Raw genomic sequence first — 55,534 nt, 5'->3', positions numbered from 1 at the left:
CGGTCGCGGATGCGCTGCTGGGCAAGGCGAGCGATTGAAACGGAAGCACACCGGATGTGCTTCGTGTTTCAGGCTTGGCTCTTATTCGATGTCGCCGTGTCGCAGCGGCGGGAAACGCGCAACGCGTGCCGCCGAAGCGCCTGGCCAAAGCGAGAGATGCATGCTTCCACGCCCTGGCTTTCCATGTCGCCGTGTCGCAGCGCACGAAGGAACGTTTCCTCTCCTCCGTGCTTCCTGTGCTCCGTGGTCCAGGCTTTCTTCTGTCTTCCGCTCAGGCCTGGATCAGGCGATTCAGTTCGGCCTTCAGCGCCTGGCCGTTGAGGCGGAGCCAATCGCGCTGTTCGCGCCAGTCCGGCATGAGCTTCTCGACCAGCGCCCAGAAGCGCGGCGAGTGGCTGCGGATGCGCAGGTGACAGAGCTCGTGCACGACGACGTAGCGCAGCGCCGCGGGCGGCGCGAGTGCGAGCGCGAGGTCGAGCGTGACGCGGTCACGCGTATCGAGGCTGCCCCACAGGCTCTTCAGCGGGCGCAGCTTGACCGCGGTCGGCGCGCGGCCCAGTTCGGGACAGTACCGCGCGAGCCAGCGGCTCACGTCGCGGCGGATCTGCGCCTCGAGGAACGAGCGCAGCAGCGCGCGTGCGGCGGGCAGGGTCGACTTGCCGTGCGGGCGCGGCAGCGTCAGCACGAGACGATCGTCGATCTGCTCGATCTGCGGATAGGCACCGTCGCGCCATGACAGGCGCGTGGTTTCGCCGCGCAGCGGCATCACGGTCGCCGCGCCCGGCTTGAGCGGCGGCGGCGCGGAACCGAGGCTGAGCTCGTCGAGCTTGCGCTCGAGCCATTCACCGTGCTTGCGCAGGAATGCGAACACCTGGGCCGGATGAGTGCCTTCGGGATAGGTGACGCGCGCACCGCCCGGCGTCACGGTCAGGCGCAGGCGGCGCGCCTGCGGATGGCTCTTGCGCAGCACCTTGATCGTTTCGCCGGCCGGCGTCGCCAGTTCAAGGTAGTCGTGCGCAAGTTCCACTTCATTTCTCCGACAGACCCGCGCGCGCGGCGCTCAGTCGCGCTCGCCCGGACGGGGGATTCCGAACCACTTTTCCAGGCGCTCGACCAGGTTCCTGAGTTCGAGCGTCATCAACGCAAACGTCGCATCGAGCTCGGCGCGCGCCGATTCCGCCGTGCCGTCGCCGAGCTCGTCGAGCACGACGTCGAGGAAGCGGAGCCTGCGCACGACGAGGTCTTCGTCGAGCACGAACCCCATCCGGTCATCGAACACGAGGCCAAGCTGGAAGACCTGCTTGCCCGACTTCAGATGCTCCCGGATTTCGTCCGATTCAAGGTCCTGCCGGCGGCAGCGTACGATCGCGCCGGCCTCGGCCGGATCCCGCAATTCGACCTCCTCGCCGAGTGCCAGTCCTGGCGGCAGTTTCCCATCTATGAGCCAGCCCGTCATCAGGTTCCGCGGGGATTCCGAAGGCGCCATCGGCGTCGCCGGGAAACGGCCGAGCGCCTCGCGCACCTGGCTCACCGCGTCCTCGGCCGCCTTGCGGCTGGCGCTGTCGACGACGAACCAGCCCTGCTCGGCATCCAGATACGCAGACAGCCGTGACGGGCGTATGAACGCACGCGGGAGGAGTTCTGAAATCACCTCTTCTTTCAATCGCTTGCGCTCCTTCGCGCCGGGCCGGCGACCCTCCTTGTCAGCGATCTTCGCGATGCGGTCGGCGAGCTCCTCGGCGACCACGACGCCGGGCAGCAGGCGCTCCTCGGCGCCGATCGTGAGGAGCGAAAATGCACCCGTCTGGTGCAACAGCTCCTCGCTGTCGCGTCCGTACGGCGAAACGAAGCCGCGGGTCGAGAGCTCGAGGGGCCCGCATTCGCGCAATCGATGCGAGTCGAGGTCTTTTGCAAGATGTTTGAGGCTTTTAGTGACACTTTCAGGAAAACGGAACAGGCTGAGATTGCGAAAGAACATGGCGGGGACCGGTTTTTCGGGAAATCGGGGGATCGGAATGGATGTGACGCGGCCCGCAGCCGAGCGGGAGAGTCTCGTGGAGGCGTCGCTCCGGCGGAAGCCGGAATCCATTTTCGCGTTCGTAGGAAGATCGCGATCGGCATCCGTCGAGAACGGAGGCATCGCTGGCGGCGAGGTCAGCTCGGCCCGTCCACCTGCGCCGGCTCGGCGCCGGCGAGCCAGGCATGTGCGTCGGCCCGCTCCGCCTGCGGATTCGCGCCCAGCCCGGCGAAGTCGAACAGCGTGCGATCGGCGAGCTGCGACGGCGCGACGTTGCCGAGCGCACGGAAGATCGTCTCGGTGCGGCCCGGGTGCTTCTTCTCCCATTCGGCGAGCATCGCCTTGATCGCCTTGCGCTGCAGGTTCTCCTGCGAGCCGCACAGGTTGCACGGCATGATCGGGAAGCCCTGCTGCGCGGCGTACGCCGCGATGTCGTCCTCGGCGCAGTAGGCGAGGGGGCGGATCAGCACGTTGCGGCCGTCGTCCGAACGCAGCTTCGGCGGCATCGCCTTCAGGGTCGCCTGGTGGAACAGGTTGAGAAACATGGTCTCGACGATGTCGTCGCGATGATGGCCGAGCGCGATCTTGGTGTAGCCACGCTCGGCCGCGTGCGTGTACAGCGAGCCGCGACGCAGGCGCGAACACAGGCTGCACATCGTCTTGCCTTCGGGGATCACGCGCTTGACGACGCTGTAGGTGTCCTGCTCGAGGATCTCGAACGGCACGCCGAGCGCGCGCAGGTAGGCGGGCAGGATCCCGGGGTCGTAACCGGGCTGCTTCTGGTCGAGGTGCACCGCGACGAGTTCGAAGCGCACCGGCGCCTTCGCCTGCAGCTTCAACAGGATGTCGAGCAGCGTGTACGAGTCCTTGCCGCCGGACAGGCAGACCATGACGCGGTCGCCTTCCTCGATCATGTTGAAGTCGGCAATCGCCTGGCCGACCTGGTGGCGCAGGCGCTTGGCCAACTTGGCGGCTTCGTAATCGTGCTTGCGGGACGGGATCGCGTTCATGACCGCCTATTGTAGTCGGCGCCGTCCCGGCGCCGATACGCGGCGGGGACGGAAGGCCGCATTCACTTCCGCGGCCGGCGCCGTTGCGGCAAAATTCGCGCTTCTGCGCACCGGAACGGACTCCGGGCGAATCCCTCGTCTTCCGCACGTCCGCCCCCGGCGCCGCCGGCCTCGCGCGTGCCCTTCCGGAGTTGCTCCATGAACACCCCGCGCGTCGACACCGCCCGCCTCGCCAACGCGATCCGCTTCCTCTCCGCGGACGCGGTCGAACAGGCGAAGTCGGGCCATCCGGGCATGCCGATGGGCATGGCCGAGATCGCGGTCGCGCTGTGGACGCGCCATCTCAAGCACAACCCGGCCAATCCGCACTGGGCCGACCGCGATCGTTTCGTCGTGTCGAACGGCCACGGCTCGATGCTGCTGTATTCATTGCTGCACCTGACCGGCTACGACCTGCCGCTCGCGGAGCTGAAGAATTTCCGCCAGCTGCATTCGAAGACGCCGGGCCATCCCGAAGTGCACGTCACGCCCGGCGTCGAGACGACCACCGGGCCACTCGGCCAGGGCCTCGCCAACGCGGTCGGCATGGCACTCGCGGAGAAGCTGCTCGCGGCCGAGTTCAACACCGACGACGCGCGCATCGTCGACCACCACACCTACGTGTTCCTCGGCGACGGCTGCCTCATGGAAGGCATCTCGCACGAAGCCTGCGCGCTCGCCGGCACCTGGCAGCTCGGCAAGCTCATCGCGCTCTACGACGACAACGGCATCTCGATCGACGGCCAGGTGCAGGGCTGGTTCACCGACGACACCGCGGCGCGCTTCCGCGCCTACGGCTGGCAGGTCATCGGGCCGATCGACGGCCACGACGTCGACGCGGTCGACCGCGCGATCCGCGAGGCGAAGGAACACACGGCGCAGCCGAGCCTGGTGATCTGCCGCACGACGATCGGCAGGGGTGCGCCGACGCGCGCGGGCACGGCGAAGGCGCATGGCGAGGCGCTCGGTGCCGACGAGCTCGCGGCGACGCGCAAGGCGCTCGGCTGGGAGTACGGTCCGTTCGAAATTCCTGCCGACATCGCCGCGGCGTGGGACGCGCGCGCGGCGGGCGCGCGCCACGAATCAGAATGGAACGCGCGGCGCGACGGCTATCGCTCGAAGCATGGCGAGCGCGCGGCGGAATTCGAGCGCCGCCTCGCCGGCGAGCTGCCGGCCGACTTCGCCGAACGCGCGGCAACGCTCATCGCCGAGGCGAACGCGAAGGCGGAGACGGTCGCCTCGCGCAAGGCGAGCCAGTACGCGATCGAGGCGTTCGCGCCCGCGCTGCCCGAGATGGTCGGCGGCTCGGCCGACCTCACGCATTCCAACCTCACGCTGTGGAAGGGCGCGCCGCTGCTCGCCGGCGGCGGCACCGGCCGGCACATCAGTTACGGCGTGCGCGAGTTCGGCATGGCGGCGATCATGAACGGCATCGCGCTGCACGGCGGCTACATCCCGTTCGGCGGCACCTTCCTCACCTTCAGCGACTACAGCCGCAATGCGATCCGCATGGCGGCGCTGATGAACCAGCGCGTGATCCACGTCTTCACGCACGACTCGATCGGCCTCGGCGAGGACGGCCCGACGCACCAGTCGATCGAGCACGTGTCGAGCCTGCGCCTGATTCCGAACCTCGACGTCTGGCGTCCCTGCGACACGGTCGAGACGGCGGTCGCGTGGAAGCTCGCGCTGGAGCGCCGCAACGCGCCGACCGCGCTCGCGCTGTCGCGCCAGAACCTGCCGTTCGTGCCGCGCAGCGAGGCGCAGGTCGCCGCGATCGGGCGCGGCGGCTACGTGCTCGCCGACAGCGACGGCACGCCCGCGCGCATCCTCGTCGCGACCGGCTCGGAGGTCGGGCTCGCGCTCGCCGCGAAGAAGCTGCTCGACGCCGACGGATTGCCGACGCGCGTCGTGTCGATGCCGTCGACCGAGGCGTTCGACCGCCAGGACGACGCGTACCGCGCATCGGTGCTGCCGGCAGACGTGCCGAAGATCGCGATCGAGGCCGGCGCCACCGCGCTGTGGTGGAAGTACGTGCGCGGCAACGGTGCCGTCGTCGGCATCGATCGCTACGGCGAGTCCGCGCCGGCCGGCAAGCTGTTCGAGTTCTTCGGCTTCACGCCGGAACACGTCGCCGAAGTCGCGCGCAGCGTGTAGGGCGGGTCGAGCGCGCAGCGCGAGTCCCGCCGTTGCCTCGTCGCAGCGCCGACGGCGGCCCGCGCGGCGCGCGTACCGCCCTACGGTAGACTGCGTGGTGCCATGTACCCGGAAGATCCCGCCGCCATCGTGCGCCGCCTGACCGAACTGCGGATCGAGCATCGCGACCTCGACGCGGCGATCGCGCGCCTGCCGACCGGCCCCGGCTGCGACGAGCTGCAGCTCACGCGCCTGAAGAAGCGCAAGCTCAAGCTCAAGGACATGATCGCCTACCTCGAGAACAAGCTCATCCCCGACCTCGACGCCTGACGCGCGCGCTCAGGCTTCGGTCGACGCGGCGACTTCGTTGCGCGTGAGTTCGGCCTGCTTTTCCGGCGTCAGCTTGAGGATGCCGTGGCGGATCTCGCGCGAAAGGATCACGCGCGCATCCTTGGCGACTTCCTCGAGCGTGAGGTCGAAATCGAGCTTGCCGTTCTCGTCGGCCCAGACCACGCGCCGCTCGCGCAGCTTCTGGATGAAGCCGCGGAAGAGGCTGCGGTCGAAGAACTCCGGCGCATTGAGCTCGTGCAGGAGCGACAGGCGCTGCGCGCTGAGGTGGCACAGGTTCTCGAGCTCGCCCGCAGTCAGCGTGTGCGGCCCGTTCTTCACGAGCAGTGCGAGGCCGATGTAATAGCGCTCGATCGCCGGCAGCAGCGTGTGCGCGAGCGCGCGCAGGCGGAACGCGCGATCGCTCTGCCCCGGGCCACGCGCGATGATGCGGCCGTCGGCGTCGGCTTCGAGCAGGCCTTGGGCGATGAAGAAGTCGAGCGTCTTCTGGATGCGTTCGCCGAATTCCTCCTCGCTCCACGGCAGGAACAGCTCGGCCTGCACGAACGGATAGATGAGGCGCCCGAGGCGCAGGATCGACGTGCGCGCGAGACGGCGGTTGTTGAGGAAGCAGCAGGCGACCCACGACGCGGTCGCGAACAGGTGCGTGACGTTGTTGCGGAAGTAGCTCAGCAGCACACCCTGCTTCGCATCGACCGTGAGCACGTCGCCGAGCGGGTGCGCGATGCGGCGGATCCACTGCATCTTTTCGCCGTAGGCGATGATCTCCGCCGGCTCGAGCGAGGTCAGCGTGACGCGCTCCGAATACGGCAGCGAGGACAGCAAGGCCTTGTACAGCTCGAGCTGGGCGAGCAGGTCGGCCTCGGCCATCGCATGCTTGGGGGTCGCGAGCAACGCGACCGCGAGCAGGTTGATCGGATTGGCGTGCGCGGCGCGGTTGATGTTGACGAGGATGCGCTCGCCGAGCGTGTCGACCGCGGCCTTGAGCCACGCCGGCTTCGCGTCCGGATTCGTGGTCGCCACGCGCCAGTCCGGCTCGATCCGGTCGAGCAGCGGCGTGAGGAACACCGGCTCGCCGAAGTTGACCGTGACCGCGCCGTAGTTGTCGCGCAGCGCGCCGAGGCCGCGCAGCAGCGCGCCCCAGGATTCCTTCTCCTTCGGCTTGCCGGACAGCTCGCCGATGTAGGACTCGCCCTCCATGATCTTCTCGTAGCCGATGTAGACCGGCTGGAACACCACCGGTCGGTCGGGCTGGCGCAGGAAGCTGCGCAAGGTCATCGACAGCAGGCCGCCGCGTGGTTCGAGCGTGCGACCGGTGCGCGATCGGCCACCCTCGATGAAGTACATGAGCGAGATGCCGCGCGCGATGAGCTGGCTCATGTACTCGCGGAACACGGTCGAATAGAACGGGTCGCTGAAGCTGCGCCGCAGGAAGAACGCACCGCCGCGACGCAACAGCGGGCCGATCAGCGGCAGGTTGAGGTTCACGCCGGCCGCGATGTGCGGCACGGGCAGGCCGTTGCGGTAGAGCAGGTACGGCAGCAGCGCATCGTCGGTCGTGCTGCGATGGCAGGGCACGAACACGACTTCATGGCCGGGCACGATCTTGCGCAGCTCGGCGAAGTGGTTCATGTGCACGCCGCGGTAGATCTTCTCCCACAGCCCGGTCAGCATGAACGACGCGGAGCGCACGACCAGGTGCGACTGGTCGGCGGCGATTTCCCAGGCGAACGCGCGCGCCTTGCGCGCGGCCTTGTCGCGGTCGATGCCTTCCTTGCTCGCGTTGGCGTCGATCGCCTGCTGCACGGGCGCCGCGTTGACGACGCCGTCGATGAGCGTGCGCCGGTGCGACAGGTCGGGCCCGATCACCGCGGCGCGGATGCGGCGGAAGTGCGCGCGCAGGATGCGCTGCAGCTTGCGCACGCCGCGTTCGGGTTCGGGCTGGTCGGCGATGACGTCGCGCAACGACACCGGCGCGGCGAACTGCACGTGCGTGTCGCGGCCGTTGAGCGCGAGCGCGAGCAGGCGCCGGAAGCGGCCGACCACGACCCAGTTCTCGGAGAACAGCACGCTGAACCAGCCCGATTCGCGGTCCGGCGCGCGGCCGACGAAGATCGACACCGGCACGAGGCGCACGTCGTGCCCGGGCTGCGCGCGGACGAAGTCGGCGAGCAGGCTCAGTGTTTCCGATCGGGTCGGATGCGGCTGGCGGCCGAACACGCGCGGCCGCCGCGACAAAGCGACGACGGCGCGGCGGCGCTTGATCGGCAGCTCGTCGGCGGCCGCATACGGCGAGGGCAGGCCCGCTTCGGCACAGGCCTGCTCGAGGATGAGCGTGTCGGACAGGCCGTAGCGCTCGATCACGTACACGGTGGGGCGCGCATCGTCGGGCAGCAGCGCGTGGACGTCTTCAGGCGTGCGGTGGATGCGGATCCACGGGCGCAGAAGCGCGCCGAACGCCTTGAGCCAGGCGGGTACCTGCGCGGCCTCGGGCGGGCGTGGCGCCGGTTGCGAGTCGTTCATGCGTCGAGTCTATCAGGATGGCGGACGGCGCCCGCGTGGGCGCATCGACGCGTCGCGTCGATGCGCTTGCGGACCCTGTCCGCCGCGCCGGGCGCGGCGCGCGTCAGCCCTGCTTCGGCTCGGCCGCCGGCGCGGATTCCGCGGCCGGTGCCTCCGGTGCCGTGACGGCGGACGGCGCCGATTGCTCGGCCTGTTCCGCGGCCTTTTCCTTCAGCTTGTCGATCGTCTGCTTGCCGTACCAGCGGCCGTCGACGTTGACCATCTCGGTGGTGGCGGTGAGCGGCGCGCCGAGCAGCGTGTAGGAGAGCTGCACCGTCGCCGTCTTGCCGTCGTTCGAGAGCACCTGCGGCTTGATCGAATCGAGCGTCTCGTCGATCGACAGGCCGTACACCGCGAGCGCGTCCTTGAGGGCGAGCACGGCGACGCGCGCCTTCTGCATCGCCTCGTCGTAGCCGAGCGCTCGCGCTTCGTCGAGCGACTTGAGGTTCATCTCGCGCGCGGCCTTGGCGACGATCGCGATGACCTTCTTGATCGAGTCGGCGTCGGTGAAGTGCGTCTTCACGACCCACGCCTGCAGCGCGTCGACCGCGGCGGCCGCCTGGGTGCGCTCGGCTTCGGTCATGGTCTGGTTCTGCTGGATCATGTTCTTGACCCAGCCCGCGCCGGCCATCGCGTACATCGGCAGCTGCTGCTGGTACTGCGCGTCGAATTCCTTGAGCTTGGGCTCGATCTCGGCGAACAGCTTCTGCTCCGCGTCGGGCGCGGTCAGCTTCGCCATCGTCTCGTTGAACTGCGCGCGCTGCTCGTCGGTGATCGGCTCCTGGTCCTTGTCCTTGCCCCAGTCGGCCTTCGCCTTGGCGAAGTCGGGCGGCGGCAGGGCGTTCTGCATGAGGCCGGCGATGTCGCCCTGCTTGATCGATTGCACCGAGGCGAGGATCGCCGCGTCCGGCGTCGCGGCGGCGGCGGGCGCGCTCGCGGCGGTATCGGCGGGCTTCTGTTCGCAGCCGGCGAAGAAGACGAGCAGCGACGCCGCGAGCGCCGCGCGGACCAGAGGCTTGACCATGAGCGTTCCCCAAGGATTGAAGGCGGCGAACTGTAGCAGCGCCGCGGTACAGCGGCCACTGTGCGTCGCACCGGCCGCGCCCAAAAAAATACACCCGGAGGGCGAACCTTCCGGGCGGAATCCGGCAGTGCCGGAGGAGGAAATCGTACGTCGTTCTCTGGGGGCTGTGCTTCGGCGGGCGCCGCGCGGCGGACCCGCAACTCCTGTGATTGATTGTACTTAGCGCCCTAAGTTCATGCAATACCTGACGTAATGAACAGCAAGTATTTGATCAATAACGTAGATTTTTCAGCTTGGCCGCACGCTGGCCAGCCTCGGGCAGGCTGCGGTCATTGTCGAACAGGGCGGCCTCCCAGGACCCGTAGGTCGGATTCGGCAATGCGAACCAGCGCTCGCCGAACCAGTCGGCGTAGGCGGCCACGGCGGCGGCGCGGCCCTGCGCGGTGTTCGCGGCCACGTCGACGAAGTCGCCGACCTGATCGCCGACCTGCAGCAGCACGCGGTGCGTGCGCCCGATCAGCTTGCGCCGGCATCCCTTGTTGCTTCCCGCCGCCCGGCAACCCTCGACGACGGTGCCGAGCCCGAGGAATACCGGCTCAGCGGTGGCGATCGGAAAGCCGGTCTTGCGCAGGTTCGCGAGCGTCGCATCGTTGAGGTCCTGCGCGCGGTTGGACAGGTAGAACACGGTGACGCCGTGCGCCGCCGCCAGTCGGGTGAACTCGAGTGCGCCGGGCAGCGGCCGAGCCGCTTCCTCGCGGCACCACTGCGCCCAGCTGGCGTCCTCGTACCGGCGGCCGTCGCGCACCAGGCGCGCCTGGTACGGCGAGTTGTCGAGTACGGTCTCGTCGATGTCGAGGATCACTGCAGGCGCGAGCCCGCGCACCGCACCCTCGCGCTCCTCGCGCGGCAGCGCGTCCCAGTCCTGGTCGGCGAGCGCGCGCAGCAGCTGTTCGCCGGCATGACGGTAGACCTCGCGATAGACGAGGTCATGCTCGATCGCGCCCTGCGTCCAGGCGACCGCGTTGAGGTTGTCGTTCGCCGCCGGCCCGGAGCCGGCCTGCGCGGCCGCGACATCGGCCCGTGGCGGATGCGACGCCGTGCAACCGGCGAGCATGGCCAGCGACAGTGCGATCAGGAATGGACGAAGGTTCGACATCGTGGCTCCGGGATTGGAAAGCGCGAGGGCAGCCCCTAGGATCGGACAGTGTATGACACGCGCTCGCACGGACGCCCGTCGGCCGCCTGCCCCGCCATCGCCCCGGGACGCCCCATGGATCCTTCGACCAGTTCGCGCATCCAGATCGCTTCGTACGTCCTCGCCGGCTCCGCGCTCATCCTCATCCTCGAACTGCACCTGCTGTCCGCGCTGCTCGCCGGGCTGCTCGTCTACGCGCTGGTCGAGGCGCTCGCGCCGCCGTTGCAGCGGCATCTTCCCGGCGCCCGCGCGCACGGCCTCGTCGTCGCGCTGCTCAGCGTGGTCGTGGTCGGCCTGCTCACGCTCGCGATCATCGGCGCGGTGTCGTTCCTGCGCCGCGAACTCGGCGAGCCGGGCGCGCTGTTCGAGAGCATGATGCCGCTGATCGACCGCGCGCGGGCGCAGCTGCCGCAGGTCGTCGTCGACCACTTGCCCGACAGCATCGACGACTTCCGCGCCGCCGCGATCGAGTGGCTGCGTGCGCACGCGGCGCAGCTGCAGCTCGCGGGCAAGACGGCCGCGCGCGTCGTCGTGCATCTCCTGATCGGCATGGTCCTCGGCGCGATGGTCGCGCTCGCCGACGCGGCGACGCATCCGGACAAGCGCCGCGGCCCGCTGGTCGAGGCACTCGTGCAGCGCTGCCGCAGCCTCGTCGCGGCGTTCCACGACATCGTGTTCGCGCAGGTGAAGATCTCGGCGGTCAACACGCTGTTCACCGCGATCTTCCTGCTCGTCGTGCTGCCGCTGTTCGGCACGAACCTGCCCTTCGCGAAGAGCCTCGTCGTCACCACCTTCGTCGCCGGCCTGTTGCCGGTGGTCGGCAACCTGATTTCCAACACGCTCATCTTCGTGGTCGGCCTGTCGGTGTCGTTCGGCGTGGCGATCTCGGCGCTCGTCTATCTCATCCTCATCCACAAGCTCGAGTACTTCCTCAATGCACGCATCGTCGGCACGCAGATCCGCGCGCGCGCATGGGAACTGCTCATCGCGATGCTCTTCATGGAAGCCGCGTTCGGCGCTGCCGGCCTCGTCGCCGCGCCGATCTACTACGCCTACCTCAAGCGCGAGCTTTCGAACGCCGGACTGATCTGAAACGGCGGCGTCACGCCGGAGGCGCGGCCGCCTCGGCGCGGCGCAGGCTGAGCGCCGTGCCTGCGGCGGCGATGACGATCGCCGCGATCGCGAGCCATTGCAGCAGGTCGAGGCGCTCGCCGAGGAACGCGGCGCCGGCCGCGGCCGCCAGCGCCGGCTCGAGGCTGAGCAGGGTGCCGAACGTGCGCGACGGCAGGCGCGTCAATGCGATCATCTCGAGCGTGTAGGGCAAGGCCGAGCTCAGCACCGCGACGCCGAGCGCGAATGGCAGCAGCGCCGGCGACAACAGCGCCGTGCCGGCATGCGCGAAGCCGATCGGCACTACGAGCAGCGCGCCGATCGCGGTGCCGAGCGTGACGGCGTCGGCGGCCCAGGACATGCCAGCCTTGCGGCCGAGCACGATGTAGAACACCCAGCCGACGCCCGCCGCGAGCGCGAGGGCGACGCCCAGGGGATCGAGTGCCTGCGCCTGTTCGCGCAACGGCAGCAGCATCATCAGGCCGACGACCACGAGCGCGACCCAGACGAAGTCGATCCAGCGGCGCGAACCGGACAGGGCCAGCGCGAGCGGCCCGGTGAACTCGAGCGCGACCGCGATGCCGAGCGGGATCGTGCGCAGTGACAGGTAGAACAACAGGTTCATCGCGCCGATCGCGAGGCCGTAGCCCCACAACGCACGCATGTCCCTCGGCGCGCCCGTGTTGCGCCACGGGCGCCGCCAGGCGAGCAGGATCAGCGCGGCGAGGCCGAGTCGGTACGCGGTCGCGCCTTCGGCGCCGACCGCCGGGAACAGGTGCTTGGCCACCGCCGCGCCGCACTGGTACGACGCCATGCCGAGCAGCAACGCGCCGATGGCGAGCAGGATGCGCGTGAAATGCGAATGCGGGGGCATGCGGTCGGTCGCGGCAGGATGCATGTGGCGATCTTCGCATGCGCGGGCCGCGCGCGGCCCGCGACTGCCGACAGCGCGTGTCGGCAGGGCAGGTCAGTCCGCGAAAAGGCTGGCAAGGCGCGCGATGTGCGAGGACGCGAGTTCCTGCCTGTGTGCCGCATCCTGCTCGGCGTCCCGTCCGGACCAGTGCAAATCGTCGGCCGGCAGCTCGGCGAGGAAGCGGCTCGGCTGGTTGGCGATGATCTCGCCGAAGCGCTTGCGCCGTTTGGCGTACGACAGCGACAGTTGCTCCTTCGCGCGCGTGATGCCGACGTAGAGCAGGCGGCGCTCTTCCTCGATGCGCCCCTCCTCGATGCTGCCCTCGTGCGGCAGTGTCGTGTCGTCGACGCCGACGAGGAAGACGAAGCGGAACTCGAGGCCCTTGGCCGAGTGCAAGGTCATGAGGCGCGCGGCATTGCCCGGATCGTCGCGGTCGCCGTGGCTGAGCAGGGCGAGCTGCGCGGCGAGGTCGCCCGCGGCGCCGTCCTTCCGCATCGCGCGGAACCACTCGCCGAGTTCCTTCAGGTTCTCGAGCCGGCGCTCGCGCAGCGCAGGCTCCTTGACCTGCACCGCGATGTGGTCGGCATAACCGATGCGCGTCACCAGTTCATCGACGAGGTCCGCCGCCGGCGTGCGCTCGGCCTTGGCCGCGAGGTCGCGGATCAGGCCCGTGAACGCGACCAGCGACGACGCCGCGCGGCCGCTCAGCTGGCCGAGCACCGCGTCGTTCTGCGCCGCGCGCAGCAGCGATACGTGGCGCACGCCGGCGAGTTCGCCGAGCTTCTCGAGCGTGGTCGCGCCGATGTCGCGGCGCGGCAGGTTGACCACGCGCAGGAATGCCGCGTCGTCGTCGGGGTTGTTGATGAGGCGCAGGTAGGCGAGCAGGTCCTTGACCTCGGCGCGGTCGAGGAACGCGGTGCCGCCGGTCACGTGGTACGGCACGCGCGCAAGGCGCAGCGCCTTCTCGAGCGCACGCGACTGGTGGTTGCCACGGTAGAGGATCGCGAATTCGTGCCACGGCGCCTTGTGCTTCTCCGCGAGATGGGCGATCGCACCGGCGACGCATTCGGCCTCGTGCTCGTCGTCGCGGCATTCGAGCACGCGCACCGGCGGGCCTTCGCCCTGCTCGCTCCACAGGCGCTTCTCGAACAGGTGCGCGTTGTGCGCGATGACCTTGTTCGCGCAGCGCAGGATGCGCCGCGCGCAGCGGTAGTTCTGCTCGAGCTTGACCACGCGCAGCTTCGGATAGTCGCGCGCAAGCTCGGCGAGGTTCTCCGGGTTCGCGCCGCGCCAGGCGTAGATCGACTGGTCGTCGTCGCCGACCGCGGTGAACAACCCGCGCTCGCCCGCGAGCGCCTTGACCAGGCGGTACTGCGCGGAATTGGTGTCCTGGTACTCGTCGACGAGCAGGTAGCGAAGGCGCTCGCGCCAGCCTGCGCGCGCTTCCTCGTCGCCTTCGAGCACGCCGAGCGGCAGGCGGATGAGGTCGTCGAAGTCGACCGCGTTGAATGCGGCGAGGCGCCGCTGGTAGGCGGCGTAGATCTCCGCGGCCTCGCGCTCGCGCGCGCCGGTCGCGGCCGCCGCGGCCTGCTCGGGCGTGAGGCCCTCGTTCTTCGCGCGCGAGACCAGCGATTGCAACGCGAACAGCGCGTCGGGCTTGATCGCCTTCGGCGCGAGTTCCTTGATCATGCCCTGCGTGTCGTCGGCGTCGAGGATCGAGAAGCCGCGCCGCAGGCCCGCGCGCGCGTGCTCGATCTGCAGGAACTTCAGCCCGAGCGCGTGGAAGGTGCACACCGTGAGGCCTTCCGCGGCCGTGCCCGAGACGAGCTTGCCGACGCGCTCGCGCATCTCGCGCGCAGCCTTGTTGGTGAACGTGATCGCGGCGATCTTCGCCGCCGGCACCTGCCGGCGCTTGATCAGGTGCGCGATCTTCTCGGTGATCACGCGCGTCTTGCCCGAACCCGCGCCGGCGAGCACGAGCAGGGGGCCGTCGCAATATTCGACGGCGGCGCGTTGTTGCGGGTTGAGGCTCATCGGCAGGGATCGTCGGCGCGACGCGGGACGGACGGGCGATTGTGCCGCGGCGCGGGCGCCGCCGACAGCTTGACACCTGTCGTGCGCGCATGACGCGGCCGTCCGCGGGCGCAGCCCTCGATCGCGCGCGCCTGCGTCGGATTGGGGTTTTCGCCGCGCGACCGCGTAACGGGATGGCAGCCCCTGCCGGAAAAACGCCATGGCCACTGCCCGTGCATCGCTCCGCCCGCTCGCCGCGGCCCTGCTGCTCGCCGTCGGCCGCGCCGGCGCCGCCGGGATCATCGACGTGAACATCGGCGGCGATGTCCACGTCTCGGGCCGCTGCACCCTGCGCGAAGCGATCGTCGCTTCGAACACGCATGCGACGCCGGCGGACACGAACTGCTGGTCCGGCAGCGACGGCGGCAACACGATCGTGATTCCGCCCGCGATCGCGCCGATCGAGGTGACCGGTGCGCCGCTCGATATCACCGATGCCGGCGGCGAGACGACGATCCGGTCCGCCGTGAGCGGTACGCGCGTCGAAGTGCGGCGCGTGTCGGGTACGGGCACGGTGTTCACCGCGAGCCGGCCGGTCGCATTCGAGGACCTGTCGATCTCGGGCGGGCAGGCCGACATGGTGGGCGGCGGCATCTCCGTCTCCGCCAGCACCGCCACGCTCACGCGCTGTCGCGTGTCCGGCAACCACTCCGACTACGCGGGCGGCGGCATCCTCGTCTCGGACGGCGGCACGCTCACCGTGAGCGATAGTACGATTGCCGGCAATTCGACTGGCGAGCTCGGCATCGGCGGCGGCATCGCCTCGGACGACGCTTCCACCGTGGTCCTCGCCAACACCACCGTCTCGGGCAACTCATCGAGCGACGGCGGCGGCCTGTTCATGTGGAAGGGCCATCTCAGCCTCGCCAACAGCACCGTGTCCGGCAACACGGCCATCCGCGCTGGCGGTGGCATCGCGACGTATGCACTCGACACGCTCGACCTCGTGCACAGCACCGTGGCAGCCAACTCCGCTTCGGCCGGCGCGGGCATCCGTCTCTACAGCGGACCCGCGCTCGCCACGGCCGTCACCGCCTTCGACAGCCTGCTCGCGGGCAATATCGGTTCACCCGACATCGAGCACACAGGTAGCGTGGACGACATCATGACCGGCGACCACAACCTCATCGGCAGCGTCGGCGAGAACGTCACCGTGCCGCCCGACACGCTCGCGTGCGATCCGGGGCTGCTGCCGCTCGCCGACAACGGCGGCCCGACAGCGACCCATGCGCTCGCCGGTGACTCGTGCGCACGCGATGCCGGTGGAACGATCGCCCGGAGCGAATTCGACCAGCGCGGCGAGGGCCATCCGCGACTCGCGGGCGAAGCGGTCGACATCGGTGCCTGCGAACTGGACGCCGTGGACCTCGATCGCCTGTTCGCCAACGGCTTCGACTGATGCCGTCGCTCGCTCACAGCGCGCCGAGCACCGCGGCGCAGTCGGCCTCGATCTTCAGCGACAGCAGCTCGTCGGCGCGCGTACGGCCGAGGTTGAGCGCCGCGATCGGCTTGCGCGCCTGCGCCGCCGCGCGCGCGAAGCGGTAGCCCGAGTACACCATCAGCGACGAGCCGACGACGAGCATCGCGTCGGCTTCCTCGAGTGCCTGCGTGGCTCGCTCGAAGCGCTCGCGCGGCACGTTCTCGCCGAAGAACACGACGTCGGGCTTGAGCAGGCCGCCGCAATCCGCACAATCCGGCACGACGAAGCGCTCGAACGCGAGGCCCTCGAGGTCCGCGTCACCGTCGGGCGCGTCGAGCGCGTCGACGGCGAGCCAGTCCGGATTGCGCCGCTCGAGTTCACGCTGGAACTGCGCGCGCGGCAGGCGCCGCTCGCAGCCGAGGCAGCGCACGCGATCGAGGCGGCCGTGCAGGTCGACGACCGCCTCGTGGCCCGCCGCCTCGTGCAGGCCGTCGACGTTCTGCGTGACGAGCAAGGCGACGCGTCCGCGTCGTTCGAGCGCGGCGAGCGCATGGTGCGCCGCATTCGGTCGCGCGACGCCGAAGCGCCGCCAGCCGACGAGGCTGCGCGCCCAGTAGCGCGAGCGCGCGAGCGCGTCGCCGACGAAGACCTGCAGGGTGATCGGCGGCGTGCGTTTCCAGCCGCCGTCGCGGTTGCGATAGTCGGGGATGCCCGAAGCAGTGCTGATGCCGGCGCCGGTCAGCACGAACAGGCGCGGATGCGCGTCGATGAAGGCGGCGAGTCGCGTCGCGGCGCCGGCCGGCGCGACCGGGTCTTCGAGAACGGCGTCCATGCGCGCATTCTCGCGCGATTCACCGCGCGGGTGCAGCCGGGCGGGTATGCTGTGCGCCCGCCCCGCATCCCCGCTCCGCATCGATGGCGAAACTGTATTTCTATTATTCGGCGATGAACGCCGGCAAGACGACGACGCTGCTGCAGAGCGCGTACAACTACCACGAGCGCGGCATGCGCACGCTGATCCTCACGCCGCAACTCGACACGCGCGCGGGCGAGGGCGTGGTCGCGTCGCGCATCGGCCTGCGTGCGAACGCGCGGCGCTTCATGCGCGACGACGACCTGCTCGCGCTCGCGCGGGCCGACATCGCCGCACGCGGCAAGCTCGACTGCGTGCTCGTCGACGAGGCGCAGTTCCTGTCCCGGGCGCAGGCATGGCAGCTCGGCGACATCGTCGACGTGCTCGGCATCCCCGTGCTCGCCTACGGCCTGCGCACGGATTTCCGCGGCGAATTGTTCGAAGGCAGCCAGTACCTCCTCGCCTGGGCCGACAACCTCGTCGAGATCAAGACCATCTGCCACAGCGGACGCAAGGCGACGATGGTCGTGCGCGTCGACGAGCACGGCCGCGCCGTCACCGACGGCCCGCAGGTCGAGATCGGTGGCAACGACCGCTACGTCTCGGTCAGCCGCGCCGAGTTCAAGAAGATCATGGCCGGCGAAAGCACGGTCGAGCTGCAGCAGCCGGTACTGCCGCTCGATCATCCGCGGGAGTCCGCATGAGCACCCCGGCGTGGCCGCGCCCCGGCTGGCGTGATGGCGGCGACGAGGCGTTCCTGCTCTGGTTCGTGTTCGGTCGTTTCGCCTCGGACCTCGTGATCGACGCGCACCGCTACCGCACGCGCGGCACGCCGCCGGGCATCGACGTCGTCCGCTACGAGAACCGGGCGCTCGCGCACTGGGACGGCTATCCGCTCGCCGGCACGCTCGGGCGCCTGCTGTGGGAAGAAGACGCGCGCCTGTTCGAGCGTGCCAAGGCCGCGCGCGACTGCACGATGCTGCGCGGGTCGATCCGCGACCCCGCCGACCTCGACGCCTTGCGCGACCTCGTCGGCACGATCACCGCGCTCGTCGACGGCGGCGGCGTCGCCGTGGTCGATCCGCAGATCCTGTCGATGTTCGACGCGGCGCAGTGGCACGAGCGCTTCGACGAGGATGCGTTCCACACGCGCGACCACGTCCTGATCATGTGCAGCGAGGACGAGCACCATGCAGGACGCTCGTGGGTGCACACGCGCGGCCTGCGCAAGTTCGCGCGGCCGGACGTCAGCATCCGCAACGTGCCCGCGCCGGCGGTCGGCGTCGCCGGCGAGCTCGCCGAGCGCTTCGCCGACTTCCAGGCGCGCGGCGGCATCGTCGAGGAGGGCCGGGACATCGAGGTGTCCGGCGTCCCGCGCGGCATGACGGTGCGCGTCGTCGGCGCGCCCGACGATCCGGAGTTCAACAACCGCCACATCGCGCTGGACTGGCCGGCGTGACCGCCCGCGCGCCGCTACCACGCGCGCATCGGGTCAGCGCTGGCAGCGCGGGCAATGGAAGGTCGAGCGCTGGCCGATCACGCTCGCACGGACCGGCGTGCCGCAGGCGCGGCACGGTTCGCCCGCGCGTCCATAGACCATGAGCTCCTGCTCGAAGTAGCCGGGCGTGCCGTCCGGGCTGATGAAGTCGCGCAGGGTCGTGCCGCCACGGCCGATCGCGTAGGCGAGGATGCGCTTCACCTCCGCGGCGAGGCGTGCATAGCGCTCGCGCGAGACGCTGCCGGCCGCACGCCGCGGATGGATGCCCGCGGCGAACAGCGCTTCGCTCGCGTAGATGTTGCCGACGCCGACGACGATCCCCTGGTCCATGAGGAACAGCTTGACCGCCGCACGGCGGCCGCGCGAACGCAGCCACAGGTGATCGCCGTCGAAGGCGTCGGACAACGGCTCGGGCCCGAGGCCGGCGAGGAGTTCGTGCGTTTCGCCGCGGGGCTGCCACAGCTGCGAGCCGAAGCGTCGCGGATCGGTGAAGCGCAACACCCGGCCCGAGTCGAGGCGCCAGTCGACGTGGTCGTGCGGGCCGACCGGCGTCGTCGCCGGCAGCACGCGCAGCGAGCCGGACATGCCCAGATGCAGCAGCGCGCTGCCCGGCTCGGTATGCACCAGCAGGTACTTCGCGCGGCGTTCGATCGCCTCGATGCGCTGGCCCGGCAGCTGCACCCGCAGTTCGCGCGGGATCGGCCAGCGCAGCTTCGGCTGGCGCACGTCGAGCGCGACGACGCGGCGACCCACGAGGTGCGGCGCGAGGCCGCGGCGCGTCGTTTCGACCTCGGGCAGCTCGGGCATGCGCCTAGTCCTGCTTCGGCGTGGCGGCTGCCGTGAACAACGCGGCACTGAAGCGGTCCGGCACGAGCGCGATCGCGTCGTCGATCGCGACGTAGCGGTCGCCGCGGATCGCGTCGGTGCCGCCGAAGCGCAGCTCGGTGTCGTCGATGCGCAAGGTCGCGAACGGCGGCACGAGGCCGACCTTGGCCGCTTCGAGTTCGCCCGCGGCGTGGCGGAAGCGCACCGGCGCATGGGCGATCGCGAGCAGGCGCGCGACCAGCGCCTCGTCGGCCGGCGCATCCGGGTCGCGCTGGCGCCAGTGTCCGTCGACATTGGCGTAGTGGCGCGGCGTGCAGCCGGCGCAGGTCACGTCGATGCGCTTGGCGGCCGCGAGGTCGAGCGTGGTCAGCGGATCGAGCGCGAGTGCCTGCTCGTGTCGCAGCTCGGCGAACACGGCGGCGACGAGCAGCGCGACCGCCGCGACCAGGAACACGAGGGTGCGCGTGCGTCGCTTCATCGAGGCAGCCTAGCAGGTCGCGCAAGCGCCGGTGTCAGCGCCGCCGGCGACGCCACGCGACCAGCATCCCCGTCGCGACGAGCAGCAGCGGCAGTGCGACGAGGAAGAGCACGGCGATGAGCGTCAGCGCCGCCTGCGAGAGCGCGAGTTCGCGGTCGGGTGCGCTGCGGTCGGGCACCGCGACCTGCGCATCGTCGCCGAGCAGCCAGTCGAACACGCGCTGGCCGAACTCGCGGTTGCCGCCATTGCCGAGGTAGCTGTTGGCGAGGAAGTCGCCGTCGCCGACGACGACGACGCGCTGCTCGCGCTTGTCCGGCCGCGGCGACACGCGCGTCAGCGCGAACGCGAGGTCGAGCGGACCGGGGATCTCGCCGGCGTCCGCGTCCTGGCGCACCGTGTCGGCGTTCTCGCCCGCCTTCGGGATGTGGCCGGTCTCGTTCCACGACTTCGCGCTCGAGCGCAGCAGCGGTTGCACCGCCCAGTGCGCATCGCTGAGCCGGGCGAGCGCGGCGGGCTGCGGCAGCAGCGTGGTGAGCGCGAAGCCCTGCGTGACCGGCGATGGCGGATACGTGTTGATCGCGACGAAGCTGGGATCGGACAGGCCGAACGCCTGGCCGTTGCCGTCGACGACCGTGCCTGGCAGCACGCGCACGCCGAGGGCGCCCGCGAGCTCGTCGAGGCCGGCGTCCTCGCCGGGTTCGGTCAGCCAGAGCAGGGCGCCGCCGCCGTCGACCCAGGCGACGAGCGCGGCGGCGACCGACGGATCGAGCTTGACCTGCGGATTGGCGACGACGACGAGGTCGGCGTTGTCCGGCACCCTGCCCATGCCCGCCAGCGGCAGCGGCACCGCGCGCACGCCGCGGCTTCCGAGCGCGGCGACGAACGTGCCGAGGTCGGCGTTCGCCTTGCCGAGCGGCTGGCGTTCGCCGTCGCCTTCGAGGAACGCGACGATGCGCTCGCGCGTGCGCGACAGGCGCAGCAGCGCGCCCGAGAACTCTGCCTCGCTCAGCACCTTGAGGCGCTCGCTGCGATCGCGGTAGCGCAGCTCGAGTTCGCCGTCGACGCTGACGCCGGCCGCGCGCATCGCCGCGGGATCGGCATCCGGATCGACGAAGCGCAGCGTGAGGTCGGGCTTGGCACGGCGGTAGCGGTCGACGAAGTCGGCGACGACCGCGCGCAGGCCGCCCTGCCGGCTCGCGTAGCTCGTCACCTCGACCGGGCCCTCGAGCGTCTCCAGCACGGCGAGCGAACCGGCGCCGAGGCTCGCGCCCTCGCCGTGGCTCCAGTCGCGCGAGAAACCGAAGCGCGTGCTGAGGAACGCGAGCAGCGCCGCCGCGACCAGCACGAGCAGCGTGTACACCGCATCGCCGAGGCGTTCGCGCATCAGTCGGCGCTCCCGCGCAGCGCATCGAGGCGGCGCGTCGCGAGGGCGAGCGCGACCGCGGCGACGAGCACGAAGTAGCCGATGTCGACGCTGGCGACGATGCCGCGGAAGAACGGCTCGAGGTGCGTCGGCAGCGCGAGATAGTTGATGCCGGAGTTGGCCACGCCCTGCAGGCGCGCGCCGGCATCGACGACGGCGAGCAGCGCCGCGATCGCGAAAGCCGCGGCCGCGGCGAGGGCAGGCTGCGCGGCCCAGGCCGAGCACGCCACGCCGATCCCGGTCAGCGCCGCGGCGAACAGCGCGAGGCCGAGCAGCGCGGCGGCGATCTTGCCGAGATCGAGCGCCGTGCCGACCTCCAGCGCGAGCGGCATCGCCGCCACGAGCACGACGAGCGCGAGCACGTAGCCGTACGCGCCGGCGAACTTGCCGAGCACGATGCGCAGGTTGCCGGCGCCGCTCGCGAGCAGCAGCGGCAAGGTCGCGGCGCGCCGCTCGCCGGCGAAGGCGCGCATGGTGACGAGTGGTACGAGCGGCAGCAGCAGGTTGGACAGGCTGCGCAGCAGCGGGATCGCGGCGAGGTCGGTGACGCCGGGCGCGTCCTTGAGCCCGCCGAGTTTCGGCGCGAGGTCGACGAACGCCTGCAGCGCGAGCAGGAACTGCCAGGCCATGAACGCGAGCACGATCGCGGCGAGCGTCCACGCGAACGGCTGCGCGCGCAGGCGCCGCCATTCGTGGCCGGCGATGAGCCAGGTCGCGCTCATGCGGCGGCGGCCGGCGCGTCGCTCGCGGCGATCGCGAGGAAGGTCGATTCGAGTGGCAACGCGTCGGCGCCGAGCGCGGTCAGGCCGAAGCCCTGCGCGACGACCGCGGCGGCGAACGCGTCGATCGAACTACCGGGCGCGAGTTCGACGCGCCAGTGCGCGAGGTCCAGCGGTTCGGCCGCGGCGACCATCGGCAGCGCGCGCCACTCGTCCGCGCGCAGCGCGCGCGTGACGCCGACGCGCAACGACGTCGTCGCCGACGCGTGCACGTCGCCGACGTGGCGCAGCTCGCCGCGATGCAGGATCGCCACGCGATCGCAGCACGCGGACACGTCGGGCAGCACGTGCGTCGACAGCACGACCGCGTGTTCGCGGCCGAGGCCGCGCACGAGTTCGCGCAGGCGCAGCGCTTGCACCGGGTCGAGCCCGGAGGCCGGTTCGTCGAGCACGATGAGCTCGGGTTCGTGCACGATCGCCTGGGCGAGGCCGACGCGCTGGCGGTAACCCTTCGACAGCGCGCCGAGTGGTCGCCGGCGCAACTCGCCGAGTTCGCAGCGCTCGATCGCGCGCTCGACCGCCGCCGCGACCGCGCCGCGGGCGACGCCGTGCAGGCGCGCGCAGAAGCGGAGGTATTCCACCGTGTCGAGTTCGGCGTGCAACGGCGGCGTCTCCGGCAGGTAGCCGATGCGTCGGCGCGCGAGCTCGGGTTGCTCGTACAGGTCCTCGCCGGCCAACCGTACGCTGCCGGATGTCGGCGCGAGCACGCCCGCGATCATGCGCAGCGTGGTCGTCTTGCCGGCGCCGTTGACGCCGAGCAGGCCGAGCACTTCGCCGCGCGCGAGCTCGAGATCGAGCCCGCGCACGACCGCCCGGCCGGCGAGCCGGCGGCCGGCGTGGACGAGTGCGAGGGTGGGCGCGGGGGACGTCACGACATTCGATTGTTAGGGGATCGGCCCGGCGGCGGCAAGCCTGAACGCGCCGATCGCGATCGCAAACGTTGACGCAGTCGCATGGCGACCCCACCTGAGTGCGCGTATAGTGGCCATCTCCTCCCGGGGTTCTGCGCAAGTCCATGTCCGATACACTGATTTCCCTCGCCGCCCGCGGCCTCACCCAGGCGAGCTGGGGCACCTGGATCGTCTACCTGCTGGTCGTGACCCAGTTGACGATCTTCGCGGTCACGCTCTACCTCCATCGCAGCCAGACCCATCGCGGCGTCGACTTCCACCCGGTCGTGGCGCACTTCTTCCGCTTCTGGTCGTGGCTCAGCACGGGCATGGTCACGAAGGAATGGGTCGCGATCCATCGCAAGCACCATGCGAAGGTCGAGACCGAAGACGACCCGCACAGCCCGCAGGTGTACGGCATCCGCAAGGTGTTCTGGGAAGGCGTCGAGCTGTACCGCGAGGCGAGCGAGAACCGCGAGGACATGGAGAAATACGGTCGCGGCACGCCGGACGACCGGATCGAACGCGTGCTCTACAGCGGCCACCCGTACTGGGGCCCGACCCTCATGGCGATCATCGACCTCGCGCTGTTCGGCGCGGTCGGCGGCGTGATCTGGGCGATCCAGATGGTGTGGATCCCGTTCTGGGCCGCCGGTTTCGTCAACGGCATCGGCCACTGGTGGGGTTATCGCAATTTCGAGTCGGCCGACACCTCGACGAACGTCTCGCCGTGGGGTTTCTGGATCGGCGGTGAGGAGCTGCACAACAACCACCATGCGTTCCCGAGCTCGGCGAAGTTCGCGCTGCGCAAGTGGGAATTCGACATCGGCTGGGTCGCGATCCGCGGCCTCGAGAAGCTCGGCCTCGCCAAGGTGCTGCGCGTCGCGCCGGCGCTCGACGTGCGCCCGAACATGAACCTGCCCGACACCGAGACCGTGAAGGCGCTGCTGTCGCACCGCTTCCACGTCATGAGCGACTACTTCCGCGGCGTGATCGCGCCGACGCTGCGCGAGGAAGCCGCGAACGCCGGCGCCGGCATCAAGGCGCTGCCGCGCAAGCTGCGCAAGGCGCTCGGCAACGGCGGGCGCTGGCTCGACGCGGCGTCGCGCGAACGCATGACCGCGTTCACCGAGAAGCATCCGCAGCTGCGCACCGTGTGCGAGTTCCGCGCGCGCCTGGCCGAGCTCACCGAGCGCAATGGCCGCAACGCCGAAGGCATGCTCGAGGGCCTGAAGGAATGGTGCCGCGAGGCGGAGCAGACCGGCATCCGCACGCTCGCCGAGTTCGCCGCGCGTCTCAAGGGCTATCGCCTCGCGGGCGAAACCGCCTGAGGGCGGCATATCGACGTGTTCGAACGAGCCCGCCGCGTGCGGGCTTTTTCTTGCGCGTCAGTCGAGGAAGCGCGCCGCATGCTCCGGCGCGGGCAGCCAGCAGGCATCGCTGCGGCCGAACCAGCGGTAGCGGTTGCGCGCGAGCCAGCGGTAGGCCGGGTCCCGCATCATGCGCGGCACGAGCCGCAGCACGCCGGCCAGGCGCCACGCACCACCGAAGCCGGCGAGCACGCGCAGGATCGCTTCGCTGTCGGTACTCGCATGCCCGCGTTCGAGCAACAGCAGCGAGTTCGGATCATCTGGATCGAGCCCGTGCGCGCGCAGCAGCGCGCGACCGTTCGCCGATTGCATCGAGGCGAAGCGGAAGCGCCGGGCGCGGTCATGCGCGAGCACGAAACGCACCCAGCGGCTGCACAGCAGGCAGACGCCGTCGTAGACGAGGATCGCGTCACCGGCGGCAGGGACTGTCGCCGGCTCCGCCGGCTTGCTGCCGCGCGTGGCGGACATTCACTGCGCGGGGTGCGGGAGGTCGGTCGGTTCCATCGGTCGGGATGCTGCCTGAGGCGCGTGCAAGGAAACACTGCTGCGGCCCCTTCGCCGATCGGGCGTGCAGTTCCGAAGCTTCGTCATCGCGGCGAAAGCCGGGATCCGGCTCCTTGGAATCGGCAGCGCGAACAAACCGCAAGACGAAAAGCCCGCCATGGAGGCGGGCTTTTCGTGATACTGAAGGCGCTGGATCCCGGCTTTCGCCGGATGGCGCAAGGGGCCTTCGCGCGTGCGCGAAGGCGCCATCGCGTCACTTGATCTTGCCTTCCTTGTATTCGACGTGCTTGCGCACGACCGGGTCGTACTTCTTCACCGCCATCTTTTCCGGCGTGTTCTTCTTGTTCTTGTCGGTGGTGTAGAAGTGGCCGGTGCCGGCCGAGGAGATCAGACGGATCTTGTCGCGCTTGGATGCCATGGTGTTGTCCTCCTCAGACCTTTTCGCCGCGCTTGCGCAGTTCGGCGATGACGACTTCGATGCCCTTCTTGTCGATCGTGCGCAGGCCGTGGCTCGACACGCGCAGGCTCACCCAGCGGTTTTCGCTCGGCACCCAGAAGCGGCGCTCGTGCAGGTTCGGCAGCCAGCGGCGCCGCGTCTTGTTGTTGGCGTGGGAAACGTTGTTGCCGGAAAGGGCGCCCTTCCCGGTGACTTGGCAGATTCTGGACATGCGAACCTCGGATTCTCGGTGCCGACCTTGGCCAGGACGGCGGCGGCCCAGCGGCGACGATGCGCCATGCGGTGCTGGAAGCTCCTGGCCGATCGACGCGGGCGGACCGCATGCCGGGATCCGCGTGCCCGAAGGGCGATGAAAGGCGCAGGGAGCCGCGCTTTATAGCGGAATCAGCGGCTTGCGGCAAGCGGGCCGTGGTCCGCCTCGCCGTGCGACCCCGCGCGGGAGCCCGACGGCGGCCCGCTCCGCACTGGTAGAGTCCACGATTCCCCGAAGCGGAGCCGGCAAACCGTGGCAACGACGCGCGAGACGGCATTCGAACCGACCGACCCCGCCCTGCGCGAGGACGTGCGCCGCCTCGGGCGGCTGGTCGGCGAGTTGCTCGTCGAGCAGGCCGGCGAGGCGTTCTACGAGCGCGTCGAAGCCGCGCGCACGGAAGCGATCCGACGCCGCGGCGAAGGCGAAGGCATCGAGCGCCTGGCGGGGCACCTCGCCGGGCTCGAGGCGGCCGACGCCGATGCGCTCGGCCGCGCGTTTTCGACCTACTTCCAGGTCGTCAACATCGCCGAGCGCGTGCAGCGGATCCGCCGCCGTCGCGACTACCAGCTCGCCGGCGCCGCGCCGCAACCCGATGGCGTGCACGACGTGCTGCTTCGCCTGCGCGCGGCTGGCGTCGGCGCGGCGGAACTGCTCGACGCGCTTCCGCGCATCGACGTCGAACCGGTGTTCACCGCGCATCCGACGGAAGCCTCGCGCCGCTCCCTGCTCGAAAAGGAACAGGAGATCGTGCGCGCGCTCGTCGCCGACTTCACCGGTCCACGCACCGCGGCAGAGCGTGCCGTCGACTGGGCGCGCCTGCGCATGGCGCTGACCAGCAGCTGGCAGACCGCCGACCTGTCGCCGGTGCGCCCGTCCGTGCAGGACGAGCTCGACCACGTCGACTTCTACCTGTCCGATCCGCTCTATCGCGTGATCCCCGTGTTCTACGAAGTGCTGGAACGGGCGATCACCGAGGTCTACGGCACCTGCCCCGCCTTGCCGCGCATCGTGCGCTTCGCCTCGTGGGTCGGCGGCGACATGGATGGCAATCCGAATGTCGGTGCGGCGACGATCACGGCCGCGCTGCGCAAGCAGCGGCGGGTCGTGCTCGGTGCCTACCGGCGTGAATGCGCCGAACTCGCGCGCCTGCTGACCCAGACGCTGGACCGCGTCGGCGTCGACGAGGCGGTGCTCGCGCGCTTCGCGGCCTATCGCGAACGCCTGCCCGACGCCGCGGCGAAGATCCGCCCGCGCCACGAGAACATGCCGTATCGCTGCCTGCTGCAGCTCGTCGGCGCGCGGCTCGCGGCGACCGCGCACGATGCGCCCGGCGGCTATGCCGACGTGTCGGAGTTCGCCGCGGACATCGGCCTCGTCGCGGACAGCCTGCGCGCGCACGCGGGCGTGCATGCAGGCTGGTTCGCCGTGCGGCGGCTGCAGCGGCGCATCGCGACGTTCGGCTTCCACCTCGCGCGGCTCGACGCGCGCCAGGATTCGCGCGTGCACGCGGCGGCGCTCGCCGAAGCGCTCGGGACGCTCCCCGGCGACGCGACGGCGCGCGCGAGCGCGATCGCGCCGTATGCCGAGGGCACGGCTTCGCTCGAGCCGCGCGACGGTGCCGACGTGCTCGCCGAGGCGACCGCGGTCTTCGCCGCGTTCGCCGATGCGCGCATGCGCCATGGCGACGCCGCGCTCGGCGCCTACGTGATCAGCATGGCGGGCTGCGCCGCCGACGTGCTCGCGGTGCTCGCGCTCGCGCGTGCAGGTGGCCTGGTCGACGCGCGCGGCACGGTACCGCTCGACGTGGCGCCCTTGTTCGAGACGATCGACGACCTGCGTTCGGCCCCGCCGACATTCGCCGCCTTGCTCGCCGACCGTGTCTATCGCGCGCATCTCGCCGCGCGCGGCGACCGGCAGATGATCATGCTCGGCTACTCCGACAGCGCGAAGGACGGCGGCATCCTCGCCGCGCGCTGGTCGCTGCAGCGTGCCCAGGTCGAGCTGCTGTCGATCGCGCGCATGCACGGCATCACGCTCACGTTCTTCCACGGCCGCGGCGGTTCGATCAGCCGTGGCGGCGGCAAGGTCACGCGTGGCGTGATGGCCGCGCCGCGGGGCGCGGTCGACGGCCGCCTGCGCGTGACCGAGCAGGGCGAGGTGATCCACCAGAAGTACGGCATCCGCGCGCTCGCGCTGCGCAGCCTCGAGCAGGCGGTCGGTGCGGTGCTCGTCGCGACCTTGCGACCGCGCGCGGCCGAACCGCGCGAAGCGCGCTGGCGCGAGGCGATGCACGCGCTCGCCGCCGACGGCGCGGCGGCCTATCGCGAACTCGTCGCGGGCACGCCCGGGTTCGTCGAGTACTTCCGGCGGGCAACGCCGATCGACGTGATCGAGCGCATGACGCTCGGCTCGCGCCCGGCCCGACGCGGCAGCGGCTCGGGCGGCGTCGAGTCGCTGCGCGCGATTCCCTGGGTGTTCGCCTGGACGCAGTGCCGCGCCGGCCTCACCGGCTGGTACGGCGTCGGCAGCGCGCTCGAGCGCGCCGCCGCGCGTGGCGACGAGGCCCTGCTCGCCGAGATGGCTCGCGATTGGGCGTTCTTCCGCACGCTCGTCGAGGATCTCGAGATGCTGCTCGCCAAGTGCGACCTCGACATCGCCGAACGCTTCTCGCGCCTCGCCGGGACGCTGCACGACACGTTCTTTCCGCGCATCGCCGCGGAGTTCGAGCGCACCGCCACCTGGCTGCTGCGCCTGCGCGGCCGCGGCCAGCTGCTCGCGGACGATCCACGCCTGGCCGAGTCGATCCGCCTGCGCAACCCGTACACCGACCCGATCAGCCTGATCCAGGTCGACCTCCTGCAGCGCTGGCGTGACTCGGGTTCGCCCGACGACGCGGTGTTCGCCGCGCTCGTATCGAGCGTGCATGGCGTGGCCCAGGCGCTGCAGAACACCGGGTGACCGCTCCTCTTCCGTGGGCGGCGGAAGCCGCGATGCCCTCGAAGGCCGAGGGCCGGGGGCGAGTGACGCAGGGCGAGGGCCGCAGAGCGAATCGGAGGGCATCGCGACCGAAGTCACTCCCACGCAAGCGCCATCACCTGTATGAGCGCACCCTGCGCGAGCGTCGCGCCCCGGCGCGTTGCGATGCTGCGGTGGCCCTCAAGGTGGCCTCCTGCGGGGAGAGCGGCAAGCGTTCGTGCGAGCGAGGGCATCGCGGCCCGCCCCACGCGAATCAGATCTCTTCTGTCGCCGTCCGCCGCGAGCGCTTGATGAGCCAGGCGACGCCGCGCAGGTCGGCGATGCCGACCAGCGCGCGGTTGAGGTTGTTGTACTTCGAAGCGCCGCTGCCACGCGGCCGGTGGTTGACCGGGACCGATTTCACCTGCCAGCCCGCGCGCTGCATCAGCGCGGGCAGGTAGCGGTGCATGTGGTCGAAGTAGGGCAGATCGAGGAAGCTCGCACGCTCGAACAGCTTGATGCCGCAGCCGGTGTCGGGCGTGTCGTCGCGCAGCAGGCGCGAGCGGATCGCGTTCGCCCACTTCGACGCCCAGCGCTTGCTGCCCGAATCCTGCCGGTTCACGCGCCAGCCGGCGTAGAGCTTGATCGTCGCCGGGGACTCGTCGCGCATCGCGAGCAGTTTCGGGATGTCGGCCGGGTCGTTCTGGCCGTCGCCGTCGAGCGTCGCGATCCAGTCGCCGCGCGCGGCCTTCACGCCGTTGCGGATCGCCGTGCTCTGCCCGCTCTGCGCGAGATGGCGCACGACGCGCAGCTCGGGGTACGTGGCCTTGGCCGCCGCGAGGACGGCGAGGCTGTCGTCCTTGCTCGCGTCGTCGACGTAGACGATCTCGAAATCGACGCGGCCGCGCAGCGCCGCGGCGATCTCGGCGAGCAGTGGCGGAATGTTGTCGCGCTCGTTGAAAACGGGCACGACCACGGACAATGCGGGCATGACGTCGGATCGCTTCGCGGAAGGCGCGCATTATCGCCGGTTTTGCCGGCGGCGGCGGCTCCGGCTGCGCGAACCTGCGCGCAATTGCCGCAGGCAGCGCGCGCGGGCGCCGCTCAGTTGCTGCCGGACGCCACCGCCGGCAGGCCTTCGAGCGCGTTGCGCCACGCGTGCTCGAGTGCGTCGAAGCGCGTGTCGGATGCGGCGAGCATGAACAGGGTACCGTCGCCCATCGGCACTTCGCGCGCGACCAGGCCGGCGCGATGGAACGCGGTCGCCTTCTCCGCGCGGTCGCGCGGTATGTAGACGACGCTGACCGGGCCGTCCGCACCCGCGCTGACCATGTGCACGCTGCGCCAGCGGCCGATCCCGCACTCGGCGACGTAGGCGACTTCGGGCGGTACGTCGGCGAGCTTGACGCCGCGATCGGCGAAGGCCTGCTCGACCTCGGCCTGGGGTACCGGCGCGACCATCGCGAGCGCGGCGTGCTCGTCGGGCGCGGTCACGTGCGCGGCGACCATCGCGCGCAGGCTCGTCGACTGGCGATGGCGCGCGACGCCGACCGCGAGCAGCACGCTCGCCGCCGCGGCGAGGGCGATCCAGGCGAGGCGGCGGCGCGGCTGGAACGGCTCGACCGTCGCCTCGGGGCGCGCGGCGAGGATGCGCTCGGCCAGACCCTCGGGCACGGGTACCGCGAGCGCGGCCGACAGGCGCGCCTCGAACGCCTGCGCGTCGGCGGCGAGGGCGGCACAGTCGCTGCACGTCGCCATGTGTGCACGCGCGTCGGCGGCGCCGACATGGGGATCGCTGCCGAGCAGGCGGCGGAACTCAAGGCAGTCCATGCAGCTCCGCCTCCGGTTCCTTGCCGTCGAGCAGCGCGCGCAGCTTCTGGCGCGCGCGGAAAACCTGGGTCATCACCGCCGATTCGCTGATGCCGAGCTGCGCGGCGACCTCGGCGCAGGAAAACCCGCCGAGCACCTGCAGCACGAGCGGCTCGCGGTATTTCGGTTCGAGCCTGGCGATCGCCGCGCGCAGCACCGCGTCCTCGCCGCGGTGTTCAGGGCCAGGCGAATCATCGCTGAGTTCGAGGTCGGTGATATCGGTGGTCGGCATCGGCTTGCGTTCGTACAGGCGCGCGTGTTCGCGTCGCAGGATCGTCGCCAGCCAGGCTTTCGCCGCGATGTCGTCGCGTAGCGCGTCGAGCGAGCGCCACGCGCGCAGGAAGGTCTCCTGGACCAGGTCCTGCGCGAGCGCGTCCTGGCCACAGAGCCAGTACGCGTAGCGGTAGAGCTCGCCCGAATGCGCGCGCACGAGAGCCTCGAACTGTTGCTGGCGGTTGACCGCCATCCCAACAGACCGGGGATTGCCGTCCTGGCTTGCATCTTCCGTCATGCGCGAGGATCACCCATCGAAGCCGTTTTCGAAGATCAGGTCGGGCGTATTGACGGTGAAACTGACCGGCAGCGTCAACGGGTCGTGGACCGCGTCGTTGCTGTGCACGCATATGTTCGCATTGTAGGCGCCCGGTGTCAGGCTCGACGCGTCGAGGGTCACGTCGATGCTCGCCGCGGTGGCGCCCGGCGTGATCGAGCCCGAGGTCGGCGCGAGCACGATCCACGGCACGTCGACCGGGGCGCTGCAGCCGGTGGAGGAGGTGTCGAGGGTCCAGTCCAGCGTCGCGCCGCCGGTGTTGGCGAGTTCGAAGCCGGTACTGGCGCTGCCGCCGGCCTCGGCCGACCCGCTCACCTCGCCCGGGGCGACCTCGACGATCGGCAGCGCCGCGGCCTCGACGACGATCGTGCCGGCCATGCCGAGGCCGCCGCTGCTGCCGTGGACCTCGCAGTGGTAGCCGATCGTGCCGGCGGTCGGGAAGGTGACTTCGGCGACCCAGAGCGAACTGGTCGGGGACCCGTTTCCGCCCTCTCCGTCGCATCCGGCCGCGCAACGGAACTCGGTGATGGCGTCGTCGTCGGAAACGACGTTGTGGAATCCGCCCGCGTTGGTGAACCTCACGGTATCGCCGGCACTGATGGTCAGGCTCGACGGGCTGTAGGCGAGGCCGGCGGCACCGCCGACGCTGACGTCATGGATTGCGGCGAACGCAGGAGCGGAAACGAGGGTGGCGGCAACGGCGAGAACGGTACGGCGCATGGCGGAACTCCCCAGGGGTGGCGGTCCCCGTGGGTTCCGGAATGGCGCGTGCGGGTTGCGTCTCCCGCGAGATCCGGCGTGGAGGAACCCGCTCGGCCCCAGTCCTCAGCGGATGCGCTCGAGGATGCCGTCGAGCTCGTCGAGGCTGTGGTAGTGGATGACCAGCTTGCCGCGACCGTTGCGCGCATGGGCCAGGCGCACACGCGTGGCGAGCTTCTCGGCGAGGTCGCGCTCGAGCGCCACGATGTTCGGATCCGGTTTCGCCGCGGGCTTGGCCGGTTTCGCGGGGTCGCCGGCGGACTGGCGCACCGCGTCCTCGAGTTCGCGCACGGACCAGCGTTTCTCGACCGCGACGTGCGCGAGCGCGACCGCGCGCGCTTCCGGCAGGGTCGCCAGCGCGCGTGCGTGGCCCATCTCGAGTTCACGGTCGTCGAGCAGGCGCTTGATCTCGGCAGGGAGCTCGAGCAGGCGCAGCAGGTTCGACACGGCCGCGCGCGAGCGGCCGACGGCTTCGGCGGCCTGCTGGTGGGTGAGGCCGAATTCGTCGATGAGGCGCGACAGCGCCTGCGCTTCCTCCAGCGGCGACAGGTCCTCGCGCTGGATGTTCTCGATCAGCGCCATTGCGACGACGGCCTGGTCGGGCACGACCTTAACGAGTGCAGGGATCTCGCCGAGACCGGCCTGCTGCGCCGCGCGCCAGCGGCGTTCGCCGGCGATGAGTTCGTAGCGATCGGCACCGATCGCGCGGACGACCACCGGCTGGATCAGCCCTTGCGCCTTGATCGACGCGGCGAGTTCCTCGAGCGGCTCGGCGTCGAAGTGATGGCGCGGCTGGTACTTGCCCGGCTGGATCGCATGGATCCCGAGCGTGCGCAGCTCGCCCTCGGTATCGACCGTGGCGGCCGGTGCGTCACCGCCGCCGCCGAGCAGGGCGTCGAGGCCACGGCCGAGGCTTGAGGGGCGTTTCTTGGCTGCCATGCGTGCGGTTCCTCGTGCGTCGTCAGTGCGTCGCCGGCACACCGGCCGGGTGTCGCCGCAGCATCTCCCCGGCGAGGCCCAGGTAGGCGACGGCGCCGCGCGATTCGCGGTCGTACAGGTTGATCGGCTTGCCATGGCTCGGCGCTTCGGCGAGGCGGATGTTGCGCGGGATGATCGAGCGCAGCACCTTGTCGCCGAAATGCTTGGTCAGCTGCAGCGACACCTCGTTGCCGAGGTTGTTGCGCACGTCGTACATCGTGCGCAGCAGGCCTTCGACTTCGAGCTGCGGATTGAGGCGCATGCGCACCGCCTTGATCGTGTCGAGCAGGCTCGTGAGTCCTTCGAGCGCGAAGTACTCGCACTGCACCGGGATCAGCACGCCGTGCGCGGCGGTGAGCGCATTGATGGTGAGCAGGTGCAGCGTCGGCGGGCAGTCGATGAGCACCGTCTCGTAGCGGTCGCCGAGCTTGGCGATCTGCTCCTTGAGGCGCGACTCGCGCGCGAGCGCATCCATGAGCTTGAGTTCGGCCGCGGTGAGGTCGCCGTTGCCGGGCAGCAGGTCGAAGCCGCCTTCGGTGGTGACGATCGCGCGCTCGATCGGCGCCTCGTCGAGCAGCACCTCGCAGCCATTCGGCTTGGCGGTGCGCTTGTCGACGCCCGATGCCATCGTCGCGTTGCCCTGCGGATCGAAGTCGATCAGCAGCACGCGGTGTTTTTCCTCGGCGAGCGCCGCGGCCAGGTTGACCGCGGTCGTGGTCTTGCCGACGCCGCCCTTCTGGTTCGCGATCGCGATGATGCGCGTCATGCCCGTACCACCCGTTCCTGTCGGTCCGGGCCGTCGGCGCCGGAACCCCTGATTATGACCACGTGGCGCTCCGCCTCCAAACCGGGGACGGCGAGCGGCACGACCGCCTCGACCGTGAACCCGGCCGGCAGCGCGTCGATTTCGTCCTGCGGATGGCGCCCCTTGAGCGCGAGCCAGCGGCCGCCGGGCGCGAGCAGGTGGCCGCCCCAGGCGAGCATGTCGGCGAGGGTCGCGAACGCGCGCGCGGTGATGCAGTCGAAACGACCCTGCACGGCCTCGACGCGCGCTTCGGCGACCCTCACATTGGCGAGGCGCAGTTCGCGCACGGCCGCGCGCAGGAAACGCGTCTTCTTGCCGTTCGAGTCGACCAGGGTCACGGCGCGCCCGGGCGCGACGATCGCGAGCGGGATGCCGGGCAAACCTGCCCCGCTGCCGAGGTCGGCGAGCGTCGCACCGGTGACGTAGGGCACGATCGCGAGCGAATCGAGCAGGTGGCGCGTGACCATGTCGGCCGGATCGCGCACGGCGCTGAGGTTGTACGTCGTGTTCCAGCGGTGCAGCAGGTCGACGTAATCGAGCAGGCGCTCGACGGTGGCGTCGGGCAGGTCGAGTCGGAGGGCTGCGAGACCCGCGCCGAGGCGCTGCCGCAGCGAATCGCGGTCAGCCATGGCGGTCGCAACGATACGGGGGCGCGCAGTATCCGCGCGCGGGCGCGCAAAATCCACCGCGCCGGCGGTTCTTCAGGCGGCGGCGAGGTCGACGCGGGCGACCAGCAGGCCGCGCTCGCGCAGTTCGCTGTTGAGCGACTGCTTGAGCCAGCGCCGGCGGGCTTCGGCCTCGTCGGGCAGCACCGCGTAGTCGAAAAGGCGCCGCGTGGTCACCTTGAGCAGCCCCTCGAGATCGTCGATGACGACGTCGGCGCGCTGCGGATCGAGCACCTGGAAGTAGACGAGGGCGCGGAAGTCCTGCGCGCCGCGGTGCAGCTGGTCCACGGCGACGGTCGCGCCGCCGAGGTCGATCTTGTGCGCGACGCGCTCGACGATCGGCCACACGACGTGCAGGCCCGCACCGAGCGTGCGGACGCGACCCCCACGGGTGCGCAACGTATAGACCTGGCCCTGGGGGATGCGACGGACGCACGCGGCGGCAAGCAGGGCCATCCCGCACAACGCGGCGATCAGGATCGGGGACATCGTGTTCTCTGCAGCGTTCTTGTTATCGGGGCAGCGGTATGGCAGGGCACTTGAACACGATACGCCCCGAAGGACTAACGATTGCTTAACAGTTTTCCATGTTGCGGCGCGAAAGCAGCGTGACGCCATGCCGCATGGGCACTGCGGACGCCCGCGTACAATGGTGATTTCGCCGTTCCGAAGATCCCGCGACCCATGGCCTACCCTCATACCCGCCTGCGCCGCATGCGCCGCGATGCGTTCTCGCGCGCGCTCATGCGCGAAACCGACCTCACCCCGTCCGACCTCATCCTGCCGGTGTTCGTGCGCGAAGGCCGCGACGTCGCCGAGGCGATCCCGTCGATGCCCGGCGTCGAACGCGTGTCGATCGACCGTCTCGTGCGCCTCGCCGAACAGGCGCACGGCCTCGGCATCCCCGCGCTGGCGCTGTTCCCGGTCACGCCGCCCGAGGCGAAGTCGCTCGACGCCAGCGAAGCCTGGAACCCCGACGGCCTCGCCCAGCGCGCGGTGCGGGCGCTCAAGCAGGCGTTGCCCGAGCTCGGCGTGATCACCGACGTCGCGCTCGATCCATTCACGACCCACGGCCAGGACGGCCTCGTCGACGACCGCGGCTACGTCGTCAACGACGCGACCGTCGAGGCGCTCGTCAAGCAGGCGATCTCGCACGCCGAGGCCGGCGCGGATGTCGTCGCGCCGTCGGACATGATGGACGGCCGCGTCGGCGCGATCCGCGCCGCGCTCGAGGTCGACGGCCACGTCAACACGCGCATCCTCGCCTACGCGGCGAAGTACGCGTCGGCATTCTACGGCCCGTTCCGCGACGCGGTCGGCTCGTCCGGCAACCTCGGCAAGGGCAACAAGTACACCTACCAGATGGACCCGGCCAACGGCGACGAAGCGCTGCGCGAAGTCGCGCTCGACCTCGAGGAAGGCGCCGACATGGTGATGGTGAAGCCGGCGATGCCGTACCTCGACATCGTGCGGCGCGTGAAGGAACGCTTCGGCGTGCCGACGCTCGCCTACCAGGTCAGCGGCGAGTACGCGATGCTCAAGGCCGCGTTCGCGAACGGCTGGCTCGACGAGCGCGCCTGCGTGCTCGAGGCCCTCACCGGCATCCGCCGCGCCGGCGCCGACGCGATCCTCACCTACTTCGCCCTCGACGCCGCGCGCTGGTTGCGGGCTTGACAGGGAAGCGCCGGGCACGGCGCGAGGACCGAAAGCGGAAAGATTGAAGCACGAAGGACACGAGGAAGAGCCGGAATTCAAGGGTTGAAACACGGAGCACGGAGGAAACGCTTTCGAACAAGGAAAGGTCTCCCTTGCACCTGCTTCCTGCTTCAAGCTGTTTTTTCCCATTCCGCTTTTCTTCGCGTCCTTCGAGTTTCAGGCTTCTGCCTGGCATCCTCTCCCTCAGGACACCAGATGAACCGCTACGCCGTATTCGGACAGCCGATCGCGCATTCGTTGTCGCCGCGGATCCATGCGGCATTCGGCGCGCAGTTCGGCATCGCGATCGACTATCGCGCGATCGAGGCCGGGCGCGAGACGTTCGCGGCGACGCTCGAGGCGTTCGCGCGCGACGGCGGGCGTGGTGCGAACGTGACCTTGCCGCTCAAGGAAGACGCGGTCGTGCTGTGTGATGCGTTGTCCGATCGCGCGCGGCGCTGCGGCAGCGTCAATACGCTGCTACGCGAAGGGGAACGCTGGGCGGGCGACAGCACGGACGGAGTCGGGCTGCTGCGCGACCTCGCCCGGCACGGCATCGATGCGCGCGGCCTGCGCGTGCTCCTGCTCGGTGCGGGTGGCGCCGCGCGCGCCGCCGCATTCGCGTTCCTCGACGCGGGTGCGCGCGAACTCGTCGTCACGAACCGCACGGCGGCGCGCGCGCAGGCGCTCGCCCACGTGCTCGGCCCGCCGGCGCGCACGTGTGCGTGGGACGCGCTGCGGCATCAGGCTGCGTTCGACCTCGTCGTCAATGCGACCTCCGCCGGCCACGCGGGCGACGCATTCGACTGGCCGCTCGCGGCCGGGGCCACGCCGGCTGCCTGCTACGACCTCTCGTACGGCAGGGCGGCACGGCCGTTCCTCGCCGCGGCGCGTGCCGCGCATGCGCGTGCCATGCACGACGGCCTGGGCATGCTCGTCGAGCAGGCGGCGGAATCGTTCGAACGCTGGCACGGCGTGCGTCCCGAGACCACGCCCGTGCACGAGCAGGTGCGCGCCATGCTCGATGCGCGCGGCTGAGATGACGGCGGCCGCCTCGACCGAGGCATTCGCCTGCCGCGCGGGTTGCGGCGCCTGCTGCATCGCGCCGTCGATCTCCTCGCCGATCCCCGGCATGCCGCACGGCAAACCCGCCGGCATGCCGTGCGTGCAACTCGACGACGATTTCCGCTGCCGCATCTTCGGCCGGCCCGAACGACCGGCGGTCTGCTCGTCGCTGCGGCCTTCGCCATCGATGTGCGGCGACAGCCGCGACGAGGCGACGCGCCATCTCGCTGCACTGGAAGCGGCGACGCGGCCGCGCTGATCACTCCCGGCGACCGCGACGGGTTCCGCCCGGACGCCACCCGGCGTTGAATCCAGGCGCCGCCCTCGACGCATCCAAGCCTTCGACACCGCCGTTGCGCGGTCGACACCCAGGCTTTCCATCCCAACGACGGTCCGGCCCTCGCAGCGCGGGACCTGTCCGGAGTGCAGTCGATGAAAACCGCAAGACCGCTCGTGCCGTCCGACCACCGCAGGCGCCTCCTGCACGCCGCGCTCGCGCTCGCCGCCTGCTTCTGCGGCGCCCCGGCCCTCGCCGCACGCGCAGCGGTCCTGCCCGACACGCCGGAGGGCAGGGCCGGCGCCGCGTTGATCGAGCACATGAATGCGGGTGACCGCGAGCAGATCCGCGGCTGGGCGCCGACGATCCTGTCGCCGGACATGGATGCAGCCGAGCGGGCAGGTTTCACGGCCGGCCTGGTCGCGGCGACACGCGACAGCGGCGGCGTCGACCTGAGCGACGCGCACGAACAGCAGGGCATGCTCGTCCTGACCGTGAAGGCGCGCCGCAGCGGTCGCCTGGCGGCCATCGTGCTTGGTAGCGATGCGGCGCGGCCCGGCCGCTTCGCGCACGCGGAGATCGTGCCGGTGGACGACCCCGCGCTGTACGCCGGTTGGCCGAAGGCTGCGGTGTCCCGCAAGGACCTCGCGCGACTGGTCCGCGCCACGCTCGACCGGCTCGTGCGTGCCAGCGATTTCTCCGGTTGCGTGACCGTCGTCGACGGCGGCGAAACCGTGGTCGACGAATGCCGCGGCCTCGCCGAACGGCGCTTCGGCGTGCCGGTCGACCACGGGACGAAATTCCACATCGGCTCGATGGACAAGATGTTCACCGCCGTCGCCATCGCCCAGCTCGTCGAGGCCGGCAAGCTGGCGTGGGACGACACGCTCGCGCAGCGGGTGCCCGAGTATCCCGACCGCGAGGCGGCGAAGAAGATCACCGTATGGCAGTTGCTGCACCACACCGCCGGCCTCGGCGACTTCCTCGTGCCCGAATTCTTCCGCCAGCGCGAATCCTTCCTCGACACGACCGACTACCTCGATCTCATCGCGCGCCAGCCCAGGGTGGGCGAGCCGGGCAGGGACTGGAACTACAGCAACGCCGGCTACGTCCTGCTCGGCCGCATCATCGAGAACGTCTCGCGCGAGAATTACTTCGACTACATCGAGCGCCACGTCTTCGCCCCGGCCGGGATGCACGCCAGCGGCTTCGACGAGCTCGACGAAGTCGTTCCGAAACTGGCGGTCGGGTATTTCCGTGACGGCGTGTTCTCCGGCGAATGGAAGGCGGACTGGATGAGGATTCCGTTCAAGGGCGGTCCGGCAGGCGGCGGTTACTCCAACAACGCCGACCTGCTGCGCTTCGCCAAGGCGTTGCGCGAAGGCCGGCTGGTCCGGCCGGCGACGCTGGCGAAGATGTTCGAGGACGAGGTGCCGGCCGGACCGGGCGCCTACGCGGCGGGCTTCGGCGATCGCGTTTCGCACGGCCGCCACGTGCGTGGGCACGCCGGCGGCATCGAGGGCACGGACGCGAACCTCGCAATGGTCTGGGAACGCCAGGCCGACGTCGTACTGACCAGCAACCAGGGGCCGGGACAGGCATGGCTGTTCGCCGAACGCATCGCCGACCTGCTCGCCGCGCAGGACGCCGCGCCCTGACGGCGTGCCCGCTGCGCCGCCATCCCGTGCCCATGCCAACCACTTCGGAGCAAGACCATGGAATTCATCGTCATCCCCCTCGTCGTACTCGCGGCACCCGTGCTGATCGTGCTGATCACGCTCCGCTACCGCGATCGGCAGACCCAGGCGCGCTACCGCACCTTGCTGCAACTGGCCGACAAGGGCGTGGAGCTGCCACCCCAACTGCTGGTGGAATCGCAGCCGGGCGACGTGGAACGGCGCCGCGCGCTCGTGCTCATCGGCGGCGGCCTCGGCCTGATGGCGATGTTCCTCGCCTTGCCGGGCCAGTTCGACGGCAACGGCACGCACGTCCGCGAGCTGTGGGGCCTCGGCCTGTTGCCGCTGATGACGGGCCTGGGCTATCTCGCGAGCTGGTGGTTCAACCGGCGCGAGCGCGCGCGTGGCTGACAGCGCCGCCGAGGCGCGCGTCGATCGGGCCCTGGTGACGCGGGTCCTGCTCGACGATGACCGACGCGCGTTCGAGCAGCTGGTGCGCAGGCACCAGGGCATGGTGCGCGCGCAATTGCGTCGCCTGCTGCGCGGCGACGAAACCGCGGCCGACGATATCGCCCAGGAGGTGTTCCTGCTCGCCTGGCGCAAGCTCGACCAGTTCCGCGGCGAAGCGTCGTTCCGCACGTGGCTGTATCGCATCGCATGGACATGCTTCCTGCAGGCGCAGCGCAGGAACCCGGCGCCGGCGGACGACGCCGACGAGGTCGAACCGCCCACCGCGCCGGCCCAGCCGGTCGACCTGCAACTCGACTTCGAGCTCGCGTTGCGCCGCCTGTCCGATGGCGAGCAGGCCGTGCTGCTGCATTGCGTGCAACTCGGCCTCAGCCACGAAGAGGCCGCCTTCGTGCTGGCGATGCCGCTCGGCACGGTGAAGACCCACGCCACGCGCGGCAAGGCGAAACTGAAATCGTGGTTGTCGGCGTGGCGCGCCGGCGCCGCGCAGGAGGATCCGGCATGACCCATTCCCGTGAAGACGACGCGGTCGAGGCGCTGCTGCAGCGGCAGTTCGAAGGCGCGGTGGCCGACGACGGTTTCTGCGATCGCGTGATGAAGCGCCTGCCCGCGCGGCCGCGGCACCGCGCGTGGCCGTTGTGGAGCGGCATCGCGGTCGGCGTCGCGGCGTGCGCGTCGACCCTGTCGTCCAACCCGGGGCTCCAGCTCGGCTGGCGCGGATGGATCGGCGGCGACATGTCGCCGTCGGCACTCGCCGTGCTGGCCGCGCTCGCCGGCATGTCGCTGCTGGCGATGTGCTGGAGCCTGGCCGAGGCCGACGGTGGCTGAGGCGATGGCGGGCGGGCGCTCGGTGTTGCGCCCGTGCGGGCTCAGGCGCCCGCGGCGAGGTAGCGGTCCTTGAGCTGCACGTAGTGCTGCGCCGAGTAGTACAGGCGCTCGATCTCCTGCGTGGACAGCTTGCGCACGCAGCGCGCGGGGTTGCCGACCCAGAGCTCGCCCTCGCCGACGACCTTGCCCGGCGCGACGAGCGCGCCGGCGCCGATCATGCTGTGGCGATGCACGATGGCGCCGTCGAGCACGGTCGCGTGCATGCCGATGAGGCAGGCATCGTGGATCGTGCAGGCATGCACGACCGCGGCATGGCCGATCGTGACGTCGTTGCCGATGACGAGCGGGAAGCCGTCGTCGGTGTATTCGCCTGCATGCGTCACGTGCAGGATCGAACCGTCCTGCACGTTCGTGCGCGCGCCGATGCGGATGTGGTGCACGTCGCCGCGCGCGACGACACCGGGCCAGAGCGACGCGTCGTCGCCGACGTCGACGTCGCCGATCAGGTGTGCGCCGGGATCGACGTAGACGTTCGCGCCGAGGCGCGGAAGGATGCCCTGGTACGGCCGGATGTTCATGGCGAAGGCCCGCGGAAAAGCCGCAAGCCTAGCATCGGCCTGTCGCGCACGGACGCTTGATTTCCGCGGCCCGACGCGCCACGTTGTCGGGCCGCACACCACGACTGCAACCCCCATGACCCACCCCAATCCGCTGCTCGCCGGGTCCGGCCTGCCGGCGTTTTCGGCGATCCGTCCGGAACATGTCGAACCCGCGATCGACGCGATCCTCGCCGACTACCGCGCGCGCATCGACGCCCTGCTCGCCAGCGACGCGCCGCGTGATTTTGCCGGCGTGCTGCTGCTCGGCGAGGAACTCGAGGACCGCCTCAACCGAGCATGGGCCCCGGTGTCGCACCTGCACGCGGTCGCCGACTCGGACGAACTGCGCAAGGCGTATGCGGCCGCACAGGAAAGGATCGTCGAACACGCGAGCGAACTCGGCCAGAACCGCGCGTTGTACGCGGCGGTCGACGCCGTCGCGCGGCGCGAGGACAGCGCGCGCCTGCCACGCGCGGCGCGTACGCTGATCGAGCACGAGCTGCGCGATTTTCGCCTGTCCGGCGTCGCGCTCGAGGAGCCCGCGCGTTCGCGCTTCCGCGAGATCGCCAGCGAGCTGGCCAGGCTCGCGACCGAGTTCGAGGAAGCCGTGCTCGACGCGACCGATGCGTGGAGCGAGACGATCAACGACGAGCGCGCGCTCGCCGGCATCCCCGAATCGGGCCGCGCGGTGCTGCGCGCCTACGCCGAGGAGAAGTCGCAGGACGGCTGGCTCGTCACGCTCAAGCAGCCGAGCGTGCAGGCGGTGCTCGCCTACGCCGACGACCGCGGCCTGCGCGAGCGCGTCTACCGCGCCTACCAGACGCGAGCGTCCGACCAGGGCCCGAATGCGGGCGAGTTCGACAATTCCGCGCGCATCGAGCGCATCCTCGCCTTGCGCCACGAGGCGGCCCAGCTGCTCGGCTTCCGCGACGCCGCGGAGGAATCACTCGCGACGAAGATGGCACCGTCGCCGGATGCGGTGCTCGCGTTCCTGCACGACCTCGCCGCGCGAGCGAAGCCGGTCGCGCAACGCGAACTGGAGGAATTGCGCGCGTTCGCCGCGGACGAACTCGGCATCGCCCCGCTCGAGCCCTGGGACGTCGGTTACGCGGCCGAGAAGCTGCGCGAGAAGAAGTATTCGCTCAACGAAGAAGAACTCAAGCCGTACTTCGCGCTGGACCCCGTCATCGAGGGCCTGTTCGCGATCACCGAGCGCGTGTTCGGCGTGTCGCTGCGCCGCCGCGACGGCGTCGACACCTGGCATCCGGACGTGCGCTACTACGATCTCGTCGATGCCGACGGGCGCGTGTTCGCCGGCGCGTACTTCGACCTGTATGCGCGCAGCGGCAAGCGCGGGGGCGCCTGGATGGACGTGTGCGCGAACCGCTTCGACCGCGAGGGCGCGTTGCAGCTGCCGGTCGCGTTCCTGACCTGCAATTTCGCGCCGCCCGCGGCGACGACGCCATCCCTGCTCACCCACGACGACGTCCTCACCCTGTTCCACGAGTTCGGCCATGGCCTGCATCACCTGCTCACCGAAGTCGGCGTGCCGGGCGTCGGCGGCATCAACGGCGTCGAATGGGATGCGGTGGAGCTGCCGAGCCAGTTCATGGAGAACTTCGGTTGGCGCCGCGAGGCGCTCGACTTGTTCGCGCGCCACTGGCGCACCGGCGAGAAGCTGTCCGACGCGCTGTTCGAACGCATGCAGGCCGCGCGGCATTTCCACGCGGGCCTGTTCCTCGTGCGCCAGCTCGAGTTCGGCCTGTTCGACTTCCGCGTCCACCGCGAATTCGATCCCGCGCGTGGCGCGCGCGCGCTCGAGATCCTCGACGAGGTGCGCGACGAGGTCGCGGTGATCCGGCCACCGGCATGGCAGCGCTTCCCGCATGCGTTCACGCACATCTTCGCCGGCGGCTATGCAGCGGGCTACTACAGTTACCTGTGGGCCGAGGTGCTGTCCGCGGACGCATTCGCGCGCTTCGAGGAAGCGGGCGTGTTCGATCGCGCGACCGGCGAGGCGTACCGCAGGTCGATCCTCGCGGTCGGCGGCTCGCGCCCCGCGCTGGAGTCGTTCATCGAGTTCCGCGGTCGCGAACCGCAGCCGGACGCGCTGCTGCGCAGTTACGGTCTCGCGGCCTGAGCGCGGCCGGCATGCCGAGGCCATGCGCTAAGATGAACGGATGAAGATCGCGAGCTGGAACGTCAATTCGCTCAACGTGCGCCTGCCGCACCTCGAGCGATGGTGCGCGGAGGCCCGGCCGGACATCGTCGCGCTGCAGGAAACGAAGCTCGAGGACGCGAAGTTCCCGGTCGCCGCGCTCGAGGGGGCCGGTTATCGCAGCGTCTATTCGGGGCAGAAGACCTACAACGGCGTCGCGATCCTCGCGCGCGCGCCGATCGGCGAGGTGGAGCACGGCATTGCCGGCTTCGACGATCCGCAACGGCGCGTCCTCAGCGCGACGGTCGGCGAACCCGGCTCCGCACAGGCGCTGCGCATCGTCAACCTCTACGTCGTCAACGGCCAGTCGGTCGGCAGCGAGAAGTACGCCTACAAGCTCGACTGGCTGGCCAAGGTCGGCGCGTTCCTCGCCGAGGAGATCCGCCGCCATCCGCGCCTGGTGGTGATGGGTGACTTCAACATCGCGCCCGACGATCGCGACGTCCACGATCCGGCCGCCTGGCACGAGCAGGTCCTCTGTTCGACGCCCGAGCGCGACGCGCTGCGTCGCCTGCTCGACATCGGCCTGGTCGACAGTTTCCGTCTGTTCAACGAGGACGGCGGACACTACAGCTGGTGGGACTACCGGCAAGGCGCGTTCCGGCGCAACCTCGGCTTGCGCATCGACCTCGTGCTCGTGTCCGACGCCTTGCGCGCGCGCTGTCGCCGCGCCTGGATCGAGCGCGAACTCCGCACCTGGGAACGTGCGTCCGACCATACACCCGTCGTCCTGGAACTCGAAGATGACTGCTGACTGGATGGTGTCGCCGAGCGACAACGAACTCGAGGAACTCGACCGCTTCCTGCGTGCGCACGCGGGCGACGAGGACATGCTGCTCGATGGCGTGCACGGTTTCCTCACCGCGCTCGCGATCGGGCCGGTGCCGGCCAAGCCGGAGGAATGGCTGCCGGAGATCCTGCATGAACCGTTCGCCGATGCGGACGAGGGCGAGCGCGTACTCACGCTACTGGCGCGGCTCAACGATGCGATCACGCCCGAACTCGAGACCGGCAGTTACGAACCGATCCTCGGCGAGCTCGAAGTCGAGGACGGGCCGCCCGCGTTCACCGCGCGTGGCTGGTGCGAGGGCTTCTCGCGCGGCATCGACCTGCGCGCGCCGTCGTGGGAAGGGCGCCTCGGCCAGGATTCCGAATTGATGGAACTGCTGTCGCCGATCATCGCGCTCGCGATCGACGACGGCGTGTTCGAGAGCGATGCGGATTTCGCACCGCTCGGCGACGAGGACTACGACGAGTGCCTCGCGCAGATTCCGAATGCGGTCGGTGCGGTGGCCGAGTACTGGCGTTCGCATCCACTCGCCGCCGACGAAACGCCGGGCGAAGGCGGCGCGCTGCCGCCGCGCCGGCGGGGTGGGCGCTGGGTGCATTGATCCTGCCGTGCGCTTCGGTGGCAGCACTGCGTCCGACAGCGCTGCCCGTGGAAGGCGCGGTTCCTGCAGGAGCCCACCCTGTGGGCGGCCGCAGCGTCGCGATGCACCGGGGGCGACGGTCGCGCCCTGACATGTGCCGCACTTGTGTGGGAGCAACCGTCTTCGGCGGCCGGCATACCGGCAATCCATCCGCGCCGAGCGCAGCCCGCGAAGCAGGCGGAGTCTAAGTGCCCGCCCTCAGCGCGCGGCATTCCCCTTGGCGGCCGGCGTTGCGGCCGTGCTCGGCGCGCGCATCAGTTTCTCGTCGAAGTACGCCGCGATCATCGCGTAGACGTGCTTCTTCAACGCCGGCGTGGAGAGGCCGTGCTTCGCTCCCGGGTAAGTCATCAGGCGGAAGGGCACGCCGCGCTGCTGCAGGGCGGCCATGAGCTTGGTCGAATTCGTGAACAGCACGTTGTCGTCGGCCATGCCGTGCACGAGCAGCAGCTTGTCGGGCTGGATGCCGTCGAGCCAGTGCAGCACGTTGGATGCTTCGTATCCGGCGGCGTTCGCCTGCGGCGTGTCGAGGTAGCGCTCGGTGTAGTGCGTGTCGTACAGCGACCAGTCGGTTACCGGCGCGACCGCGACGCCTGCGGCAAACGCGTCGCCGGCCTTGGCGAGCAGCATGAGCGTCTGGTAGCCGCCGTAGCTCCAGCCGAAAATGCCGATGCGTTGCGCATCGACGTAGGGTTGCGACTTGAGCCAGGCGACGCCAGCGAGCTGGTCGGCGACCTCCGCCTTGCCGAGCTGGCGGAAGATCGCGTCGGAGAAGCGCCGTCCGCGCCGCGGCGTGCCGCGGTTGTCGAGCGCGAACACGACGTAGCCGTGCTGCGCCATGTACTGCTCGAAATGCGCGCCCCAGGCGCGATTGACGTATTGCCGGCCAGGCCCGCCGTAGTAGGTCATGAATACCGGATAGCGCTTGCCTTCCTCGTAGCCGAGCGGCTTGTACACGCGATAGTGGAGGTCCTGCCCGTCCTCGCTCGCGAGATGGCCGAACGCCGGCTCGACGAGGCTGTCGCGGTACGGCCAGTACGGATGGCCGGGCTGGAGTTCGTTCTGCTCGATCCACGCGATGCGGCTGCCGTCGGGCTTGCGCAACGAAACCTGCGGCGGCGTGTGCGGATCCGAATAGGTGTCGATCCAGGCCGCCGCATTGTCGCCGAACACCGCCTCGTGCCAGCCGTCGCCTTCGCTGATGCGCCGCGCACGGTCGGCCTCGCTGCCGTCGAGCCGGGTCGCATAAACCTGCGCCTGCAGCGGATCGTCGCGGTTCGCCGCGAAATAGACGGTGCCGCCTTTCTCGTCGACCGCGAGCAGCTTGTCGACGTCCCAGTTGCCGCGCGTGAGCGCGCGGCGCAGCCGGCCGTCGAGGCCGTACACGTACAGGTGCTTGTGGCCGTCGCGTTCGGATGCCCAGACGAACGCGTCCTCGTTCTTCAGCCAACGCAGGTCGTCGTGCAGGTTGATCCAGGTCGGGCTCGTCTCGCTGAGCACGATCGTCTGGCGCTGCGTCGCGAGGTCGGTGACGACGAGGTCGAGCGCGCGCTGGTTGCGACTCTCGCGCTGGAACGCGAGGCGCTTGCCGTCCGGCAGCCAGTCGACGCGCGCGAGGTAGATGTCGGCGTCCTTGCCGAGGTCCACCCAGTGCGTCCTGCCGCCGCGCGGCGCGACGACGCCGAGGCGCACCGAGACGTTCGGCCGGCCCGCCGCCGGATAGCGCTGGCGCACGGTCGTGCTGCGCTCGGCATACACCTCGGTGCGCTCGACCTCGTCGACTTTCGCTTCGTCGTAACGCTCGAACGCGATCGCGTTGTCGTCGGGTGCCCACCAGTAGCCGGTGGCGCGATCCATCTCTTCCTGCGCGACGAACTCCGCTTCGCCGTTGTGCACGGTGGCCGCACCGTCGCGGGTGAGCTGGTAGTTGAGATTGCGCTCGAGGTCGATCACGTAGAGGTTCTGCCGGCTCACGAACGAGACGTATCCGCCGCGCGGTGAAACCTTCGCGTCGTTGACCTCGAAGCCCTTGGGCGTGAGCGCACGCAGCTGCGCGCCGGGCTTGCCGTCGAGGTCGTACAGCCACAACCGTTCGTCCACGCTGAACAGCAGCTTGCGGCTGTCGGGCGACCAGCGGTACGAGACGATGCCCTTGAGCTGCGCGATGCGCTCGCGTTCGCGGCGCGCCTTTTCGGCATCCGACAGTTCCCTGTGCTCGCCGAGCGCGGCGGAGTCGACCAGGCGCTGCATCGTTCCGCTGGCGATGTCGTACTGCCACAGGTCGAGCTGGTTCTGGTCGTCTTCGCGACCGCGCAGGAAACCCACGCGCGTGCCGTCGGGCGCGATCTTCAGTGAACGCGGGCTTGGCCCATTGAGGTCGGGGTCGCCGTAGATGCGGTCGATGGTCAGGCGTTCGGCATGCACGAGGGGACTCAGGGCCAGGAGGGCCGGCAGCAGCAGGCGATACATGTGGGGACTCCGCGGTATCGCCGCATTAGACCGCAGCACGCCCGCAGCGCCAACCCGGGAACGTCACGCTGCGGGCGCCGGGTCCGTGCCGATGCCGCGCGCGACGACGAATGCCTCGAGCAGGCGGCCGAGTTCGGCGAGGTCGTCCGCGAGCGGACGCAGCGGCAGGGCATGCGCGGCGTCCTCGATGCGCGCCGCGCACGTGGCCATGGCATCGGCGCCGACCAACCCGCTGGCGCCCTTGATGCGGTGCGCCTCGCGCGCGATCGCGTCCGCGTCCCGCGCGTCGACGGCTGCGGCGAGTGCCGCGAGGTCGTGTCGCGTGCTGTCGACGTAATCGCGCAGCAGTTCGGCGTCGACCGCGATCGGCGGTGCGGCCGTGCCCGACGGCGCGTGGTCGAACGGCAGGTAACGCTGCAATGCATCCGCGATCAGCTGCAGCGGCGCGGGCTTGGCGATGAAATCATCGATGCCCGCCGCGCGGCTGCGCTCGACTTCCTCGGTGCTCACGTTCGCGCTCATCGCGATGATCGGACGGCGCGGGCGCGAGCCTGCGCGTTCGTCGGCACGCACGGCTTCGGCGAGCGAGTAGCCGTCCCGACGCGGCATGTGCAGGTCGGTCAGCAGCAGCGCGTAGCGCGCGCTGCGCCAGCGCTGGAGCGCGGCCTCGCCGTCCGCGGCGACGTCGCAGGCGTAGCCGAGCTGGCGCAACTGGCGCGAGATCACCGCGCGGTTGGTCGGATGGTCGTCGACGAGCAGGATCAGGCGCCCGCTGCGCTCGGCCTCGTCGACGCTCGGCGCGGTGCGCGCGGGCGTGCTCGCCGGCGACGACGACGACGCGACGAGCGCGGGATCGGCGAGCGGAAGCTGCACGACCAGGCTCATCGTCGTGCCGACGCCGAGGCGGCTCTCGACCGTGATCTCCCCGCCCATGAGCTCGGCCAGGCGGCGGCAGATCGAGAGACCGAGGCCGCTGCCGTCGGCGCGTTGCGCGCTGCCGTCGCGGGCCTGCACGAACGGCTGGAACAGGCGTGCCTGGTCCTCCGCGCCGATGCCGATGCCGGTGTCGCGCACGCGCAGCGCGACGAGTTCGCGCTGGTCCGCCGCGGCGAGCCGGTCGAGCGCAACGACGACGCTGCCGCGCTCGGTAAACTTCAGCGCATTGGATAGGAAGTTGCTGAGGATCTGCCGCAGGCGCAACGGATCGGCGAGGTGCGCCGGCGCGAGCCGCTCGTCGATCGTGCAGTCGAGGCGCAATCCCTTCGCCGACGCGGTGGCGAGGAAGTTGCCGGTCGATGCGCGCACGAGTTCGCGCAGGTCCACCGCCACCGGCAGCAACTCGAGGCGGCCGGCCTCGATCTTCGAGAAGTCGAGGATGTCGCCGATGATCTGCGACAGGCTCTGCGCGGAGCCCTGCACGATCTCCACCTGCTGGCGCTGGTCGGCATCGAGGTCGGTGCGCGCGAGGAGTTCGAGCATGCTCGCGACGCCGACCATCGGCGTGCGGATCTCGTGGCTCATCGAAGCCAGGAACGACGACTTCGCGCGGCTCGCCGCGAGCGCGCGCGCTTCGCTCTCGCGCAGCTCGCCTTCGTAGCGGAGCAGGTCCTGGCGCATCGTCGAAAGGGCCTCGTGCACTTCGCCGAGTTCGCCCTCGGGCACGTGGCCACCCGGCTCGAAGTCGCGCTCGCGCGCGTGGCGGGCGAGATGCTTGAGGCTCTCCACGCCCTTGTAGATGTTGCGCAGCATGCTGCGCCCGGCGACGAGCACGATGAAGAGCGTGATCAGGCTGAGGACCACGCGCCAGCGGCCGACGCGTCGCGCGGTGTCGAGGTGCGCGCCGATCATGCGCTCGGTATCGAACATCTTGAGGTCGGCGAGGAACTTCAGGCGCGAGGCGACCGGGTCCATCGCCGGGTAGAGCTCGGTGTCGGCGAAGCGGCCGAGCGCGCCGATGTCCGCGGCGTGGAAGATGTCGAGCAGCTTCCGCGCGGCGCGGTCGGCGCTCACGCGCGCACGCGCGACCTCGTCGACGACGGCGCGCTGCTCCGGCGGCAGCTCGGACGCGACGAGTTCCTTCCAGTCGCGATCGATCGCGCGCCGCGCGCCTTCGACGACTTCGACGCCCTGCTCCCAACCCATGAGGTTGTTGCGCACGCGGAACACCGCGCTGACGATGTCGAGGCCGTAGGCGTCGGAGATCGATTTCGCCAGGCGCAGGCCGGCGAGCGATTGCTGCTGCACGCGCTGGAACGTCGCGACGTCCGAGCGCTGGTTGATCTCGTCGAGCACCAGCACGGTGAACCCGGTCAGCAGCAACAGGCCGAACAGCGCCTGCAGTTGCACGCGGATGCGGACGCGGCGGTACAGCGGGATCATTGCGCCGGCGCCGCCTCGGGCTGGTGCCAGTCGCGGATCGCGCCGGGCAGCGCGTGGCCGGGAACGGCGGCGCTGACGAGGAAACCCTGCGCCTGCTGGCAGCCGAGTTCGGCGAGCATCTGCCATTCCTCGACCGTCTCGACGCCTTCGGCGACGACCGTGAGATGGAGCTTGCGCGCGAGGTCGAGGCTCGCTTCGACCACCGCGCGCTTGCGCGGCTGCGCCGGCGCGCCGCTGACGAAGCCGCGGTCGATCTTCAGCTCGGTGAAAGGGATCTGCGACAGCTGCGAGAGCGACGAGTAGCCGGTGCCGAAGTCGTCGATGGCGAGGCCGAAGCCCTTGAGGCGCAGGCGCGCGAGCACGTTGAGCACGTGCGCGGCGTCGCTCATGACCGAGCTTTCGGTGACCTCGATGACGATGTCGCGCGGGCGCGCGCCGTGATCGGCGACGATCTGCTGGTAGCGGTCGGCGGTGGCGACGTCGGCGAGGTTGAGCATCGACACGTTGACCGACAGGCCGAGTTCGAGCCCGTCGTCGGCCCAGCGCCTGCGCCAGCGACAGCTCTGCTCGAGCATGCGCTCGGTGAGCGCGCCGATCATGCCTTCGCGCTCGAGCAGCGGAATGAAGCGCGCAGGCCCGATCATGCGGCCCTCGTGCGGCCAGCGCGCGAGCGCCTCGACGCCGACGACGTTGCCCGTGCTGATCGCGACCTTGGGCTGGAACCAGGCTTCGAACTCGCCCGCGGCGAGCGCTCGGCGCAAGGCATCGGGCCCGATTTCGACGTCGGGTTCCGCGGCGGGGGATTCTTCCTCGAGGTGGAAGCGGCCGAGCACGTCGGCGAGCTTGAGCGTGGTCAGCGGCTTCTCGACGACGCCGAGCACGCGCAGGCCGTACGCGCGCGCCATGCCTTGCACGGTGTTGAGCAGGGCGGGATCGAGCGCGCTCGTGAGCGCGATCGCCCCGCTGCGCTTCTGCGCGGCGAGATGGCCGATGAATTCGATGCCGTCCATCTCCGGCAGGTCGAGATCGACCAGCACGACGTCGGCGGGCGCCGCCCGCAGCGCGGCGAGTGCGGCGCGACCGTCGGCGGCCGCCTCGACGCGGCGCAACCCGAGTTCCTCGAGCAGGCGCATCGCGACGCGGCGCTGGAAGCCGTGATCCTCGACCACGAGCACCGACAATTCGGTCAAGCGCATCGTCAGCCCTCCCCTGGGCGCCAGACTAGCGCAAAGCGCGCGCCGTGCAGAGGGCACGCCGCCGGGCGCGCGCCTCACGGCGCGTGATGGGACTCAGCGCGGCTGCTGGCCGAACAGCACGCGCCGCTCTTCATCGCTGAGCGGGCGATCGCTCGGCGGGTTCACCTCGACGCCACGCGCATACGCGCGCTGCGTCGCCGGCCGCGCCGCGATCACGGCATGCCAGCGGCGGATTTCCGGGTACGCGTCGAGATCGATCGGCGCCTTGCCGTAGGGGCTGATCCATGGGTGGCAGGCCATGTCGGCGATCGTGTAGTCGTCGCCCGCGATGAACGCGCGGCCGGCGAGGCGGCGTTCGAGCACGCCGAGCAGGCGATGCGCTTCCTTGGTGTAGCGCTCGATCGCATACGGGATCGGCTCCGGTGCGTAGACGCGGAAATGCCCGTACTGGCCGGTCATCGGGCCAAGCCCGGCCATCTGCCAGAACAGCCACTGCAGCACGGTCTGCCGTCCGCGCAGGTCGGTCGGGATGAAGCGACCGGTCTTGTCGGCGAGGTAGAGCAGGATCGCGCCCGATTCGAACAGGCTGAGTGGCGCGCCGCCGTCGGCCGGCGCGTGGTCGATGATCGCGGGCATGCGGTTGTTCGGCGCGATCGCGAGGAACTCCGGCCGAAATTGCTCGCCCTTGCCGATGTCGACCGGCTTGATCGTGTAGTCGAGCCCGCTTTCCTCGAGGAACATCGTGATCTTGTGGCCGTTCGGCGTGGGCCAGTAGTGCAGGTCGATCATGCTCGGTCTCCGTGGATGTGCGCTCGTGGTTGGGTCGGCCGCCGGCGTTCTCAATGGACGCCGCGGCGGCGGATGTCCAGAGCGCGGACGGCGATGCCATGCGCGATGCGCGCCGGCGTTGCTTTGCATCTGTTTACATCTTTCCTTTTTCGCTCGTGGTTTCGGTGAAAATGTCGCGCCGGCGGGTTGTGCAGGGCAGGCGCGTGTCCTACGCTTGCGCGGCGAAGGAACCGCGCGGCATCGCATCCGGGCGACGCACCAAGGGGCTTCATGTCGGCGTCGCGTGCATTCGAGCGCCACGCACGCCTTCCCGCAAGACACGAGCGCGTTGCGGGCAACGATGCCGCGGCGCGGGATGTCGAGCGCATGCGACCGATCATCCTTCCTTCTGCGAGTTCCGACATGACGAGCGAGATCCTGCGCTGCAAGCCTTTGCCTTTGGCCATCACGTTGCTGCTCTCGGGCGGCGTCGCGCAGGCACAGGACATCGAACTCACGCCGTCGCCGGGCGGAGCCGTATCGGTCAAGGATCCCGCGACTTCCGCCGAGCGCTTCCGCGTCGAAGGTGACGGCCGGGTCTATGTGCCGGGCCTGCCGTCGACGACGCAAGGCTCGGACGGCGTCTGCTATGCGGCCGATGGCCAGCTCACGCGTTGCACGAGCCTCGTCGGACCGACCGGACCGACCGGACCTGCGGGCCCCACGGGTCCTGCCGGTGCGACGGGTGCGACCGGCCCTGCCGGTCCGGCGGGCGCAGACGGCGCGACCGGTCCGGCGGGCGCCGCGGGTCCGACGGGACCGGCAGGTGCAGCGGGACCCACGGGCCCGGCCGGTGCAATCGGCCCCACAGGCCCGGTCGGGCCGCAAGGGATAGCGGGCCCGACGGGGCCCGTCGGCTTGACCGGTCCGCAAGGGATGGAGGGCCCGACGGGTCCCGCCGGCCCGACCGGTCCGGTGGGGCCGACCGGACCCATGGGGCCTATGGGCGCAGCGGCGGGCGTCACGCGCATCGCACACGGCTGCGTCAATGCGAACGGCTCGGTCGCCTCGGCCGGGTCGGCGAACTGGACGGCTGCCTGCGCGGGCGACTGCGCGGCGGTGATACCGTCACCGACCAATGTCACCTACACGGTGACGTTCTCGCCTGCGTTCGCGAGCGCACCGACCGTGATCGTCACGCCACTGAATCCGGAGGTCTACGCGGGTGACGGCCAACGCTACGTGGTCACGCCGATCGTGACCGGTCGCGCTGCCGGCAACTTCACCGCGCAGTTCGGCTATACCTCCAATGCCCTCCTGAACACGACGTTCCCGAACTCGTTCTGCTTCTCCGCGATGAACTGAATGGCGCGCACACGGGCGGAGACATCCATGACCAGGCAACCATCGGGCAGGTCCGTGCATGCGCTTCGTGCGACCGCCCTGCTGTTGCTCGCCGCCGCGGCGGGCACGGCGTGCGCCGGCACGATCGTCGTGCCCGCCGGCTCGCTGCGCGACGATGGCGCAATCAGCGGAGCCGGCGTCACCATCTCGGGCAGTGGCGTCGGCGCAGGTACCGGCAGCATCGCCGACGATCTCACGCTCGCTGCGGGTGGGACGCTGGCCCCGGGCGGCGCATCCGCGGTCGGCGTGCTCGACGCGATCGGACTCACGTGGCAGGCCGGCGGGAGGGTCGCGATGCGCCTCGGCGCGAACGACGCGGCGTCGGACCAGCTCATCCTCTCGGGCGCGCTCACGCGCCAAGGCACCGGCAGCTTCGCCTTCGACTTCAGCGACGGTGCGACGCCGCCGAGCGCGGGCGCGACCTACACGCTGATCCGCTACGCGAGCCAGAGCGGTTTCGACGCGGCGGATTTCAGCTACGTGTACACGGGCAGCGCGAGCGCGCTGGTCGGCGAATTCCGCCTCGATCCCGACGCGCTGCGTTTCGTCGTGATCTCGACGCCGGTGGAACTGCAGTCGTTCGGGATCGACTGAGCGTCGGCGTCACTTGCCGATGCAGAAGCGGAATTTCTGCCGCATATCGTTGATTTTCAAGGCAGTCATGACGGTCCCGCAATGCGCTTGGACCTATTCTTGGACCCAAAAGCCAAGCGTGTCCCTTGGTAGCGGCGGATGGCCATCCATGGACGCTTCCCGCGCTCCTGTTACCGATGCGATGTGTCAGCGGTCAACCTGATCAGAGGCAGTGAACCCGACCATCGACGTCCGCCAACGTTCAATGCGCTGCAACGGTCTCATTTTCCCACCTCCTGATCCGGAAGACCAAGGATGTTGTGCCCTGCTCAGCTCGAAAAAACGGGAGGCGCGCAGTTCGGATTGATGGCTGCGGCAGCGGTGATGCCGGGGTGAGATGAAGGCTCCTTTGGCCCAGTTGGCCGATACCGATGGGAGCCTCGCCATGTCACACCCAGCTTCAGACATCATCACCCCGAAAGCCCTGTTGCTCGATGAGCGGCTGACGCCGCTGGAGCGCAATGCCTGGCTGACTTTCCGTGCGCTGGCCAGCAGCGATGGCACCGTGATCCTCAGCTACGACGAGCTGCGCAAGTACCTGCCCAGCGCACCTGGCAGCAAGCGGGCGGCCCTTGAAACCGTGTCCAGGGCCGTGCTGTGCCTGCGGCTGTCCGCGTGGATTGCGCTGGTCGAGTACCGCCGCAATCCGATGACTGGCTTCTCAATGGCCAGTCGCTACGTGGTGCGGAATCAGCCCCTCGCGTTCGACGAGGCCTGCCTGGAGGACAAGGACTACCTACCCCTGCTGGAACGGGCGCTCGGCCATGCCAGTGCGACGATTCGCCAACTGGCACAGTCCATTCTCGACGAAGCCATGCGTCATCCGGACCGGTTGGAAAAGCTGCCCGCCACGATGAAAGAGCGGATCAGGCGCTTGCAGCACCGTGGCGACGACCATGATCCGGGCAGTCCTGGTGGCTCAACTCTGCGCGACACCCGCGTGCCCGAAGCCAGCGGCGACATTCCGAAACCCGTCCCGGCATCTGCGACAGCAGTATGTACTGTACAAAAAGAAGTATTTAAAGAAGTACATACGTACCGGTCACCAACCGAAGTGCAGGCATCGCGGTCGGATGTGCCCATCCGCTTCCAACAACTGCCGCAGGATCAGCAACGGGTTCTCACCGCGCGTCTCAAGGGCTTGCCTCCGGAACAGCGCCTGGCAGTGCTGGCCGAGTGGGACGTGCGCTGTGAATCAGGTGGCGTGTGCAACGCCATCGCCTACCTCTACGGATTGATCAAGAAGGCCGTGGAAGGCGTCTTCAAGCTCTGGGCGGCACGCAAATCCGCCCCGCAGCAGACACCCGTGCAGGCCGTCAGCAACAGCCCGCATGGCTCGCCGCCTGCCCCTTCTCCATCGTCCAGCAGCCAAGCCGCAAAACCTGCATCGCGTGAGGTCGCGCAACGGCATCTGGAGCAGATCCGGCGCATGCTGAAGACGCCATCGCTGCCCATCGGGCAGATCATCGGGGGCATGGCTGACAGCGGAATGCTGCCAACAGCCCCGGGAAACACGCCTGCTGCTGCAAGGCTGGGGTCGCTGGGCTCGGCGTGAGACAGATGGAGCCGTCACTGCCCGCCGCAGTGACGGCCCGGCGAACTGCAGCAACAATGCGGATTGGCGCAGCATCGCATTGATGGCTGCGCACATGACGATGCCCCGGCACACTGGCCCTGCAACGACCTGCCGGGTGGGTATGAACACCGGAACCCTGGCGCAGGTTCCTGCAAGCGCCGACCCGGCCTCACCGGGCGGAACCGCCCAGGCACACCCAGGCTCGCTCTGTGTGCCGCCCTACCCATAGGCAGAGCCTTCCTCATCCTCGGCGTGATTCGTCCCGCTATCGTCGCAACACACATCCGCCGTTCCAGGCACTCATTGCTGGTCGCCCGTCCTCACACGGCCTGCCGACACCTTTTCCACACTGCATCACAGGAGGTACTCATCCCAGCACATCGCGTTGTCGTCTCTTGCCATCCCTCCGCCCGGCCTTCCCACAGGAAGCAAGGCGGACGCCTCATTCGAGGCCACAGTTGAACTGAGCACCTGGCCCTTGCCCTTCGGGGATCTCGCCTTGGCGAGTTGGCAAAAACACTGACCGTTTGCTTCTCAGCCCCGACAACCGATGGAACAACACCGCGATGGACGACCTGACCTATACCCTGCGCCAGCTTTGCCAGCGCAACCGCGACGGCAGCCATGCCACCCAGGCCGACCGACAACGGTCGCTGATTCTGGCCGCTCGCCAACTGCGCGAAGCAGGCTTCCGCCAGATGCGGGCCACCTCGCTCAAGGGCAAGCATGTCGGAGCCCTGTTGCAGCGCTGGCAAGCCGAAGGTCTGTCTGTCGGCACACTGATAAACCGCATGGCGCACCTGCGCTGGTGGGCCGAGAAGGTCGGCAAGGCAGGCATCCTGCCAGCGGACAACACCAAGCTGGGCATCGCGGACCGCCGCTATGCGACCAACGAAAGCAAAGCCAAGGAACTAGGCGATGGGCTGGCCAGGATCACCGATCCCTACGTTCGCATGAGCCTGCGCTTGCAAGCGGCCTTGGGCCTGCGGCGGGAAGAGTCCATCGTAAGCGTCCGCCCACCCCACCTAGCGTCACGCAGCCGCGTTATGCCAGCGGCAACAACGTCTCGATGTCGCGTTCCCTGGTGGTCGGCAGTCG

53 protein-coding genes (1 of these 53 cut by a window edge) are annotated in these 55,534 nt (G+C 69.9%); 23 read left to right on the top strand and 30 right to left on the bottom strand.

What is annotated here, in order from left to right; genetic code table 11:
• Positions 1-38, top strand: partial view of an alpha/beta fold hydrolase gene (locus tag EV148_RS07110; protein WP_131995713.1) — the 3' end only. The gene continues 817 nt to the left of window position 1, outside the view; the window shows 38 of its 855 coding nt (coding positions 818-855); its start codon lies off the left edge, out of view; the stop codon is at positions 36-38.
• Positions 39-271: 233 nt separating this feature from the next.
• Here EV148_RS07110 and EV148_RS07105 read toward each other — a convergent pair whose 3' ends face one another.
• From EV148_RS07105 to ttcA, 3 genes are all read right to left on the bottom strand, one after another.
• Positions 272-1,027 carry a M48 family metallopeptidase gene (locus EV148_RS07105; protein ID WP_131995710.1) on the bottom strand — a complete coding sequence of 252 codons (756 nt, stop codon included), beginning with the start codon at positions 1,025-1,027 and terminating at the stop codon, positions 272-274.
• Between the two features lie 33 nt (positions 1,028-1,060).
• A complete protein-coding gene (locus EV148_RS07100; protein WP_131996637.1) occupies positions 1,061-1,978 on the bottom strand; it encodes a recombination-associated protein RdgC in 918 nt (305 codons plus the stop codon).
• A 176-nt stretch (positions 1,979-2,154) separates the two neighbouring features.
• The gene (ttcA, locus tag EV148_RS07095; RefSeq protein ID WP_131995707.1) at positions 2,155-3,027 is read right to left on the bottom strand and encodes a tRNA 2-thiocytidine(32) synthetase TtcA; all 873 of its coding nucleotides are present in this window, start codon (positions 3,025-3,027) and stop codon (positions 2,155-2,157) included.
• Between the two features lie 198 nt (positions 3,028-3,225).
• Here ttcA and tkt point away from each other — a divergent pair, with 198 nt between their 5' ends.
• Complete coding sequence (gene tkt / locus EV148_RS07090; RefSeq protein ID WP_131995704.1) at positions 3,226-5,223, top strand: transketolase; 1,998 nt, start codon at positions 3,226-3,228, stop codon at positions 5,221-5,223.
• A gap of 102 nt (positions 5,224-5,325) precedes the next feature.
• Positions 5,326-5,532, top strand: coding sequence for a YdcH family protein (locus tag EV148_RS07085; RefSeq protein ID WP_131995701.1), 207 nt, complete (start codon positions 5,326-5,328; stop codon positions 5,530-5,532).
• Positions 5,533-5,541: 9 nt separating this feature from the next.
• Here EV148_RS07085 and plsB read toward each other — a convergent pair whose 3' ends face one another.
• From plsB to EV148_RS07070, 3 genes are all read right to left on the bottom strand, one after another.
• The gene (gene plsB / locus EV148_RS07080; RefSeq protein ID WP_131995698.1) at positions 5,542-8,073 is read right to left on the bottom strand and encodes a glycerol-3-phosphate 1-O-acyltransferase PlsB; all 2,532 of its coding nucleotides are present in this window, start codon (positions 8,071-8,073) and stop codon (positions 5,542-5,544) included.
• Between the two features lie 103 nt (positions 8,074-8,176).
• Positions 8,177-9,136, bottom strand: coding sequence for a hypothetical protein (locus EV148_RS07075; RefSeq protein WP_131995695.1), 960 nt, complete (start codon positions 9,134-9,136; stop codon positions 8,177-8,179).
• Positions 9,137-9,407: 271 nt separating this feature from the next.
• The gene (locus tag EV148_RS07070; RefSeq protein ID WP_131995692.1) at positions 9,408-10,292 is read right to left on the bottom strand and encodes a 5'-nucleotidase, lipoprotein e(P4) family; all 885 of its coding nucleotides are present in this window, start codon (positions 10,290-10,292) and stop codon (positions 9,408-9,410) included.
• A gap of 114 nt (positions 10,293-10,406) precedes the next feature.
• On the opposite strand from EV148_RS07070, the gene EV148_RS07065 reads away from it, so the two are divergent.
• Positions 10,407-11,423 (top strand): AI-2E family transporter, encoded by a 1,017-nt coding sequence (locus EV148_RS07065; protein ID WP_131995689.1) that lies wholly within the window; start codon positions 10,407-10,409, stop codon positions 11,421-11,423.
• A gap of 10 nt (positions 11,424-11,433) precedes the next feature.
• On the opposite strand, the gene EV148_RS07060 is transcribed toward EV148_RS07065, so the two are convergent.
• Both EV148_RS07060 and EV148_RS07055 read right to left on the bottom strand, forming a co-directional pair.
• Positions 11,434-12,315 (bottom strand): EamA family transporter, encoded by an 882-nt coding sequence (locus EV148_RS07060; protein WP_131996634.1) that lies wholly within the window; start codon positions 12,313-12,315, stop codon positions 11,434-11,436.
• Positions 12,316-12,408: 93 nt separating this feature from the next.
• Entirely contained in the window at positions 12,409-14,388 is a 1,980-nt protein-coding gene (locus EV148_RS07055) for a UvrD-helicase domain-containing protein (RefSeq protein ID WP_131995686.1), read from the bottom strand.
• A gap of 199 nt (positions 14,389-14,587) precedes the next feature.
• Between EV148_RS07055 and EV148_RS07050 the strand changes: the two genes are divergently transcribed.
• Positions 14,588-15,826, top strand: a complete 1,239-nt coding sequence (locus tag EV148_RS07050; RefSeq protein WP_131995683.1) for a right-handed parallel beta-helix repeat-containing protein — start codon at positions 14,588-14,590, stop codon at positions 15,824-15,826.
• Positions 15,827-15,839: 13 nt separating this feature from the next.
• On the opposite strand, the gene EV148_RS07045 is transcribed toward EV148_RS07050, so the two are convergent.
• Positions 15,840-16,679 (bottom strand): NAD-dependent protein deacetylase, encoded by an 840-nt coding sequence (locus EV148_RS07045; RefSeq protein WP_131995680.1) that lies wholly within the window; start codon positions 16,677-16,679, stop codon positions 15,840-15,842.
• Positions 16,680-16,762: 83 nt separating this feature from the next.
• Between EV148_RS07045 and EV148_RS07040 the strand changes: the two genes are divergently transcribed.
• Both EV148_RS07040 and EV148_RS07035 read left to right on the top strand, forming a co-directional pair.
• Positions 16,763-17,404 carry a thymidine kinase gene (locus EV148_RS07040; RefSeq protein ID WP_131995677.1) on the top strand — a complete coding sequence of 214 codons (642 nt, stop codon included), beginning with the start codon at positions 16,763-16,765 and terminating at the stop codon, positions 17,402-17,404.
• The gene (locus EV148_RS07035) at positions 17,401-18,159 is read left to right on the top strand and encodes a hypothetical protein (RefSeq protein WP_131995674.1); all 759 of its coding nucleotides are present in this window, start codon (positions 17,401-17,403) and stop codon (positions 18,157-18,159) included. Before EV148_RS07040 ends, EV148_RS07035 begins: the two co-directional genes overlap by 4 nt.
• Positions 18,160-18,192: 33 nt before the next feature.
• Here the strand turns inward: EV148_RS07035 and mutM are convergent, their stop codons facing one another.
• Genes mutM through EV148_RS07010 form a run of 5 tightly spaced genes read right to left on the bottom strand, consistent with a single transcriptional unit; the run spans position 18,193 to position 22,575 of the window.
• The gene (mutM, locus tag EV148_RS07030) at positions 18,193-19,005 is read right to left on the bottom strand and encodes a bifunctional DNA-formamidopyrimidine glycosylase/DNA-(apurinic or apyrimidinic site) lyase (RefSeq protein WP_131995671.1); all 813 of its coding nucleotides are present in this window, start codon (positions 19,003-19,005) and stop codon (positions 18,193-18,195) included.
• Positions 19,006-19,009: 4 nt separating this feature from the next.
• Positions 19,010-19,501: a hypothetical protein gene (locus EV148_RS07025; protein WP_131995668.1), complete on the bottom strand. Its 492-nt coding sequence runs from the start codon at positions 19,499-19,501 to the stop codon at positions 19,010-19,012.
• Positions 19,502-19,535: 34 nt separating this feature from the next.
• Positions 19,536-20,885 (bottom strand): GldG family protein, encoded by a 1,350-nt coding sequence (locus tag EV148_RS07020; protein ID WP_131995665.1) that lies wholly within the window; start codon positions 20,883-20,885, stop codon positions 19,536-19,538.
• The gene (locus EV148_RS07015) at positions 20,885-21,646 is read right to left on the bottom strand and encodes an ABC transporter permease subunit (RefSeq protein WP_131995662.1); all 762 of its coding nucleotides are present in this window, start codon (positions 21,644-21,646) and stop codon (positions 20,885-20,887) included. Before EV148_RS07015 ends, EV148_RS07020 begins: the two co-directional genes overlap by 1 nt.
• A complete protein-coding gene (locus tag EV148_RS07010; RefSeq protein WP_199222733.1) occupies positions 21,643-22,575 on the bottom strand; it encodes an ABC transporter ATP-binding protein in 933 nt (310 codons plus the stop codon). The genes EV148_RS07015 and EV148_RS07010 overlap by 4 nt, the downstream gene beginning before the upstream one ends.
• 143 nt (positions 22,576-22,718) lie before the next feature.
• Between EV148_RS07010 and EV148_RS07005 the strand changes: the two genes are divergently transcribed.
• On the top strand, positions 22,719-23,924 hold the full coding sequence (locus EV148_RS07005; protein WP_131995659.1) for a DesA family fatty acid desaturase: 1,206 nt from the start codon (positions 22,719-22,721) through the stop codon (positions 23,922-23,924).
• A 57-nt stretch (positions 23,925-23,981) separates the two neighbouring features.
• On the opposite strand, the gene EV148_RS07000 is transcribed toward EV148_RS07005, so the two are convergent.
• The 3 genes from EV148_RS07000 to rpmB form a co-directional block, all read right to left on the bottom strand.
• A complete protein-coding gene (locus EV148_RS07000) occupies positions 23,982-24,431 on the bottom strand; it encodes a thiol-disulfide oxidoreductase DCC family protein (RefSeq protein ID WP_131995656.1) in 450 nt (149 codons plus the stop codon).
• A 289-nt stretch (positions 24,432-24,720) separates the two neighbouring features.
• Complete coding sequence (gene rpmG / locus EV148_RS06995) at positions 24,721-24,885, bottom strand: 50S ribosomal protein L33 (protein WP_131995653.1); 165 nt, start codon at positions 24,883-24,885, stop codon at positions 24,721-24,723.
• Positions 24,886-24,898: 13 nt separating this feature from the next.
• The gene (gene rpmB, locus EV148_RS06990; RefSeq protein WP_131995648.1) at positions 24,899-25,135 is read right to left on the bottom strand and encodes a 50S ribosomal protein L28; all 237 of its coding nucleotides are present in this window, start codon (positions 25,133-25,135) and stop codon (positions 24,899-24,901) included.
• A gap of 294 nt (positions 25,136-25,429) precedes the next feature.
• Between rpmB and ppc the strand changes: the two genes are divergently transcribed.
• Positions 25,430-28,135, top strand: a complete 2,706-nt coding sequence (gene ppc, locus EV148_RS06985; protein WP_131995645.1) for a phosphoenolpyruvate carboxylase — start codon at positions 25,430-25,432, stop codon at positions 28,133-28,135.
• Positions 28,136-28,406: 271 nt separating this feature from the next.
• Here the strand turns inward: ppc and EV148_RS06980 are convergent, their stop codons facing one another.
• From EV148_RS06980 to EV148_RS06945, 8 genes are all read right to left on the bottom strand, one after another.
• Complete coding sequence (locus tag EV148_RS06980; RefSeq protein ID WP_131995642.1) at positions 28,407-29,123, bottom strand: glycosyltransferase family 2 protein; 717 nt, start codon at positions 29,121-29,123, stop codon at positions 28,407-28,409.
• Positions 29,124-29,236: 113 nt separating this feature from the next.
• Positions 29,237-29,962, bottom strand: a complete 726-nt coding sequence (locus EV148_RS06975) for a DUF3379 family protein (RefSeq protein WP_131995639.1) — start codon at positions 29,960-29,962, stop codon at positions 29,237-29,239.
• Positions 29,949-30,512 (bottom strand): sigma-70 family RNA polymerase sigma factor, encoded by a 564-nt coding sequence (locus tag EV148_RS06970; protein WP_131995636.1) that lies wholly within the window; start codon positions 30,510-30,512, stop codon positions 29,949-29,951. The genes EV148_RS06975 and EV148_RS06970 overlap by 14 nt, the downstream gene beginning before the upstream one ends.
• A 9-nt stretch (positions 30,513-30,521) precedes the next feature.
• The gene (locus tag EV148_RS06965; protein ID WP_131995633.1) at positions 30,522-31,271 is read right to left on the bottom strand and encodes a cupredoxin domain-containing protein; all 750 of its coding nucleotides are present in this window, start codon (positions 31,269-31,271) and stop codon (positions 30,522-30,524) included.
• 105 nt (positions 31,272-31,376) lie between these two features.
• Positions 31,377-32,249, bottom strand: coding sequence for a ParB/RepB/Spo0J family partition protein (locus EV148_RS06960; RefSeq protein WP_131995630.1), 873 nt, complete (start codon positions 32,247-32,249; stop codon positions 31,377-31,379).
• Between the two features lie 22 nt (positions 32,250-32,271).
• The gene (locus tag EV148_RS06955) at positions 32,272-33,054 is read right to left on the bottom strand and encodes a ParA family protein (RefSeq protein ID WP_131995627.1); all 783 of its coding nucleotides are present in this window, start codon (positions 33,052-33,054) and stop codon (positions 32,272-32,274) included.
• Entirely contained in the window at positions 33,051-33,722 is a 672-nt protein-coding gene (rsmG, locus tag EV148_RS06950; protein WP_131995624.1) for a 16S rRNA (guanine(527)-N(7))-methyltransferase RsmG, read from the bottom strand. Before rsmG ends, EV148_RS06955 begins: the two co-directional genes overlap by 4 nt.
• 72 nt (positions 33,723-33,794) lie before the next feature.
• Positions 33,795-34,247, bottom strand: a complete 453-nt coding sequence (locus EV148_RS06945; protein ID WP_131995621.1) for an SPFH domain-containing protein — start codon at positions 34,245-34,247, stop codon at positions 33,795-33,797.
• A 195-nt stretch (positions 34,248-34,442) separates the two neighbouring features.
• Between EV148_RS06945 and hemB the strand changes: the two genes are divergently transcribed.
• The 7 genes from hemB to EV148_RS06910 all read left to right on the top strand — a co-directional run bounded on the left by hemB (position 34,443) and on the right by EV148_RS06910 (position 39,767).
• On the top strand, positions 34,443-35,432 hold the full coding sequence (hemB, locus tag EV148_RS06940) for a porphobilinogen synthase (protein ID WP_199222732.1): 990 nt from the start codon (positions 34,443-34,445) through the stop codon (positions 35,430-35,432).
• A gap of 237 nt (positions 35,433-35,669) precedes the next feature.
• Positions 35,670-36,491: a shikimate dehydrogenase gene (gene aroE / locus EV148_RS06935; protein ID WP_131995615.1), complete on the top strand. Its 822-nt coding sequence runs from the start codon at positions 35,670-35,672 to the stop codon at positions 36,489-36,491.
• Between the two features lies 1 nt (position 36,492).
• Positions 36,493-36,777, top strand: a complete 285-nt coding sequence (locus tag EV148_RS06930; protein ID WP_131995612.1) for a YkgJ family cysteine cluster protein — start codon at positions 36,493-36,495, stop codon at positions 36,775-36,777.
• A 173-nt stretch (positions 36,778-36,950) separates the two neighbouring features.
• The gene (locus EV148_RS06925; protein WP_241988010.1) at positions 36,951-38,453 is read left to right on the top strand and encodes a serine hydrolase domain-containing protein; all 1,503 of its coding nucleotides are present in this window, start codon (positions 36,951-36,953) and stop codon (positions 38,451-38,453) included.
• A 57-nt stretch (positions 38,454-38,510) separates the two neighbouring features.
• A complete protein-coding gene (locus EV148_RS06920; RefSeq protein ID WP_131995609.1) occupies positions 38,511-38,882 on the top strand; it encodes a DUF6249 domain-containing protein in 372 nt (123 codons plus the stop codon).
• Positions 38,875-39,444, top strand: a complete 570-nt coding sequence (locus EV148_RS06915) for an RNA polymerase sigma factor (RefSeq protein WP_131995606.1) — start codon at positions 38,875-38,877, stop codon at positions 39,442-39,444. Before EV148_RS06920 ends, EV148_RS06915 begins: the two co-directional genes overlap by 8 nt.
• A complete protein-coding gene (locus EV148_RS06910; RefSeq protein WP_131995603.1) occupies positions 39,441-39,767 on the top strand; it encodes a hypothetical protein in 327 nt (108 codons plus the stop codon). The genes EV148_RS06915 and EV148_RS06910 overlap by 4 nt, the downstream gene beginning before the upstream one ends.
• Positions 39,768-39,808: 41 nt before the next feature.
• On the opposite strand, the gene EV148_RS06905 is transcribed toward EV148_RS06910, so the two are convergent.
• A complete protein-coding gene (locus EV148_RS06905) occupies positions 39,809-40,345 on the bottom strand; it encodes a gamma carbonic anhydrase family protein (protein ID WP_131995600.1) in 537 nt (178 codons plus the stop codon).
• 115 nt (positions 40,346-40,460) lie between these two features.
• Between EV148_RS06905 and EV148_RS06900 the strand changes: the two genes are divergently transcribed.
• Genes EV148_RS06900 through EV148_RS06890 form a run of 3 tightly spaced genes read left to right on the top strand, consistent with a single transcriptional unit; the run spans position 40,461 to position 43,975 of the window.
• The gene (locus tag EV148_RS06900) at positions 40,461-42,506 is read left to right on the top strand and encodes a M3 family metallopeptidase (protein WP_131995598.1); all 2,046 of its coding nucleotides are present in this window, start codon (positions 40,461-40,463) and stop codon (positions 42,504-42,506) included.
• A 40-nt stretch (positions 42,507-42,546) separates the two neighbouring features.
• A complete protein-coding gene (gene xth / locus EV148_RS06895) occupies positions 42,547-43,338 on the top strand; it encodes an exodeoxyribonuclease III (protein ID WP_131995595.1) in 792 nt (263 codons plus the stop codon).
• On the top strand, positions 43,328-43,975 hold the full coding sequence (locus tag EV148_RS06890; protein ID WP_131995593.1) for a YecA/YgfB family protein: 648 nt from the start codon (positions 43,328-43,330) through the stop codon (positions 43,973-43,975). Before xth ends, EV148_RS06890 begins: the two co-directional genes overlap by 11 nt.
• 237 nt (positions 43,976-44,212) lie before the next feature.
• Here the strand turns inward: EV148_RS06890 and EV148_RS06885 are convergent, their stop codons facing one another.
• The 4 genes from EV148_RS06885 to EV148_RS06870 all read right to left on the bottom strand — a co-directional run bounded on the left by EV148_RS06885 (position 44,213) and on the right by EV148_RS06870 (position 50,844).
• Entirely contained in the window at positions 44,213-46,480 is a 2,268-nt protein-coding gene (locus tag EV148_RS06885; RefSeq protein WP_131995590.1) for a S9 family peptidase, read from the bottom strand.
• 63 nt (positions 46,481-46,543) lie between these two features.
• Positions 46,544-48,859 carry a sensor histidine kinase gene (locus EV148_RS06880; protein ID WP_131995587.1) on the bottom strand — a complete coding sequence of 772 codons (2,316 nt, stop codon included), beginning with the start codon at positions 48,857-48,859 and terminating at the stop codon, positions 46,544-46,546.
• Positions 48,856-50,055, bottom strand: coding sequence for an EAL domain-containing response regulator (locus EV148_RS06875; protein WP_131995584.1), 1,200 nt, complete (start codon positions 50,053-50,055; stop codon positions 48,856-48,858). The genes EV148_RS06880 and EV148_RS06875 overlap by 4 nt, the downstream gene beginning before the upstream one ends.
• A gap of 93 nt (positions 50,056-50,148) precedes the next feature.
• The gene (locus tag EV148_RS06870; RefSeq protein WP_131995581.1) at positions 50,149-50,844 is read right to left on the bottom strand and encodes a glutathione S-transferase N-terminal domain-containing protein; all 696 of its coding nucleotides are present in this window, start codon (positions 50,842-50,844) and stop codon (positions 50,149-50,151) included.
• Between the two features lie 402 nt (positions 50,845-51,246).
• On the opposite strand from EV148_RS06870, the gene EV148_RS19065 reads away from it, so the two are divergent.
• The 4 genes from EV148_RS19065 to EV148_RS06850 form a co-directional block, all read left to right on the top strand.
• Complete coding sequence (locus EV148_RS19065) at positions 51,247-52,188, top strand: collagen-like domain-containing protein (RefSeq protein ID WP_131995578.1); 942 nt, start codon at positions 51,247-51,249, stop codon at positions 52,186-52,188.
• A gap of 27 nt (positions 52,189-52,215) precedes the next feature.
• The gene (locus EV148_RS06860) at positions 52,216-52,821 is read left to right on the top strand and encodes a hypothetical protein (protein ID WP_131995575.1); all 606 of its coding nucleotides are present in this window, start codon (positions 52,216-52,218) and stop codon (positions 52,819-52,821) included.
• A 388-nt stretch (positions 52,822-53,209) separates the two neighbouring features.
• Positions 53,210-54,415, top strand: a complete 1,206-nt coding sequence (locus tag EV148_RS06855; protein ID WP_241988009.1) for an STY4528 family pathogenicity island replication protein — start codon at positions 53,210-53,212, stop codon at positions 54,413-54,415.
• Positions 54,416-55,002: 587 nt separating this feature from the next.
• A partial coding sequence (locus EV148_RS06850; RefSeq protein ID WP_277871131.1) for a phage integrase N-terminal domain-containing protein occupies positions 55,003-55,534 on the top strand: 532 nt, incomplete at its 3' end.

Source organism: Dokdonella fugitiva (genome assembly GCF_004342425.1).
GTDB classification, from domain to species: Bacteria; Pseudomonadota; Gammaproteobacteria; order Xanthomonadales; family Rhodanobacteraceae; genus Dokdonella_A; species Dokdonella_A fugitiva.
This window is presented reverse-complemented; position numbering and strand designations above follow the sequence as displayed.

Coding starts and splice junctions, on each gene's coding strand:
- EV148_RS07100 (WP_131996637.1), bottom strand. CDS start 1,978: ATGTTCTTTCGCAATCTCAGCCTGTTCCGTTTTCCTGAAAGTGTCACT.
- ttcA (WP_131995707.1), bottom strand. CDS start 3,027: ATGAACGCGATCCCGTCCCGCAAGCACGATTACGAAGCCGCCAAGTTG.
- tkt (WP_131995704.1), top strand. CDS start 3,226: ATGAACACCCCGCGCGTCGACACCGCCCGCCTCGCCAACGCGATCCGC.
- EV148_RS07085 (WP_131995701.1), top strand. CDS start 5,326: ATGTACCCGGAAGATCCCGCCGCCATCGTGCGCCGCCTGACCGAACTG.
- plsB (WP_131995698.1), bottom strand. CDS start 8,073: ATGAACGACTCGCAACCGGCGCCACGCCCGCCCGAGGCCGCGCAGGTA.
- EV148_RS07075 (WP_131995695.1), bottom strand. CDS start 9,136: ATGGTCAAGCCTCTGGTCCGCGCGGCGCTCGCGGCGTCGCTGCTCGTC.
- EV148_RS07070 (WP_131995692.1), bottom strand. CDS start 10,292: ATGTCGAACCTTCGTCCATTCCTGATCGCACTGTCGCTGGCCATGCTC.
- EV148_RS07065 (WP_131995689.1), top strand. CDS start 10,407: ATGGATCCTTCGACCAGTTCGCGCATCCAGATCGCTTCGTACGTCCTC.
- EV148_RS07060 (WP_131996634.1), bottom strand. CDS start 12,315: ATGCCCCCGCATTCGCATTTCACGCGCATCCTGCTCGCCATCGGCGCG.
- EV148_RS07055 (WP_131995686.1), bottom strand. CDS start 14,388: ATGAGCCTCAACCCGCAACAACGCGCCGCCGTCGAATATTGCGACGGC.
- EV148_RS07050 (WP_131995683.1), top strand. CDS start 14,588: ATGGCCACTGCCCGTGCATCGCTCCGCCCGCTCGCCGCGGCCCTGCTG.
- EV148_RS07045 (WP_131995680.1), bottom strand. CDS start 16,679: ATGGACGCCGTTCTCGAAGACCCGGTCGCGCCGGCCGGCGCCGCGACG.
- EV148_RS07040 (WP_131995677.1), top strand. CDS start 16,763: ATGGCGAAACTGTATTTCTATTATTCGGCGATGAACGCCGGCAAGACG.
- EV148_RS07035 (WP_131995674.1), top strand. CDS start 17,401: ATGAGCACCCCGGCGTGGCCGCGCCCCGGCTGGCGTGATGGCGGCGAC.
- mutM (WP_131995671.1), bottom strand. CDS start 19,005: ATGCCCGAGCTGCCCGAGGTCGAAACGACGCGCCGCGGCCTCGCGCCG.
- EV148_RS07025 (WP_131995668.1), bottom strand. CDS start 19,501: ATGAAGCGACGCACGCGCACCCTCGTGTTCCTGGTCGCGGCGGTCGCG.
- EV148_RS07020 (WP_131995665.1), bottom strand. CDS start 20,885: ATGCGCGAACGCCTCGGCGATGCGGTGTACACGCTGCTCGTGCTGGTC.
- EV148_RS07015 (WP_131995662.1), bottom strand. CDS start 21,646: ATGAGCGCGACCTGGCTCATCGCCGGCCACGAATGGCGGCGCCTGCGC.
- EV148_RS07005 (WP_131995659.1), top strand. CDS start 22,719: ATGTCCGATACACTGATTTCCCTCGCCGCCCGCGGCCTCACCCAGGCG.
- EV148_RS07000 (WP_131995656.1), bottom strand. CDS start 24,431: ATGTCCGCCACGCGCGGCAGCAAGCCGGCGGAGCCGGCGACAGTCCCT.
- rpmG (WP_131995653.1), bottom strand. CDS start 24,885: ATGGCATCCAAGCGCGACAAGATCCGTCTGATCTCCTCGGCCGGCACC.
- rpmB (WP_131995648.1), bottom strand. CDS start 25,135: ATGTCCAGAATCTGCCAAGTCACCGGGAAGGGCGCCCTTTCCGGCAAC.
- EV148_RS06980 (WP_131995642.1), bottom strand. CDS start 29,123: ATGCCCGCATTGTCCGTGGTCGTGCCCGTTTTCAACGAGCGCGACAAC.
- EV148_RS06975 (WP_131995639.1), bottom strand. CDS start 29,962: ATGGACTGCCTTGAGTTCCGCCGCCTGCTCGGCAGCGATCCCCATGTC.
- EV148_RS06970 (WP_131995636.1), bottom strand. CDS start 30,512: ATGACGGAAGATGCAAGCCAGGACGGCAATCCCCGGTCTGTTGGGATG.
- EV148_RS06965 (WP_131995633.1), bottom strand. CDS start 31,271: ATGCGCCGTACCGTTCTCGCCGTTGCCGCCACCCTCGTTTCCGCTCCT.
- EV148_RS06960 (WP_131995630.1), bottom strand. CDS start 32,249: ATGGCAGCCAAGAAACGCCCCTCAAGCCTCGGCCGTGGCCTCGACGCC.
- EV148_RS06955 (WP_131995627.1), bottom strand. CDS start 33,054: ATGACGCGCATCATCGCGATCGCGAACCAGAAGGGCGGCGTCGGCAAG.
- rsmG (WP_131995624.1), bottom strand. CDS start 33,722: ATGGCTGACCGCGATTCGCTGCGGCAGCGCCTCGGCGCGGGTCTCGCA.
- EV148_RS06945 (WP_131995621.1), bottom strand. CDS start 34,247: ATGTCCCCGATCCTGATCGCCGCGTTGTGCGGGATGGCCCTGCTTGCC.
- hemB (WP_199222732.1), top strand. CDS start 34,443: ATGGCCTACCCTCATACCCGCCTGCGCCGCATGCGCCGCGATGCGTTC.
- aroE (WP_131995615.1), top strand. CDS start 35,670: ATGAACCGCTACGCCGTATTCGGACAGCCGATCGCGCATTCGTTGTCG.
- EV148_RS06930 (WP_131995612.1), top strand. CDS start 36,493: ATGACGGCGGCCGCCTCGACCGAGGCATTCGCCTGCCGCGCGGGTTGC.
- EV148_RS06925 (WP_241988010.1), top strand. CDS start 36,951: ATGAAAACCGCAAGACCGCTCGTGCCGTCCGACCACCGCAGGCGCCTC.
- EV148_RS06920 (WP_131995609.1), top strand. CDS start 38,511: ATGGAATTCATCGTCATCCCCCTCGTCGTACTCGCGGCACCCGTGCTG.
- EV148_RS06910 (WP_131995603.1), top strand. CDS start 39,441: ATGACCCATTCCCGTGAAGACGACGCGGTCGAGGCGCTGCTGCAGCGG.
- EV148_RS06905 (WP_131995600.1), bottom strand. CDS start 40,345: ATGAACATCCGGCCGTACCAGGGCATCCTTCCGCGCCTCGGCGCGAAC.
- EV148_RS06900 (WP_131995598.1), top strand. CDS start 40,461: ATGACCCACCCCAATCCGCTGCTCGCCGGGTCCGGCCTGCCGGCGTTT.
- xth (WP_131995595.1), top strand. CDS start 42,547: ATGAAGATCGCGAGCTGGAACGTCAATTCGCTCAACGTGCGCCTGCCG.
- EV148_RS06890 (WP_131995593.1), top strand. CDS start 43,328: ATGACTGCTGACTGGATGGTGTCGCCGAGCGACAACGAACTCGAGGAA.
- EV148_RS06885 (WP_131995590.1), bottom strand. CDS start 46,480: ATGTATCGCCTGCTGCTGCCGGCCCTCCTGGCCCTGAGTCCCCTCGTG.
- EV148_RS06880 (WP_131995587.1), bottom strand. CDS start 48,859: ATGATCCCGCTGTACCGCCGCGTCCGCATCCGCGTGCAACTGCAGGCG.
- EV148_RS06875 (WP_131995584.1), bottom strand. CDS start 50,055: ATGCGCTTGACCGAATTGTCGGTGCTCGTGGTCGAGGATCACGGCTTC.
- EV148_RS06870 (WP_131995581.1), bottom strand. CDS start 50,844: ATGATCGACCTGCACTACTGGCCCACGCCGAACGGCCACAAGATCACG.
- EV148_RS19065 (WP_131995578.1), top strand. CDS start 51,247: ATGACGAGCGAGATCCTGCGCTGCAAGCCTTTGCCTTTGGCCATCACG.
- EV148_RS06860 (WP_131995575.1), top strand. CDS start 52,216: ATGACCAGGCAACCATCGGGCAGGTCCGTGCATGCGCTTCGTGCGACC.